This window comes from Rhizobium sp. P1_E6 (assembly GCF_056405875.1).
Map to the genome: position 1 here is coordinate 1 of NZ_JBFUBG010000043.1, position 49,031 is coordinate 49,031.

Consider the following 49,031-nt stretch of genomic DNA (forward strand, 5'->3'; position numbering starts at 1 on the left):
ATGATGGACCGTCGCGACGGCTTCCACGATGCGATCAAGGCGAGCGACGCCAAGATCGTCGAAGGCCCCTATGCCGAATATATCCGCGCAAACGCCGTTACCGCCATGCAAGATCTGTTGCAGGCAAACTCGGACGTCAAGGTGGTTTACGCCCACAACGACGACATGGCGCTCGGTGCACTACAGGTGCTCAAGGAGAATAATCGTAACGACGTCTTCGTTGCGGGCGTCGACGGGTTGTCGGAAGCGCTGAATGCCATCGGGCCGAACGGGCAGTTCATTGCGACGGCCTTGAACGATCCTCAGTATCTTGGCGACGTCACCATTCAGGTGGCTCGAGAGGCTGCCGCAAAGAAGCCGGTTCCGAAGTTTGTCGATGCAGGTTCGGTCTTGGTGACTGCAGATACCGTCTCAAAGGTCCCCCACGCTGGCCTTTTCGCGGAATACCGGCCGACGGTGCTCAACAAGTAACGACCTCCCAAGTGGCCCGGAGGGATGAATACCTCCGGGCCACCGAACCGCCGATCCCGATCGATCGGCTGATCGCCTATCCGCATTCGAAGGATCTATTTCATGCGTGCAGCCGTACTTTACACACCAGGCGACATCAGGCTGGAGGACGTCAGAAAACCCGTCCCGGATGCAAACGAGGTTTTACTGAAGGTCGCGGCCGTCGGTGTGTGCGGTTCCGATCTGCCGCGCATGCTGAGTAAGGGTGCCCACAAGATGCCGATCATCTGCGGGCATGAGTTTTCGGGGCGTATCGAAGCTATCGGCACGGACGTCAGCGGTTTCGTTGAAGGCGATCTTGTCACGGTGCCGCCGATGTTGCCCTGCGGCAAATGTGACCAGTGCGTCACCGGCAATTTCTCGCGCTGCCGGGACTATGACTATTTTGGTTCGCGCCGCGACGGCGCTTATGCCGAATATGTCTGCGCTCCAGTCGCCAATCTGCTGAAGGTTCCCGATGGTTGCGATCCACGCGCTGCCGCAATGGTCGACCCCGCCTCGATCGCGCTTCATGCGATTTGGAAAGCCGGTGGCGTCAAGATGGGCGATCGCGGCGCAGTCATCGGCTGCGGCCCGATCGGTCTTTTCGCCATCCAGTGGATGCTGCTGATGGGCGCCACCGAAGTCGTCGCCATCGACGTTTCGGAAGAAAAGCTCGCAATGGCGCGGGAAGCCGGCGCCACACACACACTTCTATCGACAGACGAAGTCCCCAAAGGGCTGCTTGCCAACCTCATCGTAGAGGCCGCCGGTCATCCGAGCTCCATTAACACAGCCGTCAAGCTCGCAGCCCCCGCTGGCCACGTCGTCTTTATCGGCATTCCCGTCGGTGAAGTGCCGCTCGCAAATGCGTCCTTCCAGCATTTCCTGCGCCAGGAAGTGTCGCTGCACGGCTCCTGGAACTCTTTTGGTGCCCCTTATCCTGGTCCACAGTGGACCGTGACACTGGAGAAGCTTGCGAGTGGCGCGCTGAAATGGGAATTCATGATCACGCACGAACAGGGGCTGGAGGAGCTGCCTGCGATTTTCGAGCGCATCAGGACGGATCGTAGCTTCTTCTTCTCGAAGATCATGTTCCGTCCCTGATCGGTCGTTCCGGCCAACGGCCGGGACTGCCTGGAGGAGCAGGTGGGAGGATAGTTCGCATGGCTCATATACTGAGCTTCGATTTTGGCACAGGCGGCGTTCGGGCCGGCGTCTACGATACCGAACAGCGCCGAATGCTCGGTCAGTCCGACGCGGCATATGCCACGCATTACCCGCGTGCGGGATGGGCAGAGCAATCGCCGGAGGACTGGCGGACTGCCCTGCGCGCCGCCGGCCGTGACGTGCTGCGAAAGACGGGACGCACGACCCTCGATGCTGTCTGTTGCGCCACGACAGCCTCCACCGTCGCGGTCTGCAAGCGCGATGGCACGCCACTGTCGCCCGCCCTGCTGTGGATGGATTGCCGCGCCCAGGCCGAAAGTGACCGGACTACGACCCTGGAACATCCTGTCATGCGCTTCTGTGGCGGCTCGGATGCTGTCGAGTGGCTCGTGCCAAAATCGATGTGGCTGAAGCGGAATCAGCCGGATGTCTGGGCGAAGGCCGAAATCGTTTGCGAAGCGCTTGATTACGTGAATTTCGACCTGACCGGCGAATGGGTCGGCTCGCGCATGAACGCGGCGTGCAAGTGGAATTACGACAGCGAGAGCCATCGCTTCGTGCCGGAGATATACGAGGCGCTCGGCATTCCGGATCTCATCGACCGGTTGCCGCAGCGCATCGTCCCGGTCGGCGGTATCATCGGCCGTATGCGCCCCGACATGGCGGCCGATCTGGAACTTGAGAATTGCCCCGTCGTCGCCCAGGGTGGCATCGACGCCCATATCGGCATTCTCGGTGCCGACACGGTGGAGCCCGGCAGTATGTTGTTCATCGGCGGCACCTCGATCGTCCAATTGGTGCAACTGGCCGAGAAAGGTGACGTCTCCGGTTTCTGGGGTCCCTATCCCAATGCATTGACCGACGACCGCTGGCTCGTCGAATGCGGCCAGGTTGCCGCGGGTTCCATGCTGAATTGGCTCGCTGGCGAGATGTTCGGCCTTGACGGTGACGGCCATGCGGCACTGATCTCCAAAGTCGCCGCCAAACCTGATCACTCCCATGGCCTGTTGGCACTGGACTACATGATGGGCAACCGGACACCCTACCGCGATGGTGCCCTTCGGGGCGCTTTGATGGGACTGACGCTCGGCCATACCCGGGCAGATATCTATGCGGCGGCCGTTGATTCCATCGCGCTCGGGTCGGCCAATATCATTTCCGTCCTGAAATCGCATGGTGTCGTTATCGACCGCGTGATGATGGCGGGCGGCATCGTTAAGAATGCCGCCTGGCTGCAGGCAACCGTCGATGCCATGGGCCTGCCGGTGCAGGTGGTGCGGGAGGACAATCTTTCGCTCGTCGGCACCGCTGTCGCGGCCGCCTCGGCGATCGGCGTCTTTCCTGATCTGAAGACGGCGGCGAAGGCCTGCGTCGTGCCGGGCATCGAGTTGCTTCCCGACCCGCGCCGCGCCGACTGGTTCGCCGACACCCTCGCGCTCTACCGGGAAGCGACCGCGCAACTGCGACCAGTCTTGCATCAACTCGCCCAGCGGCAGATGGGATCGCTTTCATGAGCGAGAGAAATCCCTATTCTGCGCGCCTGCCGATCAACGAGCAGCGTGACCACCTGATGGTTCAGGTCGCCAAGCTCTATTACGACCTCGACCGCACGCAGTCGGAGATCGCAAATGAACTTGGCCTGACCCGTTGGCAGGTCGGTAAGCTGCTGACGGAATCGAAGGAGGCGGGCATTGTCCGCATCGAGATTACCCCACGGGCGGGGCGCAGAACGTCGCTGGAAGTCGAGTTGCATCGGCAGTTTGGCGTGCGCGAGGCGATCGTCGTGCCAACGGGCGAGATCGACGACCAGACGCTGATCATCGATAGCGTCGCCCAGGCGGCCGCCACGCACCTCGCAAGTCTCAGCCCAAAACCTACACTGATGGGCGTGAGCTGGGGGCGCACCATGGCGGCCGTTGCCCGCGCCCTGCCGAAGGACTGGTGCCCCGGCCTGCATGTCGTGCTCGTTAATGGTTCGACTGCGCTCACCACCACCACCAGCCGCAATTCTGCCGTTGCTGAAGAAATCGCGCAGTCGGCAGGCGGCCGCGCCACGCTGCTGCCCGTACCGGCGATCCTCGGCTCGCGCACCACCCGCGATGCGCTCGAAAGAGATCCGATTATCGAGCGCGTGCTACAGCTTGCGGAAGAAGCTCCAATCGTCTGTTTCGGTCTTGGCGGCCTCAGCCATCAGTCCGTGCTGCTTGCTTCGGGTTATCTTGATGACGGAGACATTGCCGGCCTGCGTGCACTCAACTCCGTCGGCGACATCATGGGACGCTTCGTCGATCGGAAGGGGAAGATCGCCGATCGCAATCTCGACGACCGCACCATCGGCCTCAGGCTCGAAGCGCTTGCCAACAAGGCTCGCGTCATCGGCGTCGCCGCCGGCGAGGACAAGCATCTGATTGCGGCAGCTTGTCTTAGGGCCGGCTACGTGACGGACCTGGTCACCGACGAGGGAACCGCGTTGCGCATATTGGAGGAGACAGCCTAATGGAGGACGTGCTTCATATCGAAGGCTTGTCCAAGCGATTTCCGCCACAGATCGTGGCGCTTGCAGAGGCCAATCTGACGGTCCGCAAGGGAGAGGTGCACTGCCTGCTCGGCGCCAACGGCGCCGGCAAATCGACATTCCTCAAGTTGATCGCCGGCGCCCTGTCGCCCTCGGGCGGCGAGATAAAGGTTAATGGCAAAAAGGTCACCTTCCGGACGCCCTCGGAAGCGGCGGCATCGGGCATTTCGATGATCTACCAGGAACTCGATCTCGTACCGCAGCTGACCGTTGCCGAGAACCTCTTCCTCGGCCATCCGCCGGCACGCTACTGCTTCCTCAGGAAAGGCAACCGCCGCCAGCGCGCCGGGGAGGCGCTTGCCCGCGTCGGCGCGAGCTTCTCGCCGGATGACCGCGTCGGCAGCCTGTCGATCGCCAACCAGCAGCTGACGGCGATTGCCCGATCGCTCACGCGCGATGCCAAGGTCATTATCATGGACGAGCCCTCAGCCGCGCTGAACGAGAACGAACTGAAGGCCGTCTTCCGCGTTATCCGCGAACTTACCGCCCAGGGCGTCGCCATTCTGTATGTCAGCCATCGACTCGGCGAGCTGCGTGAGATCGGCGACCGCGTCACCGTGTTGCGCGGCGGACAGACAATCGAGACTTTCGATGTAGCGGGCACGCCCGACAGCGCGCTAGTCGAAGCCATTCTCGGCCGCAACCGCGCTCTGGTGGAACGGCAGGACCGGCCGCCCGTCACAGGCGAGGTGGTGCTGAAGGTCGATCGGCTGACAGGCGCACAGGGTCTCAATATCAGCAATTTCGAGCTGCGCCGCGGCGAGATCGCAGGTTTGACAGGTCTCAACGGGTCCGGCCGGACCTCGTTTCTGAAGGCATTGTTCGGTGCCGACAGCAGCAACGCCCAGATGTCCCTCCACGGCAAGCCCTTCCGGCCACGGTCCCCGCGCGATGCCATTCGCGCCGGGCTCGGGCTCGTGCCGGAAAACCGCAAGACCGAGGGGCTGATCCTCGACGCACCGATCTACCGCAACGCCATGCTGCCGAGCATGCAGGGCAAGTTCCTTGCCCGCCACGGCCAGATGAAGTCACAGGCGATCCCCGTCCTCAAGCAGCTCTCGACCAAGTACGGTGCGCCGGAGCAGAAGATCATCCAGCTCTCGGGCGGAAACCAGCAGAAGGTCGTCCTCGCCAAATGGATCATCAAGGGCGCACAACTTCTCCTGCTCGACGAGCCGTCCCGCGGCCTCGACATCGGCGCCAAGGCCGATCTCTACCGACTGGTAGAACAGCTGGCCGCCAAGGGCGCGGCTGTCATCGTCGCTTCCTCCGAGCTGGAGGAGCTCTATGCGGCCTGCGACACCATCTGGGTCTTCCATGAAGGCCGCAACATCGCCCGGTTCGATCCGGCGAAGACCGATCAGGACACCATCCTGAAACACCAGATTCTGGGAGAAGACTACCATGACTGACACCGTGACGGGTACGTCGCCGATGCTGCGCTCCCCGCGCCGCATCGTCGATCTGGCGATCGAATACAATTTCATCGTGATCTTCCTGGTAGTCGTCGCGATCGCGGCGATCCTGTCGCCAAACTTCCTGACGCCGGTGAATATCTCCAACCTGTTCCAGCAGGCGACCGTCACCGGCGTTGTCGCCATCGGCATGACCTTCGTCATCCTGACGGGCAACATCGACCTCTCGGTCGGCTCGGTCACGGCGCTCTCCGGCATGCTGGTTGCCGTGCTCCTGGCGGCCGGAATGCCTGTTGTGCCGGCACTGTTCCTGACGATCCTTGTCGGCGCCTTGGCGGGCGCCGTCATCGGCCTGATCACGGCGATTGCCGAAGTACCGAGCTTCATCGTCTCGCTGGCCGGCCTCGTTTCCTTCCGCGGCGTCACCTACCTGCTGACGGACGGCGTGCCGGTCTCCGGCCTTCCCCCGGCCTTCGGATCGATTTCCTCGACGATGGTTTCCATCTTTCCCGGCACGTCCATCAGCACCATGGGTTTGATCTTCGTCGTCCTCTGCGTCGTCGCCGGCGGCATCCTGCGCCTAACCGTCTTCGGCGAATCTGTCTATGCTACGGGCGGGAACGCCGAGGCAGCGCGCCTTTCCGGCCTGCCTACGACCCGCATCCTGATACTCGTCTTCACCGTTTCGGGTATCATGAGCGCGCTTGCCGGCATCCTTCTCACCTCGCGTCTGCGGATTGGCCAGCCGACTGCTGCCCAGGGCCTCGAACTGGACGCCATTGCCGCCGTCGTTCTCGGCGGAACCTCACTCTTCGGCGGCCGCGGCGGCGTGCTCGGTACCTTCTTCGCCGTGATGCTGCTGCAGGTGCTGCGCAACATCTTCAACCTGCTCGGCCTTGGCTCCTTCTACCAGATGACCGTGACCGGCCTCATCATCGTGGCCGCCATTCTGCTGAACCGCTTCATCGACATTCGCCGCGGCCGGGGCTGATCCCGCGCGCCTGAGGAACTGGATAACACCAATGACAGAACATATTCCCCGTCCGCAGGGCACGCCGCTGACAACCGACTGGTTCGAAGGCAACGTGGTCAACCTCAGCGCCGCTGAGCGCCGCGCCGCCACGTTGCCCACCCGGCGCACAGTCAAGAAGGAATGGCAGGCAGCCTGGCTGCTGCGCGCCATAACCTGCATCGACCTGACCACGCTCGCCGGCGACGACACGGAAGGCCGCGTCATCAGGCTCTGCGCCAAGGCGAAAGCCCCCATCCGCGCCGACCTGTTGGAAAGCCTCGGGCTCGACAGCCTCACCGTCGGCGCCGTCTGCGTCTATCCGACGATGGTGCCGCATGCCGTCAAGGCGCTTGGCAACTCTGGCATCCCCGTCGCTTCGGTCGCCACCGGCTTTCCCGCCGGCCTCACCCCGCTGCCCATCCGCCTTGCCGAGATACGCTATGCCGTCGAGCAGGGCGCCCGCGAAATCGACATCGTCATCACCCGCGAGCATGTGCTGACGGCGAACTGGACGGCGCTCTACGACGAGATCAGGGCGATGCGCGAGGCTTGCGGTCCAGCACACATGAAGGCGATTCTGGCTACAGGCGATCTGCGCTCGCTCTCCAATGTTTACAAGGCCTCGATGGTCGCCATGCAGGCAGGTTCGGATTTCATCAAGACCTCGACCGGCAAGGAGGAGGTCAACGCCACCCTGCCGGTCTCGCTCACCATGGTCCGCGCGCTCCGCGACTACCGCGACCTCACGGGTCAGATCGTCGGCTTCAAACCGGCCGGTGGCCTGAAGACCGCCAAGGACGCCATGAACTGGCTGATCCTGATGAAGGAGGAACTCGGCACTCGTTTCACCATGCCTGATCTCTTCCGCATCGGCGCCTCCTCCATGCTCGGCGACATCGAACGCCAGCTCGAACATCATCTGACAGGCCGCTATTCGGCCGCCAATCGCCACGCGCAAGCATGAGGACGACCACCATGCCTTCCATCAAGGATATCATGCAAACCATGGATTACGGTCCCGCCCCCGAAAGCAATTCCGAGGTCAACGCTTGGCTGCGGACCCGCTCGGCCGGTCTCGGTCACTACATCAACGGCAAGTTCATGGCCGCAGAGGGCACGCTGATCGATGTCGTCAACCCTGCGACGGAAGAGGTCATAGGCCGCATCGCCAAGGGTACGGCGGACGATGTTGCAGCCGCGGTCAAGGCCGCTCGCGCCGCCTTCCCGAAGTGGTCGGCCCTTGCGGGCCATGAACGTGCGAAATATCTCTATGCTATTGCCCGGCACATCCAGAAGCGCGAGCGCTTCTTCTCAGTGCTCGAGACGATGGACAACGGCAAGACGATCCGCGAGAGCCGCGACATCGACATTCCGCTCGTCGCCCGGCATTTCTACCACCATGCCGGCTGGGCCGAACTCTTGGCCGACGAATTTCCCAACCACACCGCCGTCGGGGTCTGCGGTCAGATCATCCCCTGGAACTTCCCGCTGCTGATGCTGGCGTGGAAGATCGCCCCGGCGCTGGCTGCCGGAAACACCGTCGTCATTAAACCGGCCGATCTTACGCCCCTGACAGCCTGCGCCTTTGCCGAGGTACTAGAAGAAATCGGTCTGCCGCCTGGCGTCGTCAACATCGTTCACGGGGACGGCGAGACGGGTGCCGCGATCGCCGGCCATCCCGATGTCGACAAGGTTGCCTTCACCGGCTCGACCGATGTCGGCCGCATCATCCGACGACAGATTGCCGGCTCGGGCAAGAAGCTCAGCCTCGAACTGGGCGGCAAGTCGCCCTTCATCGTGCTTGAAGATGCCGATCTGGATGCAGCCGTCGAAGGTGTCGTCGACGCCATATGGTTCAACCAGGGCGAAGTTTGCTGCGCCGGATCCCGCATCCTCGTGCAGGAGGGCATTGCGCCGAAATTCTTCAACAAGCTGAAGAACCGCATGACCACGCTGCGCGTCGGCGATCCCCTCGACAAAACGATGGATATCGGCGCCGTCGTCTCGGCCAAGCAGCTCGCCCGCATCAACGGCCTTCTGGCAACGGGCGAGAAAGAAGGGGCGACGCTCAATCTCGCTCCCATCCCCCTGCCCTCCAAGGGGTTTTTCTGCGTCCCTGGCTTCTTCACCGGCACCGCGCCAGCTCACTTGGTCTCGCAGGTCGAGATCTTCGGCCCGGTCGCCACCAGCGGCACCTTCCGCACCCTCGATGAAGCCGTGACGCTGGCCAACGACACGCGCTACGGCCTGGCCGCCTCCGTCTGGTCCGAGAACATCAATCGCGCCATCGAGCTGGCCGCCAGGGTCAAGGCCGGCGTGGTCTGGATCAACGCCACCAACATGTTCGATGCCGCAGCCCCCTTCGGCGGCTACCGCGAGAGCGGCTTTGGCCGCGAAGGCGGCCGCGCCGGCATGGGCGAATATCTGACGCTTGCGGCGGACGAACAGGCGAAGGCGCGTCCCGAGCCGTCGCTCAAGCCACTGGTTACGCCGGCAGCAGGCAAGGCGGATCCCAATATCGACGTCACCTCCAAGCTCTATGTCGGCGGCAAACAGGTTCGCGCGGATGGCGGCCAGAGCTATACCGTCACGGGCAAGGGCGGCCAGGTCCTTGGCCAAGCGGCGCTCGCCAACCGCAAGGACATCAGGAATGCCGTCGAAGCTGCCAACAAGGCGACATCCTGGAGCGGCGTGACGGCGCACAACAGGGCGCAGGTGCTGTATTTCCTGGCCGAGAACCTCAACCAGCGCAGCGCCGAGTTCGTGGCGGCGCTGGCCTCGACTGGCGCCAGCCCGAAGGCCACGGACGAGGTCGAGCAGACCATCCGCCGCGCCTTCTGGTATGCCGCGCAGGCCGACAAGTTCGACGGCGCGGTAACTGCCACCAAGTCCCGGCACGTGACGATGACGGTGAACGAGCCGTATGGCACGGTCGGTATCGTCGCCCCCGATGAGGCACCCCTTCTGTCGCTGCTGTCGCTGATCCTACCGGCCATCGCGCTCGGAAACCGCGTGGTCGCCATCGCTTCGCAGAGCCATCCCCTGATCGCCGCCCGTTTTTATCAGGTCATCGAGACCTCGGACGTGCCGGACGGCGTCATCAACATTCTGACTGGTGAACGCGACGTGCTAGCCAAAACGCTGGCCGAGCACGACGACGTGTCAGCCGTCTGGTACTGCGGCAGCGCCGAGGGGTCGGCGATGGTCGAGGCCGCGTCTGTCGGCAATCTCAAATCGACGTGGGTCGACAACGGCAGGCTTCGCGACTGGCGCGATCCGAGGCAGGGACAAGGTGCAGAGTTCCTGCGCCGCAGCTCTCAGCTCAAGACGATCTGGCTGCCTTATGGCGAGTAGCCTAACCGAAGGGCGCGCTTTCGTGCGCCTTTCCTTCTTCACAAGTTATTGCTCCGGCAAGAACCAGGCAGATGTCTGACAACCAACCGTAATTAAAGGGCCGGTACAACATCCGACGACTTCTACCGGCCCACCTCATCGCATTGCTTCTCCATCGCAAAGGACGTGGGACCGCGCGATCAATCAGCGGCTTTTGCGTTCCATGACCCGTCCTTGGGGACTGCGCCTGGCTCTAAGCTTTTGTATGTTTGGCGGCGGCAAGAATGGTCTCCCCGATATCCGCAAAGCCGAGACCCGCAGGCCGGGTCGAAATCCATCGAGGGGCATGGGGTAACTCCGGCAATATCGACAGAACATTGTTCACGCCGAAGGAATTGCCGATGTAGCCGAACATCGGTGCATCGTTGCGGGAATCGCCGACAAAAGCTGTCACCAGCAGAACCTCTTCCGGGCTCACGCCAAACTCCTGGACCAGGACACGCTCACTCATCGAGCGCTTGTCGTAATTGCCTATCCACGTGTTGATGTGGATCGAGCTAACGGCAACGGTTGCCGAACGGGCGCGCAGACACGTCGCCAAGCGGTCAACCTCGGCCGGCGGATGGCCAACAATATCGATGGCAACGTCTGCCAGCCGAAAGGCTTGGTCATGCGCAATCTGAAAGGGCAAGCCCTCGTGTGCGATAATGTCGGCAACCGTTTCGAGATGACGCCGTTGTCGCTCGCTCTGAACTGCCTGCCCCTCCCAATAGTCGAAGATCACATTGCGCCCCCGGCGGAAGACGGCAAAGGCGCCGCTTTCGCCGATTGCCGCCTTGACGGGCCAGGCGCGGACAATGTGCTCGCACCAGCCCGCGGAGCCGCCAGTGACCGGAATGACCGCAATGCCGGCATCGTTCAGATCCCAAAGCATCTGATAGGTCTCAGGCAGCAACTGCCCTTCGGTTGTCAGCGTGTCGTCAATGTCGGTGAAGAGATAGCGGACGCCGCGAAGCTCGTCTGCAGATGGAGCTCGATCAACAAAAGTCATCAATTTTCCTCGCCGCTTGTGACGATTTCGACGCCGCTTGCGGCAAGTGCCTGCCTGCTCTGCGAATCGTCCGGAAGGCGATCCGTGTAGAAGCGGTTGAGTTGCTTGAACGGAGCGACGCGAACAGCCGCCGTTCGCTCCCATTTACTGACGTCGGCTACGAGAAAGCGCGTCTGCGAATTCTCGATCAACGCATTGGTGATCTGCGCCTCACCATAGCTGAAATCCATAATCCCGTTGGTCGCGCTCAACGCACCGGCACCAAAGACGGCATAATTGGCGTAGAACTTCTCGATGAACTTGATGACGTCGGCGCCGACCACGTCGCGGTCGTCATGGCGCAGCAATCCTCCCGTCAAATGCACTTCCACGCTCGGCGCATCGCAAAGGGTCAGCGCCACATGGATATTGTTGGTCACGACAGTCAGGCCCTTGTGGTCGCGCAACGCCTCCGCCACGAATTGAACCGTGCTGCCGATCCCGAGAAAGACGGTCGAGTCCGGACCGATATCGCTGGCCAGACACCTGGCGATCGACCGTTTGGCACGCTTGTTCAACTGCGCGCGCGCATTGAGGGATATATTGCTGCCTTCGACGGGGAGGTCCACGCCGCCGTGAAATCGCCGGGCGAAACCCAGATCGCACAGCGTGTTGATATCGCGGCGTATCGTCTGCGTCGTCAGATCATAACGGCGAGCGAGCTCCTCGATGAACTGGGTCCCCTCGTTTTCGATCAATGCCAGGATTTCACGCTGTCGCGCCGAGATCATACGCTGCGCCATCGGCTGTCCCTACTTCAGAAAAAGGCTCGGATCGTCGGTTATCACGCCCGTCAGTCCGGCCAGCCAGAAGGACGTCAGCAGACGGGGATCATTGCAGGTCCACGCACGCACTTTGATACCACGACTTGCTGCATCTTCCAGGAAGCCGATGCTCAGCGATTTGTACAAGAGGTGGATCGTCTGTGCCGGCACGGTTGCAAGCCGGTCGGCCCAGTCTTCGGGCAGCTTGCTCCAGAGCATTGCGAGATCATAGTTCGCGTCCAGCGCATGCATCGCCCGCAGTGCATCCGGATCGAAGCTGGAGATCATCACCTGCGTATGCGCTGCACGGCTTTGAAGATGCTCGTGAACCGTCTTCGTCAACTGCTCGAGCGAGGTCTGATGCGGATGCTGCTTGATCTCCACATTGATGTTGAGACCGAGGCGCCCCAGCTCCGGCACGACATCGGCAAGCAGCGGGATCCTTTCGCCCTTGAACCTCTCGCCGAACCACGCGCCTGCGTCGATCCCCGAGAGATCGGCAGCCGTCATGTCCTTGAGGTGCCCCTTCGAAGAGGAACAGCGGTCGACCGTCACGTCGTGAATGACGACGGCGGTCCCATCGCCGAGAAGCGCCACGTCCAGTTCGACCCACCGGGCGCCCTGTTCAGCTGCCGCCTTGAATCCGGCGATCGTGTTTTCGGGTGCGACGGCAGATGCGCCGCGATGGGCCTGGATCTCGTTTTTTGCCGGACCCGAAGCCAATAGGTGCTGTGTCATCATGTTCACTTTTCAAAATAAAAGATCGGTATTGTTGACGTCGTTTTTATGCTGCGCCGTATCAGGGATTATCTGTTCGCTTGCCTGTCTGGCGATTGAAAGGATGAAGGGCTGAGACGCGAATATAGACCGGGATCCTGGTGGCTTCGCCGAGGTCGGGTCGTCCAGGCACCGTCAGAATGGCCGTCTGATTACTCTCGCCCAGGCGGATGTGCAAATGGCTTTCGCCGCCGATCGGCTCCAGGAGCTCCACCGTCGCATCGAGGCGGATCGAAGGCTCGCCCGGCTTCCCGGTGAAAATGTCGTCGGGTCGAACGCCGATCGTATCCGTACCGACCGGCAGCGCGAGCAATCCATCACCATCCGCTCGTGTGAGGAGGTCAAGCGGCAAGATGTTCATCGGCGGCGAACCGATAAAGCTCGCGACAAACAGGCTGGCAGGACGGTCGTAAACATCAACAGGTGTTCCGACCTGCTCGACAAGACCACCGTTCATCACCACGAGGCGATCTGCCAATGTCATTGCCTCGAGCTGGTCATGGGTGACATAGATGCTGGTCGTCTTTAGCCGGCGCTGCAGTCGGCGAATTTCCACACGCATCTGCACCCTGAGCTTTGCGTCGAGATTGGACAGTGGTTCGTCGAAGAGGAATGCCGCAGGCTCGCGGACAATGGCGCGTCCCATTGCGACGCGCTGGCGCTGGCCGCCGGACAGTTGGCGCGGCTTTCGCTCGAGCATCGGAGCGATCTCAAGAATATCGGCGACTTCGGCGATCCGACGATCAATCTCGGCCCGGGGCGTGCCCCGGTTTTTCAGACCGTATTCCAGGTTCTTGCGGACGCTCATATGCGGATAAAGCGCATAGTTCTGGAAGACCATGGCGATGTCTCGTTCGGCAGGCTCTGCCCTGTTGACGTTGCGTCCGCCGATCTGGACCGCGCCTCCGCTGACTGTTTCCAAGCCTGCTATCATTCGCAACAAGGTCGATTTTCCGCAGCCCGAGGGACCAACCAGAACAATGAACTCGCCGTCTGCGACAGAAAGGTTGATGCCTTTGACCGCGGGGACCGAACCATAGTCCTTCTTGATGTCGATTATATTGATCGTTGCCATTTCTTATTTCTCCGTTTCGACCAAGCCCTTAACGAAAAGGCGCTGCATGGCGACGATGACGAGGACAGGGGGAAGAGCTGCGAGGATGACGGCCGACATGACGAGGTTCCAACGCGGCTCGGCGTCAGCGACGGCCGCCATGCGCTGAATACCCATCACCACGGTGTAGAGGCTCTGATCGGTGGTGATGATCAACGGCCACAGATATTGGTTCCAGCCGAGGACGAAGAGGATGATGAAGAGGGCGGCGATGTTGGTGACCGACAGCGGCAGGAGGATATCCCAGAAGAATTTCATCGGTCCCGCGCCATCGACGCGTGCTGCCTCCATCAATTCGTCTGGTATGGTAAGGAAGAACTGACGGAAGAGGAATGTCGCCGTCGCCGACGCGATCAGCGGAACGATAAGGCCACCGTAATTGTTGAGCATACCGAGATYGGCGACGACTTTATAGGTCGGGACGATACGCACCTCGACCGGCAGCATCAAGGTGATGAAGATCATCCAGAACGCCAGGTTCCTGAACGGGAACCGGAAATAGACGATCGCGAAGGCCGACAGGATCGAAATGACGATCTTGCCGACTGCGACACCGACTGCCATGATCAAGGAATTCAGCATCATCGGGCCGATGGGCGGCGCGCCGGCATTCGTCATGCCTGCAGTCAGCATCGTGGAATAGTTTTCGATCAGATGCGTGCTCGGCGTGAGCGGCACGACGCCGGAGAGAAAATCGTTGGGCCCGTGGGTCGAAGCGATGAAGGCGACGTAGACCGGAAAGACCACGACAACGACACCGACGATCAGAACCAGATGGGCAAGGAAGGTGAGAAAAGGGCGATTTTCGACCATTGTCGTGATCCTCAATACAGCACACGCCGCTCGATGAACCGGAACTGGATGGCCGTCAGCGCGACAACGATCACCATGAGAATGACCGATTGGGCCGCCGAAGAGCCGAGATTGAGGCCGATGAAACCATCAAAATAGACCTTGTAGACCAGGATCTCGGTTGCCCGCGCCGGACCTCCCTGCGTCGTGGCGTGGATGATGCCGAACGTGTCGAACATCGCGTAAACGATATTGATGACGACGAGGTAGAAGGTCGTCGGCGAGATCAGCGGGAAGACGATCGTCCAGAAGCGCTTGACCGGGCCCGCGCCATCGATAGACCCCGCCTCCAGCAGAGACCGCGGCACGGACTGGAGTGCTGCCAGGAAAAACAGGAAGTTATAGGATATCTGTTTCCAGGTGGCGGCGATAACGATGAGCGCCATCGCATCGTTGGGATTGATCAGGTGGTTCCAGTTCACGCCCATCGACCGCAACAGATAGGCGATGATGCCGATCGACGGGTTGAACATGAACCACCAGAGGATGCCCGCGATCGCCGGCGCGACGGCGTAGGGCCAGATCAGCAGGGTTGAATAGAGCCGTGAGATGCGCAGCACGCGCGTTGCGGCCGCCGCCAGTATCAAAGCGATCGACGTCGACAATACCGTTACAAGAACCGCGAAGATCAGCGTATTGCCGAAGGCATCGAGGTAGAGCGGATCGGCAAACAGGCGACGATAGTTGTCAAACCACACGAAGCTCGTTTTGAAGCCGAAGGCGTCCTGGCGCAGGAATGACTGCCAGAACGCGGTTGCGGCCGGCCAGAGAAAAAAGACGACGGTGACAAGGATCTGCGGGGCAATCAGCAGGTAAGGGAGAAGTTTGCCCGGAAAGACAGTCCGTTTGGTTTGCATGCGTCCTCACGTCCCGATGGGTTTTCTGGGCGAAGGGCCGGCATTGAGCCGGCCCTTCGGTGTGKACTACTGATTGGCGGACTGGAAGTCGCGCAGCTGTTCGTTGCCACGTGCGACCACGGAATCCAGCGCTTCCTTGGCCGTTTTCTTGCCCGACAGGAGAGCGGCGAATTCATCGTCGATGATGCCGCGGACCTGAACGTAATTGCCGAAGCGGATGCCCTTTGAATTGTCCGTCGGCGTCACGCGCGTCAGCTGCTTGATGCCGATATCAGTACCTGGGTTCTTGTCGTAATAGCCCTGATCCTGCCCGAGCTTGTAGGCCGCTTCGGTGATCGGCAGGTAACCGGAGAACTGATGCCAGCCGGCCTGAACCTCGGGCTTTTGCAGATAGGTGTAGAACTTTGCGACACCCTTGTATTCGTCCTCGGGCCGTCCCTTGAGCGTCCACAGCGTGGCGCCGCCAATGATGGAATTCAGAGGCTGCTCGATGACATCATTATAGTATGGAAGAGGAGCAAAACCGACTTCGAAGCCCTTGGCGTTGTTCACGACGCCCGCCCGGCCCGCCGACGAGTTCATGTACATCGCACATTCCTGCGAATAGAACATCGGCGGGGCGTTGTCGCCGCCGCCCGGTCCGCCGTACTTGAACAGTCCTTCATCCTGCCATTTTTTCAAGTTGTCCCAATGGCGAACAGTCAGGTCGTTGTTGAATGTGAATTCGGCATCAAGGCCACCAAAGCCGTTGGCCTTGGTCGAATAGGGCTTGTCGTGCAGTGCATTGAGATTTTCGGTCTGAATCCAGGAGATCCAGGCGCTGGTGAAACCGCACTTGGCAGCACCAGACTCCATGATTTTGCGCGAGAATGCCTCGACATCGGCCCATGTCTTCGGCGGCGTTTCGGGGTCGAGCCCCGCCTTTTTGAAGACATCCTTATTGTAGTACAGGATGGGGGTCGAAGAGTTGAATGGCAAAGACAGGACGTTACCGCTGGTATCGGAATAATAACCGACGACCGGCGCAATAAACTTGCTTTGGTCCCAAGCTTCCCCTTCGTCCTTCATGAGCTGGTAGACAGGATAGATGGCGCCTTGCGCTGCCATCATCGTTCCGGTTCCGACCTCGTAGACCTGAACGATCGCGGGCTGCTGGTTGGCGCGGAAAGCGGCAATGGCGCCGGTCAGGGTCTCGTCATAGGTACCCTTGAAGACGGGCACGATCTCATAGTCGGCCTGTGACGCATTGAAGCCCTTGGCGATCTCCTCCAGTTTCGCACCGTTCTCGCCGCCCATCGCGTGCCACCACTGAATCTTGGTCGCCGCCATGGCCGGAGCGCTCAAGGACAGGCTCAGCAGACCCGCAGACAGATAATAAGCAGCCTTATTCATCTCTCACTCCCGATGTTGATGTTTGGAGCCTCCGCTCCGAACGCGCCGCAACCCTACCAGCTGACATTCATATTGCAATCGCCAAATATTCAAATGAACATTTGCGCTAACCCGCATGCAGGGATGGCTGCAAATGTGAAGAATTTTCGAAAAGGCTATAGCGATGTTCATGTCTTTTCGCGACGAACGGCGTCCTGCGCGGGCTTAAATGCTCCCACGATAAAAGGTCAGATGTTCGAATGAATATAAGACAGATCTTGAACCGATCGGACGTGCCGCATTCAGTTCCGGGCAGTTTCGCTGATTTGGCGCATGCACGCCGCACCGATCCGTAAGGATCGGCCGGAAACAAAGAAGCGTATTGGAGCGGTGGCGCTCAAGGCGGCGGAAAACGGGAATTCGCATCACACGAGGGCGTGAGAAAGGGCAAAACGACAGGCTAGAGACTTGGCCAGGTCGGGGTAGCTACTAGTAAAATGATGTGGCCGACGCCGAGGTGACAATGGTCCCCTTGACCAAGGCGCAAGCCGGTGAACACGTAAGATCATATTGCAATCAAAAAAAAATTTCATGTAAAAAAATTCAAAAATTGGCTGTATTTCTTGTGATATGGCGTCGAGAGTATCAGAATTTTAATTCGCTATTACAGTAGCTTAATTAGTTCCATCACCGCGGGTCGTGAAAGTTTTTTGTTGAGCGGAAGCCATTTTTTACAGCGCTCTTTTTACGAATTTTACAGGTCTTGAAATTTTTATTGCAAAGAAGATTTAGCGGGTTCTTAATCGAAAAAAAGGAACCCCATGATGCTCACCAGGTCCGAACGCGCTCCCGCACCATTTTCTGCTGAAGCCCTTCTCGACGGATTTCAGCCCAGCTTCGAATTCGAGCCGATCAATCCATTGCCGGAAGAGGAATTTGCAGAACGTCTGCGCCATATCCGCCGCGAGGCCACCGTGGCCGGCCATGACGTCATCCTCGTCCATGCCGATTCCATCGGCTCCTATCGCGTGTCGAATTCGTATCTGCGCTACATCTGCGACTGGATGCGCGAAGGYGTGCTSRTCATTCCGACGGACGAGGACTTACCGATGGCGCTGTTCTCCTTCTTCAGCAGTTCCGTCCTGTTGCCTCCGGCCGGCGAACCCGTGCTTGTCGACGATATCTGGCAGATCGGCACTTGGGGACGTGAAACCTATAATCGCCCCGGCCGCGCCGTCGATCGTGTCGTCGAGGCCGTTGCCACGCATCTGGAGGGACGAGGATTTGCCTGCAGCCAGATCGGGCTCTTCGGCGACGCCACCTCCTCACCCTGTTGGGACGGCCTGAAGGCCCGCCTGCCGCGCAGCCACTTCGTTGCCGATGCCGGCATCATCGAACGGATGCAGCGGCGGCGAAGCAAGCGGGAGCAGGCGATCGTGCGTGCCGCGGCGCAACTTGCCGACATCGGCATCCAGGCCGCCTATCACGTCACCCGCCCGGGTGTCACCGACCACCAGATCTATGCCGCCTTCACCTATGCGCAGATGGCGCGCGGCGGCGAGTGGGGCGACGGCTATCAGATCGGGATCAATCGCTTCGGCACCCATTGCGGCAAGCCCTATGGTCATGTCGTCAGCCCCGGCGACCTCGTCAATCTCTATATTTCAAGCGTCAGCTATCACGGCTACTCCGCGCAGATCGCCCGCATGATCGCCGTCGGCGACATTACCGATGAACAGGAAGAAGTCCTGCAGATGTGCGTCGAAGGCGTCGAGGCGGCAGCGGCGCGTGTGCGCCCGGGTGTCTTGGTCTCCGAAGTCGCCAACGCATCGTTCGAGCCCTATATCCGGCGTGGATATCTGAAATCGGCCGACAGTCGAACGATGCCTTACAATTGGCAATCGAATGAGGACGGATCGCCCCGCCAGATTCCGCGCAGCTATGTGGCTGACGCCGATTGGGAGCGGCAGGGACGCCGGCTCATGCATGTCTATCCGGCGACCAAAGGGCCGCACAATCCCAATGTCGGTCATTCCGTTTCGATGGCCAAATTCAAGCCCTACAACATCGCCTCCAACAATCATGACCGGCTGGAGGAAGGGATGACCTTCGTCCTGCATTCGCAGTGGCTGGATCCGATGGTGGCGGGCTGCAATGTCGGTGACTGCTATCTCGTCACCGACGACGGCTGCGAGAATCTCAGCTGCAACACACCGCTGGCGCCTTACCGCGTCAAGGCCTGACCCAAGAACAACAATAACTCGACAAAACAAACAAAAGAGGTGAACGAAAATGAACAGAATTTCCCTGCTATCCGGTGCGTGCGCCGTCATCATCGCATTGGCTGCGGCAGTACCCGCCATGGCGCAAGACAAGGTGAAACTCGTCGTCTCGAATTCCCAATGGCTCGACGCCTTGCGCGGCGACGCCCTTTGGAAGGCGGTTAAGGCCTATGAAAAACATGCGCCGAATGTGCAACTCGAAGCCCTCGGCATCCCGTCGAAGGATTACGGCGACCGGCTGATGACTGAATTCGGCGCCGGCCAGGGGCCGGATGTGGCGATCATTCAAGAAGGCGTCTTCTTTGCATTGGCAGATGCCGGCCATCTCGTCGATGTCGGCTCGGCGACGGAAGGTGTTTCGCTCAACGCGACGGCAAAAAACGGCATCGTCGACGGGGTGACGCTCGGCGTTCCCTGGCAGCGCGCGGCCTATGCGCTGATCTATAACGGCAAGCTCACCGATGCTGCCGGCGCTGCCGTGCCGAAAACCATCGACGAACTCATCGAGAACGCCAAGACGGTGCAGGACAAGACCGGCGCCGTCGGCTTCACCTCGCGCCACCAGATCAACGACTTCTCCGGCTTTTACATGGATTTCCAGAGCTGGGCCTATGGCTATGGAGTCAACTGGGTCAACGACAAGGGCAAATTGACCATCGATACGCCCGAAGCCGTCCAGGCGGTAACCGCGTTCAAGAAGATGTACGATGCGAAGATCATCCCCGTCGGCGATGACATGCCGACCCAGCGCACGCGCTTCAAGGAAGGCCGGGTCGGCTTCAGCATCGACAACTCAGGCGGAACGCTGAACATCGCTTCCGGCGGGACCATCAAGAGCGCCGAGATGCATGCCGCACCCCTGCCCTTCCCCAATCCGGGCGCCCATCAGCAGATCTATGTCGTCGTCAACGCCAACGGCAAACATCCCGACGAGGCCAAGGACTTCCTGAAATGGCTGATGAGCCCGGAAGGTCAGACCGAACTGCGCAAAGCGTCAGGGCCGGACATGCTGGCGACCGACGTGCCGCTGACCGAAGACTTCGTCGCCGCCAACCCTTGGGCTCCCGTCTTTGCCGAGATTGCCCAGAAGTCGCGCTCGGTTCTCATCCCCGGCTACGAGGTCGAGACGACGCAGATCATGCGCCCCGTCATGGAGGCCGTCGAGGAAGTGCTCATCAACGGCACCGACCCCGCCGCAGCGCTCGCAAAGGCTCAGGAGAAAGTCGATGGCATGTTCTGAGGAACAGCCGCCGCTTGAGAAGGAATTGGGCCATGACTGAACAAACCCTGCTGGAGCGGCCCATGGCCGTCCCAGCATACTCCGCCCGAAAATCCGGGACCCGCAGGAGGCTGAACGGGCTTCTGCCTTATGCCTTCGTCATACCTCCGGCCCTTTATCTGCTGGTGTTCATGTTCTGGCCGCTCGGCAGGCAGATCTATCTGAGCCTGACCCGCACGCGGCTTGCCAATCCGAACCGCAGCACTTTCATCGGATTGCGGAATTACGAAAGGCTGCTCGACAATCCCGATTTCTACACGACGCTGCAGATCACCCTGATCTACTCCGTCATGGCTGTCGTGATCGGCGTTGCCGTCGGCTTCGTCGCAGCGCTTGCGCTGAACCGGCCGTTTCCCGGGCGCACCCTGGTACGCGGCGTCCTGCTGTTCGGCTGGGCAGTTCCCAATGTCGCCGCAGCCCTCGTATGGCTGTGGATCTTCAACGAGCGGTCAGGCATCCTCAACACGATCGTCACCGGTCTCGGTCTCGAACGAATTTCCTGGCTGACCAGCACCGAAATGGCGCTGCCTTCGATCCTCCTCGTGACGGCGTGGCAGGTCGCGCCCTTCGTCATGCTGGTGATGCTGGCGGCACTTCAATCCGTTCCAGAAGAAGTGAAAGAGGCGGCGGTGGTCGACGGAGCTGACAAGCTCAATGTCTTCAGAGCCGTGACGCTGCCGCACATCCTGCCGACATTGCAGCTCGTTTCCCTGTTGGTCATGGTCTGGTCGATCCGCCGCTTCGACATCATCTACCTCCTGACAGGCGGCGGTCCGGTCGGAAGCACCAGCACGCTGATCGTCAAGCTGCGTCAGGTCGCCTTCGAGAACCATGACCTCGGCCTTTCCAGCACCTATGGCGTGGTCGGCCTGATCCTGGCGCTATCGGTCGCCGCAATCCACGCGCTCTTCAATCACCGCCGCCAGAAAATGAGTTCGCGATGAGCAATCTCCATCAAATTCCGACCCGCCTGCTGCATATCCTGCTCGTACTGGCGCTTACGGTCTTCGGCGGCTTTCCGATCTACTGGATGGCGACGACTGCGCTTTCGCTGAATTCCGAACTGTACAACAGCGGCCAGATACCTTGGCCGCAGCTTGCCAACCTGCCGGGCATGATCGCTGAACTCGCCCAGCTGCCTTTGATGCGCTGGCTTGTGAATACCAGCATCGTGGCCGTGGGAACCACCGTTCTCAGCCTGGTTCTCGGCGCCCTTGCCGGCTATTCCCTCAGCCGCTTCAAGTTTCACGGCAAGAGCATTCTCGGCTTCCTGATGTTCATGACGCAGGTCGTTCCCGAGGCGCTGATCCTCGTGCCGCTCTACGCCATGTTCATCACGCTCGGCCTTCTCAACAGCCTGTTCGGGCTGGTGCTCGCCAATGTCGGCTTCTCGCTGCCGGTCGCCGCCTTTATCATCAAGGGCGCCATCGATGCCGTTCCCTACGAGATCGAAGAATCGGCCGTCATCGACAATTGCCCGCGCATCAGCGTGCTGACGATGATCATCCTGCCGATCATCGCGCCGTCAATGGCGGCGGCCGCGGTGATTTCCTTTTTCGCCGGCTGGAACGAATATCTCTTCGCCTCGACCTTCCTGATGGACAGAGATCTGTGGCCGGCCAGCGTCGGGCTCGCATCCTTCGTCGGCCAGTACGAGACGCCGCTTTCGGCGGTCATGGGGGCGGCTTTGATCTTCAGCCTCCCGGCTGTCGTCTTCTTCCTTCTCATCCAACGCAAGATCGTCGCCGGCATCACCGCCGGTGCAGTTAAGGGATAGAGCCATGCCTCAGATCACCATGAAAGGCGTCAGCAAGAACTTCGGCGACGTCACCGTCATTCCCCGGTTCGATGCCTCGATCGATGACGGCGAATTCCTCGTCCTCCTCGGGCCCTCGGGCTGCGGCAAATCCACCCTGCTGCGCATGATCGCCGGACTAACCGAAATCACCGTGGGCACCCTCAGTTTCGATGGCGAGGATGTCAACGAATGGACGCCCAGCCGACGTGGCGTCGCCTTCGTCTTCCAGTCCTATGCGCTTTATCCGCATATGACGGTGCGCGAAAATATCGCCTTCCCGTTGCTGATGGATGCGTTCCGCAAATGGCATCACATACCGCTCGTCAGCAGCGTTATGCGCTGGAAGCTGATGCGCCGTCCCGATATCGTCGAACGCACCAACCAGATCGCCGAACAGCTGGAACTGGCGCCCCTGATGGACCGGCGCCCGGCGAGCCTGTCCGGCGGCCAACGCCAGCGTGTCGCCCTCGCCCGCTCGCTGGTGCGAGATCCATCGCTCTACCTTCTGGACGAGCCGCTCTCCAATCTCGATGCCAAACTGCGCACACAGATGCGTTCTGAGATATCCACCCTGCATCAGCGCGTCCGCAAGACCTTCGTCTACGTCACCCACGATCAGGTCGAGGCCATGACGATGGCGACGAAGATCATCGTCATGAATCGCGGCGAGATTCAGCAGATCGGCACGCCTGATGAAATCTATGAGAATCCGGCAAACACCTTCGTCGCCCGCTTCGTCGGCGCGCCTCCGATGAACCTTCTCACCGTCAGGCGGCAGGGGCAACAGCTGACGCTCGAGGGCGGCGCAACCTTCACGCATCCAGGCGAGCTGCATGCCGAAAAGACGCTGATCCTCGGCTTGCGGCCCGAGCGGCTGAAATTGCAATCGGCAGAACAGCCGGGCGTTCCCGTCGAAGTGAGCCTGGTCGAAAAACTCGGTGCCGAAGTCATCCTCGGATGCCGCCTCGTGCATCCCGGTGACAGGCAATCCGGCGACCTCTTGCGACAGGATCTGGTCTTCGTGCGCATTTCCGGCAATCCGCATGTCGCGATCGGCACACGGGCATCGCTTGGATACGATCCGGCGGGCGTGAACTGGTATTCGACCGAGACCGGCAAGGCGCTGCATTCAGCTCCTGCTCCCCTGCTCTCCTGCAGCGCCTGAGGAGCTCACATGTTCGATTTTCACGTCGCGGCGACAGGCCACAGCCTGAACTACCTTCCGCACTATGTCGCCATGCGGCAAGGCTTCTTCGAAGCGGAGGGTCTGCGTGTCACGGTGAGCGTGCCGCGCCCCTGGGATCTGGTGCTCGAAGAACTCCGCCGCGGATCCGCCCAAGCGGCCCTCGGCGGCATCTGGGTGCCGTCGATGTATCTCGGCCGCGGCACGCGTTTTACCCCCTTCGCCCAGATTGCAGCCCGCGCGCCGCTGGCCGTCGTCGGGCGGGAAAGACCGGAAGAATTCAGCTGGGGGAAGCTGCCCGGCAGGGCGGTCTTGATGAAGGGCAGCAATGGCGCAAGCGTCGGGCTCTTCTTCAAATTATGCCTGCGGGAGCATGACATCGATCCCGGGCAGGTCAGCTATATCCAGGATCTCGACGGCGCCATGCTGGCCGAGCTTTTCCATGGCGGCATGGGCGACTACCTGATCGTCGATTACCCGAATGCGCTGCGGATGGAAGCCGAGGGCCGCGGTCACGTCGTGCAGCCGCTTGCCGTCACTGGCGGCAAGGTGCCGTGGAGCGTCTACTACGCGCTCGGCGAAAGCGATCCCGAACGGCAGGAGACCCAGACGCGGTTTGCCCGTGCCCTCAATCAGGGCATGGAATGGATATTGGCGAGAGACCCGGAGACCTATGCTGATTTCCTGATCGAGACCTTCCCCAACCAGCCTTTGAATATCCTATTATCGGTTGCCCGAACCTATATCGCCCACGGCATGTGGACGACGCCGCGGATCGATGCGGATGGCTATCGCCGCTGGCAGGAAGGCATCATGGCAGGTCATCTCACCGCGGGTGCGATCCCCTATGAGCAACTGATCGATCCCGTTCCGACCCGGCAATGGCAAAGGGCTGAAGAAACAGCATGAAAATAGCCGTCATCAATCCGAACACGACCCCCGAGATGACCCAAGCGATCGGGGCGGCCGCGGCACGATCGGCTGCCCCGACGACCGAACTCATGATCCGCCAGTCGAACCACGGTCCCTTGGCAATCGAAGGGCCGTTCGACGGGGCGGTCTGCCTGCCCGGCCTTCTCCAGGCCATTCAGCAGGCCGAGGCAGACGGCGCGAGCGCCCATGTCATCGCCTGTTTCGACGACACCGGACTGGATGCGGCACGAGCGCTTTCCCGCCGCCCTGTCATCGGGGTCGGCGAGGCGGCGCTCCATGTCGCGAGCCTCCTCGCTCAGGAATTCTGTGTCGTCACGACCCTTTCACGATCGGTGCCGACGCTGAAGATGAACATCCTGCGCTACGGATTCGAGCGCCGCTGCCCGCAGGTCCTGGCCAGCGACATTCCCGTGCTGGATCTGCATCGGCCGGAAAGCGGAGCGCGGCAGAAAATCTCCGGCCTCATCGTTCGCGCGATGGAAAACGGCGCCGAAGCTGCCGTTCTCGGCTGCGCCGGCATGGCGGATCTGGCCGAAACACTGCAGCAGGACCTCGGCATTCCCGTCATCGACGGCATCGATGCCGCCGTCCGCCTGGCGGAGCTGCTGGCGGCATCCGGGCTTGCTCCCTCCAAGCGCCGCGGCTGGGCGTTTCCGTCGCGCGCCGGCGATTTCCTCAGGATGAGCTAGCCTTTCGGCCGCACCGTTTCCCGTTTGGGCGTGGCGACGTCGTCGATCAGTTCGACCATCCGGTCGATCTTGCGGAACCGTTCGACGCTTTGTTCGCCCAGCCGCGCCGCGACGGTCCAGGAGATATAGTCGATCATCGTCGCGGCCGCGGTGAAGGAGTTGAATGCCGCCAGCGAATGGCAGCGGCATCGAATGACATGGTCGGCGGCCTTGGCGCTTTCGGCCGCGCTGATATCGGTAATCAGAACCGCTATGGCGCCGGTCGTGCGGATCTCGTTCAGAAGCAGCGGAAGCTTGCGCGGCCGGCGGCGAAAAGCGAAGCAGATCACCAGATCTCCCTCGCGAATGCCGGATAATTCATGTGCCATCGAGGTGCCGGTCGCCGGCAGGACCCGCACGTCGTTCTTGATCAGGCCGAGATAATGCGCGGCATAGTGGGCCAGACCAAAGCCATTGCGCATGCCGACCACGAAGATCCGCTCGGCCTCGACGCAGGCGCTGCAGATGGCATCCAGCGTCTGCGGCGGTGTTCCGTCCGCGGTGGCGCGAATATTGTCGATATTGGTCTGGACCACCGCCGCCAAGGTCGGGACTTCCGCGGCGTGCTGCGCGGTATCGATCGCGCCACCCTGCGGCGATCCCCAATGGATCGCCTCGCGGATCTGGCGCTTGGCGGCGGGATAGGACGAATAGCCGAGGGTGCGAATAAGTCGAGCCGCCGTCGCTGTCGAAACGCCCGCTTTTTGGGCCAGTTCGCCGGCAGTATAGAGGGCCAAATCCATCTGATGCTCGAGCATGACGTCAGCCAGGCTGCGCTCAGATGGGGAGAGTTCCGCGTAAGCCGAATATATTCGCGCCTCAAGAGATTTTGTCGATTGCGAGTCCTGCACGCCGATATTCCGCTGGGAACACAAGATCGTTAACCTTTGCCAAAAACCGGACCGAGGATAGATAGCTGCCACCCGGCAGCAACAGGATATTCCTGTGTTTGTGTCGTAATAAGCTTGGGCTCCACGCTCCTGAAGGGAATCGAGCCTGACGTGCTGCAGTTTTAGCTCTAAATAGCGGATAAAACTACAGTATTTTTGGATTTGACTTCCGTCCAAAACGAAAGCCTCCGGCCCAAGGTGCGGGACATCTTGAAGGTAAGAGGGTCTGATATCACCGCGGCTGATACCTGATTGCACCACTAGCTCAGGTCATTAAAGATCATCTGCGATGAAGCGCGGGATTCGTCCTTCCCCACCGCACGTCCAAAAAATGGCGTTGCGGCCCTTGCAAGTAGGCCACTTGCGCCGAGGCGATCTCTCGCTGGATCGATGCCAGCTTTCGCTGAGGGCGTGAAGAAGGGCCGCGGCAGGAGCTTTGAGTGTCAGCGATCCGAAGGACAAGCGGGACCGACTGCCCGCCGTCCTCGTGTTCCGGTTTGGGCCGAACTGGCCACCAGTCGCGCTTTTTTTGCGATCAACGGCCGGCCCTCTCCTGCCGTCACCTACTCGGCCGCACGAGCGACCGGACGATATCGATGATGTCGTCGTCACCCGAGGCGGTCGGGTCTTCCCTGTTCCAGTCGACACCAAGCCCAATCTATAAATCGACGCCCCTCGCCTTGTTCAACTCAAACCCGTGGTTTGGCAGATCCTGCGTCCATTCCGGCACGAAGCCAATGCCAAGACCGRCCGAGACCAGCGAGAAGGTGTCGTCGCAGGTAAAGGTGACATTGTCCGTTAGATCGTGCTCCTCGAACTTCTCGGCGATTTAGCGCTCGCTGTGGGAGAGGTGGCGGGAAAAAAAGATAATCTTCTCGTCCCTGAGATCCTCGATGTCGATCTCGCTCTTCAAGGCAGCGGCAGCTCGGTCGCAACACCTGTCCGTGCGCAAAGTTGCCGACGACCTAGCATCTTTCAACGTCAGTGCGATCGATGTAGGGTGCAGAACGGATGAGGTTCTACCACGATCATCGAAATGGCAGACAACAACGCGCTGACGCAGGAAACGAAGCAGCGTTGCGCCCGCGGGGCGACCTTTGACCGAAAGACCGCACCCGACATGGCCGACACAGTCGTTCTTCTCCACGGCATCAAGAGGACCAGCGCTTGCATGCGCAAGTTCGAAAAGCACCTGCAGACGCAGGGCTACATCACTCGTAACGTTGATTATCCTTCGACCCGCTACCCAATCGAACGACTGGCGAAAATCGTTGCGGCAGAAGTGGAAGATGCGGCTCAAAGCAACCGTGGAGGCCGTATTCACCTGGTCGGACATTCCATGGGCGGATTGGTCATAAGGGCGATGTTAAAGAGTTACCGACCGTCAAATCTCGGGCGAGTGGTGATGGTCGGCACTCCGAACAATGGCAGCCAGGTCGCAGATTTCTTGAAAAATGTGCCGCTGTATAAAGCGGCTTACGGCCCTGCCGGTCAGCAGCTCGTCAGCGATCAGAGCACGTTCGGCCATATTTTCGGTCCGGTGGATTTCGAACTGGGCATCATCGCCGGAACCCGGAGCATCGATCCGGTTTCGTCCTTGATCATTGGCTATCAAAAAGCCAATGACGGCAAGGTAACTGTAGAAAGCACGCGTCTTGCAGGAGCTGCCGACCATATCGTAATCGCGGCCAACCACACCTTCATCCCATCCAACAAGACCATGTGGGCGCAAGCCCTTTCGTTTCTTCGGGACGGCAGGTTCCACCGATGAGCACCTTGATGGGAAAAGAACCGTCGACCTCCGCTATTCTGTAATCGGGCAGTTGATAGGATTCGGATTGGCGCCACTCTAAGCGGCTGCCCGCTGGATGTCTGTGGACCAACAAGAGGATTGACGGCGGGCGCGCGAACCGCTGACGAATAGATTGCTTCGCGCGCCCTCTAATGTGCTTAATCGCTCAGAGCTTGTAACCTCCGCTTGCCTCGATGACTTGCGCGGTTACCCAGCTTGCTTCCGTTTCTTTCGCTGAGTTCACCATAAAGCTGATCAAAGAGAGCCGGGATCGATTCCACTGCAATCAGGTTGATGAGCAGCAGCTGAGAAACGGCGTAAACCGATATCGCAAGCCCCATTCCACCCTCTCTCATCAACCGCACCATGATGAGATTGCCCACGCAATAAAGCGAGAGTGACGGGACCAACACGAGAATGCTGTTGGTCGCAATATAGGCGCGTGAAGCGGTCGCTGCGGCCAGGAATGACGCCATTACGCCGGCGAGCCAAAGCCGGCATGTTCCGATAATTCCAAGCCGGCGCCTTAGCAGCGATTCAGCCGTTTCTATCGCGCCCTGCCACAACAATGCTTCAAATCGCGCTTCTCATCGACATTATCCGCCTTTGCAGGAATGAAACGACCGTGCGCATCCTACTTGTCGAAGACGACAGCATTCTCGGCCCGTCCCTGAAGAAGGCACTAGAAAAGCATGCCTATGGCGTCGACTGGATGCGTGACGGCCAGTCCGGTCTTGAAGCGACGGAGCATTCGGATTTTGCAGCTATTGTCCTCGACATCAACCTGCCGCTGCTCAGCGGCATCGAGCTCCTCAAAGGTGTAAGACGCAAAGGCAACGCCGTCCCCATCCTGCTTTTGACGGCGCTCGACAACGTCCGGCGCAAGGTCGAGGGTCTCGACGAGGGAGCCGACGACTATCTGGTCAAACCCTTTGATCTCGATGAATTGCTTGCCCGTCTGCGTGCGCTGATCCGGCGACGCGACGGCCGGACGGAAAGCCTGCTTCGGTGCGGCGATGTCGAGGTGGATCCGTCGGCAATGATAACGCGCAAAGCCAATATACAGGTGCACACGACGGCAAAGGAATTCCACCTGCTCAAGCTCCTGATGGAGCGCAGCGGTCGCTACGTGACGAAAAACGATATCGAATACGCGCTTTACGATGCCTATAGCAGCGTCGAAAGCAATGCCATCGAGGTGACGATCTACAATCTGCGCAAGAAGCTCGGCACCGAATTCATCAAATCGATCCGCGGCATCGGCTACATGATCGAACGATGAGCCCTTCAACCCTTACGCGCAAGCTCTTCCTGCGGATCGCCCCCGTCGTCGTGGTGACCATCCTGGTGATCGGCGCCTTCGCCTTCAACAGCGCCACGCGCGAGATCAACAATATCTACGACGCGCAGCTTATCAACGATGCGAACGTCTTATGGGGACTGCTGCATAACCGGCTACGGCACTCGCCGGAGCGCACACCGCGACAAGTCGATGACATCGACCTCAACATGAACAATCAGCTCGCCTTCAACGAGGACGCAGACGATTATGCCGATGCGCATATGTTCCGTGCCTGGGTGAACGGCAAGATCATGTTCTACTCCAGCACGGCCTTTCTTGCCGACGTGCCGTACCAGAAGGCAGGCTTCACCGACCTTTCTTACGGTGGCGAAAACTGGCGGGTCTATTCGCTGCCGATCCCCGCTTCAGACATTGTCATGGAAGTCGGAGAAAAGATGTCCCTGCGTCAGACGCTGGTTTCCAACATCCTTCTGAACCTGTTCTTTCCGCTGCTCGTGCTAGTGCCGGTGATAGGCTTTCTGATCTGGCTCGGGATCCACAATGGCCTGCGGACCATCCACGGGCTTGTGCACCAGATCCGCACCCGTTCGCCCGACGATCTTTCAGCCATTGCGGTCGAGGACCTGCCGAGGGATTTTCTGCCCCTCGGCAAGTCAATCAACCAGCTTCTCGAAAAGCTCGGCCGGTCCCTGACCCTCGAGCGGCGTTTTTCTGATCTGGYGGCCCACCAGCTGCGCACGCCGCAGGCAAGCGTTAAGCTGCTGCTGCAGATGCTGGCGAGCACCGATGACCAGCAGGAGCAGAAGGCGATCATCTCGGATCTGGTGACCAGCAACAACAGAGCCACCCATCTCATCGAGCAATTGCTGCGCCTTGCCAGGGTCAGCCACCATCCGCTCAATCCGATACCGGTTCCGCTCTACCATATGATCGCGTCGACCTTGGCGGACTTCGGCAACATCATCAACAGCCGCAATCTCGACGTCTCGCTGGAAGGCCCGGAGTCGGCCGAGATCATGACAGATGAATCGCTGCTGCAGATGATGATCAGCAACCTCCTGGACAATGCCATCAAATATACGCCGGTGGGCGGTATGATCGAGGTCATCCTCTCCTGCGAAATCGAGTTCTGGCTGATATCGATCAGCGATAGCGGACCGGGCATACCGCCCGAGGAGCGGGAGGCCGTGTTCAATCGCTTCTATCGCCTCGACACGCYAAATGCCGAAGGTGCGGGCCTCGGGCTTGCAATCGTTGCCGACACCGCGGACCGGCTTGCCGCTTCCGTAAAGCTTTCCACACCCCCGCGGGGCAGCGGGCTGCGGGTCGAGCTGCGACTGTCCAGGAACTGACGCAGCAACGACGGCGTCGATCAGGTCCGCGACAACGGCTCCCTCATTTTTCATTTTCGCATCATTTTCCTCTCAGGTCAGCCTCATCGGCCGTCGTTAAACACGACCGCAAGGCAGATCGAAGGACGATTCGATGCAGGTATTCTCTGATTTTGACGGCACGATTTCCATTCAGGATGTGACGGATGTCGTGCTGTCCTGTTTTGCCGAGCCTGAATGGGAAGACATCGAGCAGCAATGGAAAGACGGTCTGATCGGATCGGCAGAGTGTATGCGCCGCCAGATCGCCCTCATCCGGGCAAGCCGTCACGAACTCGATGCGATCCTGGACACCGTGGCCATCGACCCCGGCGTCCTCGCGTTTCGCGACTACTGCCGCGTGAACGGCCTGCCCCTGACGATCGTCAGCGACGGCGTCGACTATTTCATCCGCCATGTACTGAGGCACAACGGCATCACCGATCTGCCCGTCATCGCCAATCACCTTCGCTGTAGCGTCGTCGACGGCCTTGAGAGCTACATCCTGGCACCCGCCCCGAACTCGGCCGGCTGTTCCTCCGGCTCGGGCGTGTGCAAATGCCGGGTCGTCTCCGGCATGGAGCCGCAGGTCTATATTGGCGACGGACGGAGCGATTTCTGCGTCGCCGGCAGAGCCGACCTCGTCTTCGCCAAGGACACGCTCGCCGATTACTGCGGCGACAGCAACATCCCCTTCATCGCTTTCGATGATTTCGCCGACCTGCTTTCCAAGATGAAAGCCGTCATCCCGAGGATCGCGCGTCCGCGACGAGCGGCGCTGCAATCGAAAATCGCCTGAACCAGAAGACCAAGAGGCCTCTCATGAACATTGTGAATGCTGAAACCTTCAACAAAAAAACGCCACTCTCCGACCTGTCGGAAGCCGAACTGCGCTTGCTGGAGGAGACCTACTGCTCTCACGGCGATACGGTTCATTATTCGGCGGAGCCGAAATTCTTCGAAGAATGCGAAGGTTCCTACGTCTATGACGCCAAGGGAACACAGTTTCTCGATCTGCAAATGTGGTATTCCGCCGTCAATTTCGGCTACCGAAACGAAAGGCTGAATGCCGCCCTCCATCGCCAGCTGGACCGGCTGCCGCAGGTCGCTTCGCAATATCTGCATCGCGAGAAGGTCGAACTGGCCGCCATGATCGCGCAGGACGCCGAGCGCAAATTCGGCCGCAAGGGGCGCGTTCATTTCAATGTCGGCGGATCGCAGGCGATCGAGGATTCGCTGAAGCTGGTGCGCAACTATACCGGTGGCAAAAGCCTGATGTTCGCCTTCGAGGGCGGCTATCACGGCCGCACGCTGGGCGCCTCGGCGATCACCTCCAGCTATCGCTATCGCCGCCGCTTCGGCCATTTCGGCGAAAGGGCCCAATTCGTCGAGTTTCCTTACCATTTCCGCGGCGGGAAGGGCATGACCAAGGAGGAATATGGCGAACATTGCGTGCGCAAATTCGCTCGCCTCTTCGAAAGCGAATATAACGGCGTCTGGGATCCGAAGGTCGGCAGCGCAGAATATGCCGCCTTCTATATCGAACCGATCCAGGGCACCGGTGGCTATGTCATTCCGCCCATGAACTTCTTCACCGAACTCAAGAAGGTTCTGGATCAGCACGGCATCCTGCTCGTCGTCGACGAGATCCAAATGGGTGTCTACCGGACGGGCAAACTCTGGTCGATCGAACATTTCGGCGTCTCACCGGACGTTCTTGTCTTCGGCAAGGCGATCACCAACGGGCTCAATCCGCTTTCGGGCGTTTGGGCCAGGGAAGAAATGATCAATCCGACAATCTTTCCGCCCGGTTCCACCCATTCCACCTTTGCCAGCAACCCGATGGGTACGGCCGTCGCGCTCGAAACGATGAAGATGCTGGAAGAGGAGGATTTTGGTGCTGCGATCATGGCCAAAGGAGCATATTTCCTCGATGGCCTCAAACAGCTTCAGAAACGCCATGCGATCGTCGGCGATGTCGACGGGCTCGGATTGGCGCTGAGATGCGAGATCTGCAAGGAAGACGGCTTCACGCCGGACAAGGCGACGATGGACTGGCTCTGCGACGAGGGCATGAAGGGCGATCTCAGGGTCGGCAACAAGACCTATGGCCTCGTTCTCGATGTCGGCGGCTACCATAAAAACGTCATCACGCTGGCCCCGAACCTGTTGATTACTCGCGAGGAGATCGACCTGGCGCTGGCGCTGCTCGACCAGCTCTTCACACGTGCGGTCCGGAGGTAGGATGGTGCAGCTTCTCCTCCTTCATCTCGACGATGCTTTGGAGTTGCAGCCGGACTTCGTGCGCGCCTGCACGCTCGCGGGCGCGTGCCACCATGTCGACAAGCTGAGCGGGAAGACGATCAGACTGTGGGGCAGGCAGAAGATGCTTGCCGAACTCGGCCGGGACATAGCCAGATCGCTGCCGCCGCGCAGCAGAGGGCCGCAGCTTGCCTTCATGGGCTCGGGCGATTTCCATCATGTGACCGCCCTGCTGCTCGATGCCGCTCTCGAACGGCGCCCGGTTTCGACCACGCTCGTTCATTTCGACAATCACCCCGACTGGGTGAACTTCGAGGGCGGCATGCATTGCGGCTCATGGATCAACAGCGCACTTTCAAACCCTTATATCGAAAGGGTTGTTACCGTCGGGGTCTGCAGCCACGACCTGCGCAATCCCGAGCGCAAGGGCGCCAATCTGGGCCGGCTGCGGCAAGGCAAGCTCGAACTTTATCCTTACGAGCATCCACCCAGCCGCGTGAAGGCCGATTATGGCAATGGCCCGAGCTACCGCCAACACAGGGGTGCCTTGCACTGGAATTCCATCTCCGAGATTGGCGAGGAAAATTTCATCGACCGCATCCTCACCCGCATCGGCACCGAGGCAGTCTATGTCACTATCGACAAGGACGTGCTCGCCGCCGATGACGCCGTAACCAACTGGGATCAGGGGCGCATGCGGCTGCCCTATCTGATGGCGCTTGTCAGCGAGATCGGCAGCCGCCATCGCATCATTGGCGCCGATGTCGTCGGCGACTATTCGGTGCCAAGCTATGCTGGTGGCTTCGCGACCCGCCTGCTCAAGCAAGCCGAAACCTTCATCGATCAACCGCGTCTGCGGCACGCCGCCGATGCGGTGCGAAATATCAACAGCGCTGCAAATCACGCATTGCTGGAAGTCCTGGCGGAATCGATGGGATGATCGGCAGCCTCACATTGCCGATGGTCGGCCTGATCCTCTTCTGCGTGCTGGCGGAAACGGCGCGCGAGGTCTGCTTCAAGCAGGTTGCCAGCGACAGCCCGGTGCTGACGACGCTCACCAAGCCGCTGACCTGGCTCGGCATCGCCTTCTGGGCGATCGAACTGCTTGCCTGGACGGTCGTACTTGGCAGGGTGCCGCTCACCGTCGCCTTTCCGCTGATGGCGCTCAGCTATGTGGCGATCGTCATCGCCGGCGCCGTCATCTTCAGGGAAAATATCAACCTTCGTCACGCGGCGGGCGTGTTTCTCGTTACCGCCGGCGTGGCCTGTGTCGGAGCAACCGGACTATGAAAATCTTTGCTCATGCCAGGTGGGATGCCGCCCCCGTGCTTGCCGCCGTGGCACATCTCGTTTTCGACGTCTACCTGATCGTCGGCTTCCAGAGCCGGCCGCTCTGGGCCTCATTGATCCTGGGCTGCGTTTATGCCCTCTCGATATCCTGGAACATCAACAGCATCTCGCATAATTTCATCCACACCCCCTATTTCAAGCCGCGCTGGATGAATTACGCATTCAGCCTGATGGAGTCGGTGGCGATCGGCTTTTCCCAGACCTATTACCACTGGGTACATATGCGCCATCACTCCGGCAACAGTGACCGGCCGGACGAGAAAGGCGAGACGATCGATCTTCTGTCGATCTATCGTCATGGCAGGAACGGCGAACCGGAAAACGTCTGGTCCTACACGCTAAAGAGCTTCTTCCGCGACAGTCTCGGCGATATCCACAAGGCCATTGCCAAGCGGCGTCCCTTCGATGCCGCATGGGGCCGTTTCGAGCTAGTAGCCTTTCTCGGCCTGGCGGCGATTGCGCTGATCTACGACTGGAAGGCCCTACTGTTCTTCGTGCCCTTCTATTATGCCGGCAACTGCCTGTCGTCGCTCAACGGTTATTACGAGCATCTTCACGGCGATCCGGACGAACCAATCGCCTGGGGTGTGAGCAGCCACAAGCCGTTCTACAACTGGCTGTGGTTCGGCAATGGCTATCATGCCGAACATCATTATCGGCCGCGCACCCACTGGACGAAGCTTTCGGCCCTGCATGAACAGATCAAGGACGAGCAGGAAAGAGCCGGCACGCACGTGATCAGCACCTGCCATGCACTCGGCTTCATGGCTCCGGAAAACCGCGAGACGGAGCTTCGGCATGAGGTCTGAGCAATTGAGTTTCTTCCTGGAAGGCACGAATGGCAAAGGTGTGCTGCTGATCCACGGCCTGACCGGCGCACCGGCCGAGATGAAGCTTGTCGCTCGCCAGCTCAATCGTCGCGGCTACAGCGTGCATGCGCCGCTGCTGGCCGGTCATGGAGAGGATATCAGGACATTGCGCCGGACGCATTGGGAAGACTGGCTGACAAGCGTGCTGCAGGCCTCCGAATTCCTGGCCGAGCGAACGCAGGCGATATTTGCGGCCGGCATCTGCGTTGGCGGCAAGCTTTCGCTGCTTGCGGCCGAGCAGCGGCCGGATCTGATAAAGGCGGTCGCCATCTATTCGCCGTGCTTCCACTATGACGGCTGGGATGTTCCAAGACACTATGCACTGCTCTCACCGCATATCGGATGGTTGTCCCGCATCCCTTTCCTCGACCGTCTTAATTTCAGGGAGAATGACTCACTCGGCATTAAGGACGAGCGGATGCGGCGGATGGTCGAAGGCATGGTCGGCGAAGGCATGCTCGAGAAATTCCCCGGCCGCGGCATCGTCGAAATGCATCGGCTGGGCAAGGCGCTTCGCCAAACCTTGCCGCAGATCCAGACACCGACGCTGATCCTGCATGCGGAAGAAGACGATCTGAGCAATCCAAGACATGCCCTCTACATTTCCGAGCATATTGGCGGGCCGCACCAACTCAGGTGGATCAAGGACAGCTACCACATGATCCATCTCGATCGCCAGCATCGGCAGGTCGCAGCGTTCACGGCGGATTTTTTCGAGGCAAGCCATGCTGCAATTCGCGCATAAAAGTCCTTTTCCCGGAAGTGCCGAGCCCCTCACGCAGGTCCACGACACGATCCGCGCCATCGGCCGCGAGGCGTGGAACGCCTGCTTCCGCGGCCATGTCGAGGATTATGATTGCCTTCTGGCGATCGAAAGCGCCGGCATYGGCGACTTCGAGTGGCGCTACCTGACCGTCGTGGAAGACGGTAAGGTCAGCGCGGCCATGTCGGCGTTCCTGTGCCCCTATCCATTGGATACCACGCTGGAAGAGGGCATGGCGCGGCGGCTGATACGTCGCGTGCGGCAGCATGCATCGGGTTTCCTCGTTCTGCGGCTTGCCTGCCTTGGCTCGCCCTGCACGGAAACCGGYGCGATAGGTTTTCATGCCGACGTGCCGGAGGAACGTCGCGAGGGGCTGTTTGGCGAATTGCTCGCCGCCTTCGAGGCGCTTGCGGCCGAAGAGTGCTGTGCGCTGATGGGGATCAAGGATATTCCGGCACCGGTTGCCGGCGAATTCGGCACGCTGTTTTCAAAATGCGGTTATGCTGCCATCGGCGGCCTGCCGTCCGCCTGGCTCGACATCGATTTCAAGACCATCGACGACTACATGGCCCGACTGTCGGCGGGCACCCGAAAGGACATGCGGCGCAAGCTGAAATCCTTTGATGCCGTCAGGGTCGAAATCAGAACCGATATCGGCGATCTGCTTAACCGGGTGATGACGCTCTATCATGACACGCGCAATCGCAGCGAATGGCAGTTCGAGGAACTGACCCCGGCCTATTTCGAAGGCATCCTCACCCATATGGCTGGCCGCGCGTTCTGTGCACTTTATTTCGTCGGCGACGAGCTGCTCGCCGCCAACCTGATCGTTCATGACGAACGGCTCGCGATCGACAAGTTCTTTTGCATGGATGGCGAGAGAGGACGTCCCTACAATCTCTATTTCCTCAGCTGGTTCACCAATCTGCGCTATTGCCTCAGTCATGGCCTTTCCCGCTACCAGAGCGGTCAGGCTTATTATGAAAACAAGGTGCGGCTCGGCAGTCAGCTCACGTCAAACACCATGTTCTTCCGCCATCGCAATCCGCTGCTGCAGGCGCTGTTGCGGCTGGTCTCCCCGCTCTTTTCGCAGGAGCAGGCCAAGTGATGACGTCGATGCGCCTGACATGGCTCTCCGTGCCTGTCCTCAACACGCTGTTCCAGATCTTCACCAAGCTTGGCGCGACGCAGCTCGGCAATGTCGAGGGGACGACCTGGCTGGAGGATGCGTTGACCTCGCACTGGATCCTGGCGGCCGTCGTCGTCGAGATCGTCTGCTTCTTCATCTGGATGACGGTGCTCGCCGAACTCGACCTCAGCAGGGCCTTTCCGCTTTCCGGCATCAGCTACGTGTTGATCATTGCCACCGGCTGGTTCGCTTTCGGCGAACCGATCGTCGGCCTTCAGATCGTCGGCAGCGGTCTGATCCTCGCCGGTGTCTGGCTGATCGCCGGCGCAGCGCAAACGGACTCCGTCGGTGACCTAGAAGCCGGGCGCGTCCTGCCGCACGCCCATGTCAGCAAGGATCGATGATGCGGCCAACACTGAATTTCATCCTCCGTCATGGCGAAGCGGCTGCGTCGGCACTCAGCAATCGGGTCCTGGAGCGTGCACTCTCGCATATCGTCACCCGCGGTTGCCTCAATGTCACGACATCCAGTGGGCAGCAGCTTTCCTTCGGCGACKGGTCCGGAGAGCGGATGCATGTCAGCTTTGCCGACCTTGCAGCGCAGTGGGCATTCCTCATCGACGCAGATCTGCGGCTCGGCGAACTCTATATGGATCGCCGCTTTCTCATCGAACAGGGCTCGCTCCACGACTTCCTGGCGATGATGTTGCGCGAGGCGCAGAATACCAACCATCCGCTTATCGCCCGGCTGATCGACAGTGCCCGCGTCTGGTTGCGCATCTTCCGCCATCGCAATCTGCCGGCGCGCTCCAAAGCCAATGTCGCCCACCACTACGATCTGGATGGCCGGCTCTACGAAATCTTCCTCGACGCGGACCGGCAATATTCCTGCGCCTATTTCGAGAATCCCGACCAGTCGCTCGATGCGGCACAACGCGCCAAGAAGCGGCATCTCGCCGCGAAATTGCAGCTTGGGCCCGGCAAGAGCGTGCTCGATATCGGTTGCGGTTGGGGTGGGCTGGCCCTGCACATGGCCAGGCATGTACCGTGCGGGCATGTGCTTGGCATCACCCTGTCGGAGGAGCAGCATGGCTACGCCCTGAAGCGGCTTGCCGAACATGAGAGGATGGAGGCAGGCATCCAATTTTCCCTTCAGGATTATCGCAGCCTGAGCGGACGGTTCGACCGGATCGTGTCGGTTGGCATGTTCGAACATGTCGGCCTCGCATCCTACCGCGCCTTCTTCGAGAAATGTGCGGACCTGCTGGAAGATGACGGCATCATGGTTTTGCACACGATCGGCTGTTCTGCGACACCTGGCTTCACCACACCTTGGCTCGACAAATATATCTTTCCGGGCGGCTACATTCCCGCGCTGTCGGAGATCCTTCCCCAAATTGAAAAAGCCGGTCTTGCGGTTACCGATATCGAGATCCTGCGCCTGCATTATGCCTGGACGCTGGCACATTGGCGAAAGCGCTTCCTGGCGCGCTGGCACGAGGCAGCCGCACTTTACGACGAGCGCTTCTGCCGCATGTGGGAATTCTACCTTGCAAGCGCCGAAGCCGCGTTCCGCTACGAAGATCTGGTGGTTTTCCAGATTCAGTTAAGCAAGCGCAATGACGTCATTCCCGTCACGCGGGATTATATCGGCCAGCATGAGAAAGCGGCAACGCAAAGCTCAAAAGCCGATCTGGAACGAGCGGTTGAGCGTAATACCGATGACGTTCTGATCGGCTGAGCCAAGTCTTGAGGTGATCGGGCTGTCGGCGGCATCCCCCACCAGGCGGCTATATGTGTCGTAGATCTGCACGCTCCAAGTCGGTGAGAGCGTATAGGTGGCGGCCACCGTTAAACCGATGGATTTGAGACCGCCATTCGCTTTGAACGCCTCGACGCGGCCACTATTGGCAGCTTCCTCGGCGGAAACCCCGAAATTGTTGCGCATATAGGTGCCGTTTGCCAGAGACAGGCGTGGACCGGCAGACAGAAGCCAGCGATCGCCGACCGGCTGGAACCAATCGAGATAGAGATCGGCAAGCAGACCGTCGCCGCCCCACAGCGCCTGCCGTGTTTCCGCCCGCACTCGCAGGCGATCCTCTATCGGCCAGTATTGCGCAAAGACGCCGGCGTCCAGATTCCACTGGACCGAATGCAAACCCTTCAGTTCGGAATCGTCGAATGCCGACCGTCCCCCTCTCAGGCCGACGACGGGACCGATTTCGACGCCGCCGATATCGAACAGCCCGTAGTCGATATTATCGTCCGGCGCGCTGTGTTCAGGCGCTTCTCCGAGTCGCCGAAAATCGAAAGACGGCATGCCGCTGAAGGAAAGGTGCTTCGATCCTTCATACGAGGGACCGTATTCGACGGACCCGCCAAGCGTTATGATCCACTGGTTATCGGAGGATTTTGCATCCTGGCTCAAGGCCGGATGAGACCCCAGGAATATCAGCGGCAACGTTAGCGCCGCCGCCCGGAATAATGCCGTGTCCGATGAGACCATTTACGCCCTGCTCCACGTCTCGAACGTCAGCGAACGACCCCGCTCGGAGGTTGCGCCGCTGCAGTCTTTTAAAGCAATTTTCTCTTCTGTGCCAACTGCCTTAGGGACATGCAGGTAAATCTGTAACGCCGCACTTCTTCTTTTCTGCAGCCGGCGGTCTCTTCGTCAGCTGCTCGACGGTCGCCGGCTTGGGCTGAAGCTGAGGCTGAGGCTCGGATTCAGCCTGAGATTTTGGCTTAGCATGGGGTTTGAGTTCGACCTGTCGTTTGGGTTCGGCCTGCGGTTTTGGCGCAGGTGCCTGCGGCTCGCTGCTATCGGGAACGCTGGGTTTTGCCGGGGAGTTGTCGATGATTGCCGGCGCAGGCCTTGTCGACAAGCCGTTAGCGTCGGATTTCGGGGCTGTGACACCWCCCTTCAGCTTCGCATTCGGAGCTTCGGGCGAGGTCTTGGCAATCTGGCTTTGACCTTTGTCGGCAGGCGTATTGGTGTCGGGCAACTGCGGCTGGCCCTTTGAACCGGGAGCCGCCCGCGCGTCGGGATTTGCGCTCTGAAGCGGTGGTTGGGCGACCGTCGTCGGATGATGCGCCGCATTGGGCTCTGCTCCGGACGGCGGCGTTTTTTCTGCAGGAGCCGCTTGCGGCTTGTTCGCCAGTGTGCCGGCGAGCGGAAGCGGCTGGCCATTGGCGCCGGGAAGCGCGTGGGAGGCAGTGGTCTGTGTTTGCGGCTGTGGTGCCTGTGTCTTTGTCTTTGTCTGTGGCTGGGGCTGGACCGAAGGAACGGGCGCCGGCGCCAAACCGGCTCCAGGTATCGGTTTTTCTGCTGCGGCCGGGACTTGCCTTTGCAAAACCGCAGCCTTTTTCTGCACCGAGGGCGGCAGGGCAACGTGAAGCGCAGCTGTACCCGCCGCGGCGATGGCGGCCGCACCGGCAAGCTTGTTTCCCGTCGGCCATCCGGGCGTAGCCGATGCCGCCTCGTTCCCGTTGACAACCGTGTTGTTGACGACCGTGTTGTGAATGTTGTTGAAAATGATGTTGTTTTCGGGCGGCACGATATCACGCGGGAGTTCCACCCATTCGGGGACCGGAACGAAGACGGGCGCCGGTAGCACGTAGAGATCGACCGGTGGCCTGGGCGGCGCAAGCATTACGAAATCTGGCGGCGGCGGTGCCAGGAAGACGACGGGCGGCGACGGCGCATAACCGAAGTCGGCATCATCGAAATACAAGACAGGCCGGTCGACATAGACGATTTCCGGTGGTGGTGGAGGCGGCACGTCATACTCGATCACCGAAAATGACGGGGGCGGCTCGAGTGCTGCCTCGAAATGTTCCAGACGACGGCGGGCATCCCAGACATGGGGACCACGCGGATAACGTCCCAGATAGGACCAATAGGCCTCCGGCGTATCCGCATTCCAGGTTTCACGCCAGGTGATCGCTTCGCGACGCGCTGCAATGATCGCACGCACCCGCCTTGCCATGGAGTCGTTCGGATAGGCTGCCAGGAAATCCTCGTAACCACGCATCGTGTCGCGATCGAGCGCGGCGAAATAGGCATCGCGCTCATCGAAATCACCGATCGGCTTCATCCGGATCGTGGCATTGTCGTAGCTGGACAGCTGCGCGGCCGGAGGATTGGGACCGCGGTCGAAAAACGCAAAGGCGTTCTTGAATTTGGAAGCATTCCAGGAAATCTGCGCGCCCTTGGTCAGATCGCTGACCCGCAACCGTGTCCGGTCAAACACGTCATCGAGCGCAATGCCGCCGATGCGGATCATTTCCGCCAGGGCATGGGCATAGGAACCATAGGGGCCGCCTTCCTCCGGGGCGACGGTGCCCGGCGCGGCATTGAAGGCAATCAGCTGATTGGCGTCCGGATCGACGAGTGCCAGACCACCGGCCAGCGGCTGATTGGACTGCACGAAGGGATTGGCTCTTGCAGCATCGAGCACGACGATGCTGCCGCGATTGTTGATGCCGGCCAGCGATCTCGTGAAATCGGTTATCCGCAGAGCTTCGACCGGCACATCCGTGGCATTGGCGATCTGGGCGTCGACCGGCACGAAATAGTTATCGCCCTGATATTGCACTCCGTAGCCTGCCAGATAAACGAAAATGACGGTATCGGGTCCCGATGCATTCGCTTTCGTCAGAAAGTCCCGCATCGCGTCGCGCAATCCATTCTGGTCGAGGTCGCGCGCGCCGATCACGTCGAAGCCGGCCGCCTGCAGCGTTTGCGCAATCAGCCCGGCATCGTTGGCCGGGGTCGGCAAGGCGCCTGCCTTATAGGCGGCATTACCCACGACGAATGCCATTCTCTTTTCAGGGGAACCTTGCGCTTCGACTGGATCTACCGAAGCGATGCCAGCCAGAACCAGGGCGACGGCAAAGAATGTCCAGATCGCCTTTCTAGCCATTCCTATTGTCCGAAGAAAAGAAGGCATACAGGTTTTTCCAATCAACATGTGATGCAGTTCACTGTGAGTCCCCGCAAAGTCGGGGCCAGCCATATGAGCTTTCGCCAGAGATCGGCTGGCGAGCTTCGTATCTCTCTCTAGCAATCGTTTATGAGCGCGGGATTAGGCGTAACTGAAGTGAAACTGAAGACAGCCCGGCCCCCTGGCAAGCCGGCGACATCCACTCGAGGGCGTGCACAGGGTTGGAGCGGCCACAGGATGGGCCGAGCTTCCTAAACGTGCAGCCCGACGAGACTGTCCCCCAGCCATTCGCAGGCACAGTGCGTCGAGTGGCCGCCGACTTCTGGCGAGTCGGAGCTCTCCGCATAGCAGTCGCGCGGCGACACGCGCGAAAGCAGAAATTTGCGTCACACGAGGGCGTGAGGAAGGGCAGCCGCAGGAGCGTCAGCGTGCGCGATCCGAAGGAGACGCGGGACCAACTGCCCCACGACCGCGTGTTCCGCCTGCATGCCGCGCCAGGCGTCACCCTGATCGCGACGGCACAGGAGGACGTCAACGACACTCCGGATGTGAAGCGGTTCTGGAATTGGTCAGGCCTGACCATCGTGGACCTGCGACACGTTCACAGGAGGCGTGTCCTCAAATGGGATATTCAGCTCTGGAGCCAACCGGYCCGCCATCGTCATTTCTCGCGGCACAAAGACACTTTCTAATGCGCCCACCAGTGGTGAATGATAATTGAGCGATATCGCTCAATTGTCTCGACCTACCGTGAAATTTTTTGATTTGCGGGGCACGGATAGGATGCCAGCACGCCGAATGTCATGAATTCTTCATTTGACTCAAGATGTATTGCGATCATAATTTGAGCGAAATACATCATTTTGAGGACAACGCTACGTGCTAACCGCAGCTCAGGACCGCCAGGCAAAAATCGTTGAACTTCTGAAAGAAGAGCAGTTTCTGGGCATCGGGATGCTCACCGAGCGGTTTGAAGTTTCCGTCGCGACCGTTCGTCGCGACCTCGGGGAGTTGGAGGAAGCGGGCCTCCTGCGCCGGACACACGGTGGTGCGCTCAACATCAATCAGGTTGCCCTCGATAAGAGCAATRCGGCCCGCTCCATTTGGAAACAGGCTGAGAAGGCGGCGATCGCCGCTGTAGTCGCGGAAATGATCGCTGATGGCGACACGGTGCTTCTCGATGCGGGTACCACGGCGCTCGAAGTCGCCAAGCGACTCACGGGCCGAAGCAGCCTCACATTCATTTCGAACGGCCTCGACATCATCGCCGAACTGACCCGTTTCGACGGCCAGAACATTTACGCGGTCGGCGGGGAATATACCGAAACGAACCGATCCTTCCGCGGGCCATTGGCAGAGCAGCTCATTCGCCAGTTCAATGTCGACAAGCTCATTCTCAACGCCGCCTCGATTGATATGGATCGCGGATTGGTCTGCACCGTGGAACCGGTGAACGCAAGTGTGGCGCGCGCCATGATCGAGGTATCGCGCCGCGTGATCGTTGTGGCGGACCACTCGAAATTCACGAAATCCAGCCTGTCGGTCGTCGCCAGGATCGAAGACCTCGGCGTCATTGTGACCGACGCCGGCGCGAAATCCATCATCGACGCAGCTCCCGAACAGCTGCGCAAGAAGTTCGTCATCGCGAACTGAGCAAATCCAAGTTTTCATCAACAGCATCTCGCCAGGAGAAACAGATGCTCAAGACAAGCCGCAGAAAGTTCATGATCGGCGCAAGCGTTGCAGCGCTTGCCTCGGCCACAAGTGCCCAGTTTGCCTTTTCGGCGGAACGCCGTGCGCTGAAGATCGGCGTCAATGGCATTCCCGTTACGCTGGAACCGATTAATGCGATCAGCAACGTCGGTCCTCGCATCGTCAACCAGATTTTCGACACGCTGCTTGCGCGCGACTTTTTCGGAAAAGTTGCATCGGGCAACGGCATCGATCTGATGCCGTCGCTGGCCGAAAGCTGGGAACGGATCGACGACAAGTCGGTCCGCTTCAGACTGCGCCAGAAGGTCATGTTCCACAATGGCGTCGAGATGACCGCAGACGACGTCGCCTACACGTTCTCCTCCGAACGGCTGTGGGGACCCGATGCGATCAAGACGATTCCACTCGGTGGCGCCTACTCGCTCGACTTCGACGACGCACTCGTCGAGGATAGGTACACGGTCGTCCTGCGCACGAAGACGCCGACCCCTCTGACCGAGTCCTACGTTGCGTCCTGGATGGGGCGCATCGTTCCCAAGGACTATTACAAGTCGCTCGGAACGGTCGCGTTCGGTAACAAGCCGGTCGGCACGGGCCCCTATAAGTTCGTCGAGTTCGTCGCCAACGATCGCGTCGTCGTCGAAGCCAATGACGACTACTGGGGAGTGAAGCCGACCGCATCAAAAATCACCTACCAGCTCGTGGCCGAACCGGCGACGCGTGTCGCCGGCCTCATCAGCGGCGAATATGATATCGTCACCACGCTGACGCCGGACGACATGCCGATGATCAATGGCTACTCGGATCTGGAAACGCGTGGAAACGTCGTCGAAAATTTCCACATGTTCACGTTCAACATGAACCAGCCGATCTTCCAGTCGAAGATGCTGCGCCGCGCGCTGGCACTTGCGGTCAACCGCCCGCTGCTGGTCGAGTCCCTGTGGCACAACAAGGCGATTATTCCGCACGGCTTCAACTTTCCGAACTATGGCAAGACCTTCGATCCCGATCGCCGCGCTCTGGCCTATGACATCGAGGAGGCAAAGCGCCTCGTGAAGGAAAGCGGCTACGACGGCTCGCCGATCACCTACCACACGATGGGCAACTATTACGCCAACGCCACCCCCGCATTGTTGATGATGATCGAGATGTGGAAGCAGATGGGCGTCAACGTGGTGCCGAAGGTCTATGCTCCCGGCGCAGCTCCGAAGGACCAGGACAGCTACATGCGCAACTGGTCGAACGGCCAGTGGCTGACCGACGCCTGGGCGACGATGGTTTGCGAATTCGGCCCGAAGGGCCAGGTTCAGAAGCGTTGGGGCTGGAAGGCTCCGGCGGAATTCAACGAGCTGTGCACCAAGGTCTCCCAGATGCCCGACGGCAAGGAGCGGTTCGACGCCTTCAATCGCCTGCGCGACATCTTCGAGGAAGAGGCGCCGGCGGTCATCCTCTACCAGCCGTTCGACGTCTACGCTGCCCGCAAGGACGTGCACTGGAATCCGATCAGCTTCGAGATGATGGAATTCCGCAACAATCTCAGCTTCGGCTGACGCCAGCAAACGAACTTGCGGCGCGCATTCGTGCGCACCGCATCCTGGAGGCGGCCATGTCCGATTTTCTGACCGTTCGCGACCTCGTCGTCGAGGTTCCCGCGCGGAACATCAAAATCCTCGACGGCATCAGTTTTTCGCTCGAAAGCGGGCAAACGCTCGGCCTCGTCGGTGAATCCGGCTGCGGCAAGTCGATAACCTGCTATGCGGTTGCCAGCATGCTGCCACGCGGCATTACCCGCGCGAGTGGCAGCGTGACCATCCAAAACAGCGCTCCAACCGGGGTGAAGGCAAAGGCCCCGAAGATCGCGATGATCTTTCAGGATCCGACCAGCAGTCTCAATCCAGTTCACACGATCGGCTATTATCTGGAATCGGCGCTTCATCGCCATCAAGGTTTGAAAGGCAGCGACGCAAGGCTGGAAGCGATGCGACTTCTGGAGCGCGTCGGCATCGATCGCGCCAGGAGCAGGATGCGTGCCTATCCTCATCAATTTTCCGGCGGCATGAACCAGCGTGTCATGATCGCTCATGCGCTTGCCGCGAAACCTCAATTGCTGATCGCCGACGAGCCGACGACAGCGCTCGATGTCACGATGCAGGCCCAGATCCTGCATCTACTCGAAGAGCTGAAAGCGGAGACCGGCATGGCGCTGATGATCGTGTCCCACGATCTCGGCGTCATCGCACGCCTCGCCGACAAAGCGGCCGTCATGTATTGCGGCAAGATCATCGAGACGTCGCCCGTGGCCGAACTGCTCCAGCGACCGGCGCATCCCTATGCGCGCGCCCTGGTCGACTGCATGCCAAGCATCGATCCGAACGATCTCGAACCGCCGGCTCCTATCCCTGGTTCCGTGCCGCTGCTCGATAGCCTTCCGCCGGGATGCCATTTTCATCCACGCTGTCCGCGCGCAAGCGCCGAATGCTCCGTCGGTTTCCCCGCCCCCGCCACCATCGGCCCCGTCCATGAGGCTTCCTGTTACCATCCGGTGGCCGCATGAGCGCGCCTTTCCTTCAGGCCACGGGGCTGACCAAGGTGTTCCGACACAAGACCGGCTTTTTCGCGAGGCCGACCAGCCAGCTTGCAGTGAATGCGATCAGTCTGAACCTTGCGGCTCGCGAACGCATCGGTGTGGTCGGAGAATCCGGAAGCGGCAAGTCAACCCTTGGCCGACTTCTGCTCGGACTGACGGAACCGACAGGCGGCGACGTCTGCTTCGAAGGTGTCAATCACAAGCGGCGCCAGGCCGACGACTGGAGAGCATTCCGCATCCGCACCGCATTGGTACAGCAGAACCCGCTTTCAGCCCTTAATCCGCAAATGTCCATCGGGCAGCAGATCGCCGAGGGGCTGCTTGTACATCGCATCACCGATCGGGCGGGTGCCGACGAACGCGTCGCCGCCATGCTCGAGCGTGTTGGACTGTCGAGCGCGATGATGAACCGCTATCCTCACCAGATGTCGGGAGGTCAGCGACAGCGCGTGGTAATCGCCAGAGCGTTGATCCTCGACCCAAAGCTGGTCGTCTTTGACGAAGCCGTGTCCGCGCTCGACGTATCCGTTCAGGCTCAGGTTGTCGCACTCCTGCGGTCTCTCTGGCAGGAGCTCGACCTGGCCTATGTCTTCATCACCCATGATCTGCGTATCGTGCGCTATCTCGTCGATCGCATCGCCGTCATGTATCTCGGCCGCATCGTGGAGACGGGCGACATCCGATCTGTCTACGAATGGCCGCGCCATCCCTATACGCGTGCTCTGCTCGCCTCCGTCCCCAGCATGGACCCGACAGTTCGCAACATCGAGCCGCCCATCAAGGGAGAACTCGATACGTCGGCAATATCGAAAGGCTGCGCCTTCCGATCGCGCTGTCCCTTCGCGCTCGACAGGTGTGCAACCGAAACACCCGAGCTTCGGGCTGTGGCCGGCCAACAGACAGCATGTCATCGTGCCGAGGAATTTCCGCAGGCGATCGCACCGCAAAGTGCGGTAACGCAGAAGGAGATGGCGCTATGATGGCCTTCATCCTTGCCCGCCTCATCCGGGCCATCGTGGTCCTCTTATTCACCGTTACGCTCGTCTTTGTCGTTCTGCGGTTGAGTGGCGATCCCGCCCAGCAGATGCTCTCCGACAATGCTGGTCCCGAGGCGCTTGCAGCCTTCAATGCCAAATGGGGCCTGGACCGATCGATCCCGGAGCAATATCTGTATTACGTCGCAAATGCCCTGCGTGGCGATTTCGGCGTTTCGTTCGCGGACGGGCGTGAGGTCTTCACCGTCATCAGCGAACGAATTCCCAAAACACTTGCCGTAACGATCTCTGCCTTCATCCTCAGCATCCTGGTCGGCGTGCCGGCCGGGATCATTGCAGCCGTGCGGCGCGATGACGCCCTCGACAAGGGCGTGATGGCGGCAGCGGTACTAGGCTACAGCGTTCCGAACTTCCTGCTCGGCCTGGTCTTCATCTTTATCTTCGCCGTCTGGCTTCGCGTATTGCCGAGTTCGGGCAGTTCGACCTGGAACCATGCGATCCTGCCGGTCGCGACCTTTGCTCTGTTCAACGCGGCGGCCGTGGCGCGCTTCATGCGCTCCACCCTGATCGACGTGCTAGGCGAGCCCTATATCGCAGCCGCTCGCGCCGACGGCATCCCGCACTGGGAGATCATTCTCCGCCACGCGCTTCCCAATGCCGCGATCCCGATGGTGACGACACTCGGCTTCGTCGCCGGCGGCCTGCTCGGCGGCTCCGCGCTCATCGAGCCGGTCTTTTCCTGGCCCGGTCTCGGCAGCGGGTTCGTGAACGCGACAAACACCGGAGACCTCCCCGTGATACAGGCGATGATCGTGCTGTTTACGGCCTTCATGGTCGCGATCAACCTGACCGTCGATGTCCTCTATGCGGTTCTCAATCCGAAAATCAGGAAGCACTGACATGACGGCAGCGCCCTCATCCCGCTCGATGCGCAGCACGATATCGGCTCCGTTTGTCCGCATGCCGGGCAGCATCGCCCTATGCTGCGCATGGATCGCCGTCGTGGTTATCGCCGGCATCACGGGCCGATGGTCGGCCCCTTTCGATTATACGCATCAGGATCCGCTTGCGCGGTTCGCGCGGCCGCTCGCATCCGTCGCCCATCTTCTTGGAACCGATTACCTGGGACGGGACATCGTCAGCAATCTGCTGATCGCGACCCAGACGACATTGATGATTGCGCTCGTCGGATCGCTCATCTGCGCCTTGATCGGAACGAGCCTCGGCCTGCTTGCCGCTCATTTCGGCGGCTGGATCGACAATGCCATCATGGGCTTTGCCGATGCGATGGCGGCGGTGCCGTTTATCATCGTTGCGCTCAGCGTTCTCGCGCTCCTCGGTTCCAGCCCGCTGCTGTTCGTCTTTCTCGTCGGTTTTGCAAGCTGGGAACGCTATGCGCGACTGACGCGCGGCCTCGTCATCAGTGCCAAGGAAGAGGGCTATGCGGAAGCGGCCCGTATTGTCGGCGTTCCACCAATGCGCATTTATCTGCGTCATATGCTGCCGAACATCGCCGGTCCGCTCATCGTGCAGTTCACCATCAACTTCCCGGAAATCATCCTCCTGGAAAGCGGCTTGAGTTTTCTCGGGCTCGGCATCCAGCCGCCCGAGACCAGTCTCGGGCTGATGGTGGCCGACGGCCGGAACTACCTGGCGATCGCCTGGTGGCTCGCAGCATTCCCCGGTGCCGTCATCGTTCTCACGACCCTGTCGATCAGCCTGCTCGGCGACTACCTGCGCGACCGGCTCGACGCGCGCCTCCGTTAATTGAAAGGAAATAGGCATGAACCCGCTCAGAATGACGATTGAAAACATGCGCCTCGGCGGCCACCGCGGCCATAGCGCCGGCGCGCCGGAAAACACGCTCGCCGCATTTAAAAAGACTTTCGAGTTTGTCGGTCCGCTGGCCACCTGCGAGACCGATCTCAGCATCACCAGTGATGGCGAACTCATCCTGATGCACGATAAGACCGTCGACCGCACCACCAACGGTCACGGCATCGTGCAAAAGATGACCTATTCGGAAATCTCCAAGCTCGATGC

The 49,031-nt window shown here is 60.2% G+C and carries 46 protein-coding genes and 1 pseudogene; 35 read left to right on the top strand and 12 right to left on the bottom strand.

The genetic code is table 11. The annotated features are described in order from the left end of the window. The 8 genes from AC1D35_RS20035 to AC1D35_RS20070 form a co-directional block, all read left to right on the top strand. Positions 1 to 471, top strand: a 471-nt coding sequence (locus tag AC1D35_RS20035; RefSeq protein ID WP_477939714.1) for a substrate-binding domain-containing protein, incomplete at its 5' end; no start/stop codon positions are given. Between the two features lie 102 nt (positions 472 to 573). Further along, a complete protein-coding gene (locus AC1D35_RS20040) occupies positions 574 to 1,596 on the top strand; it encodes a galactitol-1-phosphate 5-dehydrogenase (RefSeq protein WP_477855703.1) in 1,023 nt (340 codons plus the stop codon). Positions 1,597 to 1,655: 59 nt separating this feature from the next. Further along, the gene (locus tag AC1D35_RS20045) at positions 1,656 to 3,173 is read left to right on the top strand and encodes an FGGY-family carbohydrate kinase (protein WP_477855704.1); all 1,518 of its coding nucleotides are present in this window, start codon (positions 1,656 to 1,658) and stop codon (positions 3,171 to 3,173) included. After that, a complete protein-coding gene (locus tag AC1D35_RS20050; RefSeq protein WP_477939717.1) occupies positions 3,170 to 4,156 on the top strand; it encodes a sugar-binding transcriptional regulator in 987 nt (328 codons plus the stop codon). The genes AC1D35_RS20045 and AC1D35_RS20050 overlap by 4 nt, the downstream gene beginning before the upstream one ends. After that, a complete protein-coding gene (locus AC1D35_RS20055; RefSeq protein ID WP_477855706.1) occupies positions 4,156 to 5,646 on the top strand; it encodes a sugar ABC transporter ATP-binding protein in 1,491 nt (496 codons plus the stop codon). Before AC1D35_RS20050 ends, AC1D35_RS20055 begins: the two co-directional genes overlap by 1 nt. Continuing rightward, positions 5,639 to 6,640 (top strand): ABC transporter permease, encoded by a 1,002-nt coding sequence (locus tag AC1D35_RS20060; RefSeq protein ID WP_477855707.1) that lies wholly within the window; start codon positions 5,639 to 5,641, stop codon positions 6,638 to 6,640. Before AC1D35_RS20055 ends, AC1D35_RS20060 begins: the two co-directional genes overlap by 8 nt. A gap of 31 nt (positions 6,641 to 6,671) precedes the next feature. Then, positions 6,672 to 7,625, top strand: coding sequence for a deoxyribose-phosphate aldolase (gene deoC, locus AC1D35_RS20065; RefSeq protein ID WP_477939720.1), 954 nt, complete (start codon positions 6,672 to 6,674; stop codon positions 7,623 to 7,625). Positions 7,626 to 7,636: 11 nt separating this feature from the next. Continuing rightward, positions 7,637 to 10,015, top strand: coding sequence for an aldehyde dehydrogenase family protein (locus AC1D35_RS20070; protein WP_477855709.1), 2,379 nt, complete (start codon positions 7,637 to 7,639; stop codon positions 10,013 to 10,015). A 232-nt stretch (positions 10,016 to 10,247) separates the two neighbouring features. Here AC1D35_RS20070 and AC1D35_RS20075 read toward each other — a convergent pair whose 3' ends face one another. From AC1D35_RS20075 to ugpB, 7 genes are all read right to left on the bottom strand, one after another. Then, positions 10,248 to 11,045, bottom strand: coding sequence for an HAD-IIB family hydrolase (locus tag AC1D35_RS20075; protein ID WP_113509863.1), 798 nt, complete (start codon positions 11,043 to 11,045; stop codon positions 10,248 to 10,250). After that, entirely contained in the window at positions 11,045 to 11,827 is a 783-nt protein-coding gene (locus AC1D35_RS20080; protein ID WP_113509864.1) for a DeoR/GlpR family DNA-binding transcription regulator, read from the bottom strand. Before AC1D35_RS20080 ends, AC1D35_RS20075 begins: the two co-directional genes overlap by 1 nt. Positions 11,828 to 11,836: 9 nt before the next feature. Further along, positions 11,837 to 12,586 (bottom strand): glycerophosphodiester phosphodiesterase family protein, encoded by a 750-nt coding sequence (locus AC1D35_RS20085; protein ID WP_477855714.1) that lies wholly within the window; start codon positions 12,584 to 12,586, stop codon positions 11,837 to 11,839. A gap of 61 nt (positions 12,587 to 12,647) precedes the next feature. Further along, positions 12,648 to 13,700, bottom strand: coding sequence for a sn-glycerol-3-phosphate import ATP-binding protein UgpC (locus AC1D35_RS20090; RefSeq protein ID WP_477855711.1), 1,053 nt, complete (start codon positions 13,698 to 13,700; stop codon positions 12,648 to 12,650). Positions 13,701 to 13,703: 3 nt separating this feature from the next. Next, a complete protein-coding gene (gene ugpE, locus AC1D35_RS20095; RefSeq protein WP_477939723.1) occupies positions 13,704 to 14,552 on the bottom strand; it encodes a sn-glycerol-3-phosphate ABC transporter permease UgpE in 849 nt (282 codons plus the stop codon). A gap of 11 nt (positions 14,553 to 14,563) precedes the next feature. Further along, the gene (gene ugpA, locus AC1D35_RS20100; RefSeq protein ID WP_477939724.1) at positions 14,564 to 15,448 is read right to left on the bottom strand and encodes a sn-glycerol-3-phosphate ABC transporter permease UgpA; all 885 of its coding nucleotides are present in this window, start codon (positions 15,446 to 15,448) and stop codon (positions 14,564 to 14,566) included. 66 nt (positions 15,449 to 15,514) lie between these two features. Beyond that, complete coding sequence (gene ugpB, locus AC1D35_RS20105) at positions 15,515 to 16,840, bottom strand: sn-glycerol-3-phosphate ABC transporter substrate-binding protein UgpB (RefSeq protein WP_477854588.1); 1,326 nt, start codon at positions 16,838 to 16,840, stop codon at positions 15,515 to 15,517. Positions 16,841 to 17,643: 803 nt separating this feature from the next. Here ugpB and AC1D35_RS20110 point away from each other — a divergent pair. From AC1D35_RS20110 to AC1D35_RS20140, 7 genes are read left to right on the top strand one after another with little or no spacing between them, the layout of a single operon-like run. Then, positions 17,644 to 19,062: a M24 family metallopeptidase gene (locus AC1D35_RS20110; protein WP_477939727.1), complete on the top strand. Its 1,419-nt coding sequence runs from the start codon at positions 17,644 to 17,646 to the stop codon at positions 19,060 to 19,062. A 49-nt stretch (positions 19,063 to 19,111) separates the two neighbouring features. Then, positions 19,112 to 20,341, top strand: coding sequence for an ABC transporter substrate-binding protein (locus AC1D35_RS20115; protein ID WP_477854586.1), 1,230 nt, complete (start codon positions 19,112 to 19,114; stop codon positions 20,339 to 20,341). A gap of 32 nt (positions 20,342 to 20,373) precedes the next feature. Beyond that, the gene (locus tag AC1D35_RS20120; RefSeq protein ID WP_477854585.1) at positions 20,374 to 21,324 is read left to right on the top strand and encodes a carbohydrate ABC transporter permease; all 951 of its coding nucleotides are present in this window, start codon (positions 20,374 to 20,376) and stop codon (positions 21,322 to 21,324) included. Continuing rightward, positions 21,321 to 22,157, top strand: coding sequence for a carbohydrate ABC transporter permease (locus AC1D35_RS20125; protein ID WP_477854584.1), 837 nt, complete (start codon positions 21,321 to 21,323; stop codon positions 22,155 to 22,157). Before AC1D35_RS20120 ends, AC1D35_RS20125 begins: the two co-directional genes overlap by 4 nt. A 4-nt stretch (positions 22,158 to 22,161) precedes the next feature. Then, the gene (locus AC1D35_RS20130; protein ID WP_477939731.1) at positions 22,162 to 23,343 is read left to right on the top strand and encodes an ABC transporter ATP-binding protein; all 1,182 of its coding nucleotides are present in this window, start codon (positions 22,162 to 22,164) and stop codon (positions 23,341 to 23,343) included. 9 nt (positions 23,344 to 23,352) lie between these two features. Continuing rightward, positions 23,353 to 24,270 (top strand): ABC transporter substrate-binding protein, encoded by a 918-nt coding sequence (locus AC1D35_RS20135; RefSeq protein ID WP_477854582.1) that lies wholly within the window; start codon positions 23,353 to 23,355, stop codon positions 24,268 to 24,270. Continuing rightward, positions 24,267 to 24,983: an aspartate/glutamate racemase family protein gene (locus AC1D35_RS20140; RefSeq protein ID WP_477854581.1), complete on the top strand. Its 717-nt coding sequence runs from the start codon at positions 24,267 to 24,269 to the stop codon at positions 24,981 to 24,983. The genes AC1D35_RS20135 and AC1D35_RS20140 overlap by 4 nt, the downstream gene beginning before the upstream one ends. On the opposite strand, the gene AC1D35_RS20145 is transcribed toward AC1D35_RS20140, so the two are convergent. Together AC1D35_RS20145 and AC1D35_RS20150 are read right to left on the bottom strand one after the other, a co-directional pair. Continuing rightward, positions 24,980 to 26,089, bottom strand: a complete 1,110-nt coding sequence (locus AC1D35_RS20145) for a MurR/RpiR family transcriptional regulator (RefSeq protein ID WP_477939734.1) — start codon at positions 26,087 to 26,089, stop codon at positions 24,980 to 24,982. The two genes, AC1D35_RS20140 and AC1D35_RS20145, sit on opposite strands and share 4 nt — an antisense overlap. Before the next feature lie 382 nt (positions 26,090 to 26,471). Continuing rightward, positions 26,472 to 26,828 (bottom strand): annotated as a pseudogene (locus tag AC1D35_RS20150) (LysR substrate-binding domain-containing protein); the annotation flags it as partial. A 204-nt stretch (positions 26,829 to 27,032) separates the two neighbouring features. On the opposite strand from AC1D35_RS20150, the gene AC1D35_RS20155 reads away from it, so the two are divergent. Next, positions 27,033 to 27,683: an esterase/lipase family protein gene (locus AC1D35_RS20155; protein WP_477939756.1), complete on the top strand. Its 651-nt coding sequence runs from the start codon at positions 27,033 to 27,035 to the stop codon at positions 27,681 to 27,683. Between the two features lie 179 nt (positions 27,684 to 27,862). On the opposite strand, the gene AC1D35_RS20160 is transcribed toward AC1D35_RS20155, so the two are convergent. Next, the gene (locus AC1D35_RS20160) at positions 27,863 to 28,180 is read right to left on the bottom strand and encodes a hypothetical protein (RefSeq protein ID WP_477854579.1); all 318 of its coding nucleotides are present in this window, start codon (positions 28,178 to 28,180) and stop codon (positions 27,863 to 27,865) included. 149 nt (positions 28,181 to 28,329) lie between these two features. On the opposite strand from AC1D35_RS20160, the gene AC1D35_RS20165 reads away from it, so the two are divergent. The 11 genes from AC1D35_RS20165 to AC1D35_RS20215 all read left to right on the top strand — a co-directional run bounded on the left by AC1D35_RS20165 (position 28,330) and on the right by AC1D35_RS20215 (position 38,491). Continuing rightward, a complete protein-coding gene (locus AC1D35_RS20165; RefSeq protein WP_113295925.1) occupies positions 28,330 to 28,986 on the top strand; it encodes a response regulator transcription factor in 657 nt (218 codons plus the stop codon). Then, complete coding sequence (locus AC1D35_RS20170) at positions 28,983 to 30,359, top strand: sensor histidine kinase (protein WP_477939736.1); 1,377 nt, start codon at positions 28,983 to 28,985, stop codon at positions 30,357 to 30,359. Before AC1D35_RS20165 ends, AC1D35_RS20170 begins: the two co-directional genes overlap by 4 nt. Positions 30,360 to 30,492: 133 nt before the next feature. Beyond that, positions 30,493 to 31,176: an MtnX-like HAD-IB family phosphatase gene (locus AC1D35_RS20175; protein WP_113509874.1), complete on the top strand. Its 684-nt coding sequence runs from the start codon at positions 30,493 to 30,495 to the stop codon at positions 31,174 to 31,176. 23 nt (positions 31,177 to 31,199) lie between these two features. Next, positions 31,200 to 32,621 carry an aspartate aminotransferase family protein gene (locus AC1D35_RS20180; RefSeq protein WP_477854576.1) on the top strand — a complete coding sequence of 474 codons (1,422 nt, stop codon included), beginning with the start codon at positions 31,200 to 31,202 and terminating at the stop codon, positions 32,619 to 32,621. A gap of 4 nt (positions 32,622 to 32,625) precedes the next feature. After that, positions 32,626 to 33,579: an arginase family protein gene (locus tag AC1D35_RS20185; RefSeq protein ID WP_477854596.1), complete on the top strand. Its 954-nt coding sequence runs from the start codon at positions 32,626 to 32,628 to the stop codon at positions 33,577 to 33,579. Beyond that, a complete protein-coding gene (locus AC1D35_RS20190) occupies positions 33,576 to 33,929 on the top strand; it encodes a DMT family transporter (RefSeq protein WP_113509876.1) in 354 nt (117 codons plus the stop codon). Before AC1D35_RS20185 ends, AC1D35_RS20190 begins: the two co-directional genes overlap by 4 nt. After that, the gene (locus tag AC1D35_RS20195; RefSeq protein ID WP_113295842.1) at positions 33,926 to 34,798 is read left to right on the top strand and encodes a fatty acid desaturase; all 873 of its coding nucleotides are present in this window, start codon (positions 33,926 to 33,928) and stop codon (positions 34,796 to 34,798) included. Before AC1D35_RS20190 ends, AC1D35_RS20195 begins: the two co-directional genes overlap by 4 nt. Further along, positions 34,788 to 35,603 carry an alpha/beta fold hydrolase gene (locus AC1D35_RS20200; RefSeq protein WP_113310011.1) on the top strand — a complete coding sequence of 272 codons (816 nt, stop codon included), beginning with the start codon at positions 34,788 to 34,790 and terminating at the stop codon, positions 35,601 to 35,603. Before AC1D35_RS20195 ends, AC1D35_RS20200 begins: the two co-directional genes overlap by 11 nt. After that, entirely contained in the window at positions 35,584 to 36,729 is a 1,146-nt protein-coding gene (locus AC1D35_RS20205; protein ID WP_477939739.1) for a GNAT family N-acetyltransferase, read from the top strand. Before AC1D35_RS20200 ends, AC1D35_RS20205 begins: the two co-directional genes overlap by 20 nt. Beyond that, on the top strand, positions 36,729 to 37,154 hold the full coding sequence (locus AC1D35_RS20210) for an EamA family transporter (protein ID WP_113295845.1): 426 nt from the start codon (positions 36,729 to 36,731) through the stop codon (positions 37,152 to 37,154). Before AC1D35_RS20205 ends, AC1D35_RS20210 begins: the two co-directional genes overlap by 1 nt. Continuing rightward, the gene (locus AC1D35_RS20215) at positions 37,154 to 38,491 is read left to right on the top strand and encodes a class I SAM-dependent methyltransferase (protein WP_477939742.1); all 1,338 of its coding nucleotides are present in this window, start codon (positions 37,154 to 37,156) and stop codon (positions 38,489 to 38,491) included. Before AC1D35_RS20210 ends, AC1D35_RS20215 begins: the two co-directional genes overlap by 1 nt. Here AC1D35_RS20215 and AC1D35_RS20220 read toward each other — a convergent pair. After that, positions 38,432 to 39,256 (bottom strand): MipA/OmpV family protein, encoded by an 825-nt coding sequence (locus AC1D35_RS20220; protein WP_477939744.1) that lies wholly within the window; start codon positions 39,254 to 39,256, stop codon positions 38,432 to 38,434. The genes AC1D35_RS20215 and AC1D35_RS20220 overlap by 60 nt on opposite strands. Positions 39,257 to 39,356: 100 nt before the next feature. Beyond that, a complete protein-coding gene (locus AC1D35_RS20225) occupies positions 39,357 to 41,672 on the bottom strand; it encodes a caspase family protein (RefSeq protein ID WP_477854572.1) in 2,316 nt (771 codons plus the stop codon). A 449-nt stretch (positions 41,673 to 42,121) separates the two neighbouring features. Between AC1D35_RS20225 and AC1D35_RS20230 the strand changes: the two genes are divergently transcribed. From AC1D35_RS20230 to AC1D35_RS20265, 8 genes are all read left to right on the top strand, one after another. Further along, a complete protein-coding gene (locus AC1D35_RS20230) occupies positions 42,122 to 42,385 on the top strand; it encodes a hypothetical protein (protein ID WP_477939746.1) in 264 nt (87 codons plus the stop codon). Between the two features lie 187 nt (positions 42,386 to 42,572). After that, positions 42,573 to 43,346, top strand: a complete 774-nt coding sequence (locus AC1D35_RS20235; RefSeq protein WP_477939748.1) for a DeoR/GlpR family DNA-binding transcription regulator — start codon at positions 42,573 to 42,575, stop codon at positions 43,344 to 43,346. A gap of 44 nt (positions 43,347 to 43,390) precedes the next feature. After that, positions 43,391 to 44,956 (top strand): ABC transporter substrate-binding protein, encoded by a 1,566-nt coding sequence (locus tag AC1D35_RS20240; RefSeq protein ID WP_477939750.1) that lies wholly within the window; start codon positions 43,391 to 43,393, stop codon positions 44,954 to 44,956. Positions 44,957 to 45,012: 56 nt separating this feature from the next. Next, positions 45,013 to 45,960: an ABC transporter ATP-binding protein gene (locus tag AC1D35_RS20245; RefSeq protein ID WP_477854569.1), complete on the top strand. Its 948-nt coding sequence runs from the start codon at positions 45,013 to 45,015 to the stop codon at positions 45,958 to 45,960. Next, the gene (locus tag AC1D35_RS20250) at positions 45,957 to 46,973 is read left to right on the top strand and encodes an ABC transporter ATP-binding protein (protein WP_477939752.1); all 1,017 of its coding nucleotides are present in this window, start codon (positions 45,957 to 45,959) and stop codon (positions 46,971 to 46,973) included. The genes AC1D35_RS20245 and AC1D35_RS20250 overlap by 4 nt, the downstream gene beginning before the upstream one ends. Next, entirely contained in the window at positions 46,970 to 47,887 is a 918-nt protein-coding gene (locus tag AC1D35_RS20255; protein ID WP_477854567.1) for an ABC transporter permease, read from the top strand. Before AC1D35_RS20250 ends, AC1D35_RS20255 begins: the two co-directional genes overlap by 4 nt. Position 47,888: 1 nt before the next feature. Further along, positions 47,889 to 48,755, top strand: a complete 867-nt coding sequence (locus tag AC1D35_RS20260; protein ID WP_162748542.1) for an ABC transporter permease — start codon at positions 47,889 to 47,891, stop codon at positions 48,753 to 48,755. Positions 48,756 to 48,771: 16 nt separating this feature from the next. Next, positions 48,772 to 49,031, top strand: a 260-nt coding sequence (locus AC1D35_RS20265) for a glycerophosphodiester phosphodiesterase (RefSeq protein WP_477939754.1), incomplete at its 3' end; no start/stop codon positions are given.

Coding starts and splice junctions, on each gene's coding strand:
- AC1D35_RS20040 (WP_477855703.1), top strand. CDS start 574: ATGCGTGCAGCCGTACTTTACACACCAGGCGACATCAGGCTGGAGGAC.
- AC1D35_RS20045 (WP_477855704.1), top strand. CDS start 1,656: ATGGCTCATATACTGAGCTTCGATTTTGGCACAGGCGGCGTTCGGGCC.
- AC1D35_RS20050 (WP_477939717.1), top strand. CDS start 3,170: ATGAGCGAGAGAAATCCCTATTCTGCGCGCCTGCCGATCAACGAGCAG.
- AC1D35_RS20055 (WP_477855706.1), top strand. CDS start 4,156: ATGGAGGACGTGCTTCATATCGAAGGCTTGTCCAAGCGATTTCCGCCA.
- AC1D35_RS20060 (WP_477855707.1), top strand. CDS start 5,639: ATGACTGACACCGTGACGGGTACGTCGCCGATGCTGCGCTCCCCGCGC.
- deoC (WP_477939720.1), top strand. CDS start 6,672: ATGACAGAACATATTCCCCGTCCGCAGGGCACGCCGCTGACAACCGAC.
- AC1D35_RS20070 (WP_477855709.1), top strand. CDS start 7,637: ATGCCTTCCATCAAGGATATCATGCAAACCATGGATTACGGTCCCGCC.
- AC1D35_RS20075 (WP_113509863.1), bottom strand. CDS start 11,045: ATGACTTTTGTTGATCGAGCTCCATCTGCAGACGAGCTTCGCGGCGTC.
- AC1D35_RS20080 (WP_113509864.1), bottom strand. CDS start 11,827: ATGGCGCAGCGTATGATCTCGGCGCGACAGCGTGAAATCCTGGCATTG.
- AC1D35_RS20085 (WP_477855714.1), bottom strand. CDS start 12,586: ATGACACAGCACCTATTGGCTTCGGGTCCGGCAAAAAACGAGATCCAG.
- AC1D35_RS20090 (WP_477855711.1), bottom strand. CDS start 13,700: ATGGCAACGATCAATATAATCGACATCAAGAAGGACTATGGTTCGGTC.
- ugpA (WP_477939724.1), bottom strand. CDS start 15,448: ATGCAAACCAAACGGACTGTCTTTCCGGGCAAACTTCTCCCTTACCTG.
- ugpB (WP_477854588.1), bottom strand. CDS start 16,840: ATGAATAAGGCTGCTTATTATCTGTCTGCGGGTCTGCTGAGCCTGTCC.
- AC1D35_RS20115 (WP_477854586.1), top strand. CDS start 19,112: ATGAACAGAATTTCCCTGCTATCCGGTGCGTGCGCCGTCATCATCGCA.
- AC1D35_RS20120 (WP_477854585.1), top strand. CDS start 20,374: ATGACTGAACAAACCCTGCTGGAGCGGCCCATGGCCGTCCCAGCATAC.
- AC1D35_RS20125 (WP_477854584.1), top strand. CDS start 21,321: ATGAGCAATCTCCATCAAATTCCGACCCGCCTGCTGCATATCCTGCTC.
- AC1D35_RS20130 (WP_477939731.1), top strand. CDS start 22,162: ATGCCTCAGATCACCATGAAAGGCGTCAGCAAGAACTTCGGCGACGTC.
- AC1D35_RS20135 (WP_477854582.1), top strand. CDS start 23,353: ATGTTCGATTTTCACGTCGCGGCGACAGGCCACAGCCTGAACTACCTT.
- AC1D35_RS20140 (WP_477854581.1), top strand. CDS start 24,267: ATGAAAATAGCCGTCATCAATCCGAACACGACCCCCGAGATGACCCAA.
- AC1D35_RS20155 (WP_477939756.1), top strand. CDS start 27,033: ATGGCCGACACAGTCGTTCTTCTCCACGGCATCAAGAGGACCAGCGCT.
- AC1D35_RS20160 (WP_477854579.1), bottom strand. CDS start 28,180: ATGGCGTCATTCCTGGCCGCAGCGACCGCTTCACGCGCCTATATTGCG.
- AC1D35_RS20175 (WP_113509874.1), top strand. CDS start 30,493: ATGCAGGTATTCTCTGATTTTGACGGCACGATTTCCATTCAGGATGTG.
- AC1D35_RS20180 (WP_477854576.1), top strand. CDS start 31,200: ATGAACATTGTGAATGCTGAAACCTTCAACAAAAAAACGCCACTCTCC.
- AC1D35_RS20190 (WP_113509876.1), top strand. CDS start 33,576: ATGATCGGCAGCCTCACATTGCCGATGGTCGGCCTGATCCTCTTCTGC.
- AC1D35_RS20195 (WP_113295842.1), top strand. CDS start 33,926: ATGAAAATCTTTGCTCATGCCAGGTGGGATGCCGCCCCCGTGCTTGCC.
- AC1D35_RS20200 (WP_113310011.1), top strand. CDS start 34,788: ATGAGGTCTGAGCAATTGAGTTTCTTCCTGGAAGGCACGAATGGCAAA.
- AC1D35_RS20210 (WP_113295845.1), top strand. CDS start 36,729: ATGACGTCGATGCGCCTGACATGGCTCTCCGTGCCTGTCCTCAACACG.
- AC1D35_RS20220 (WP_477939744.1), bottom strand. CDS start 39,256: ATGGTCTCATCGGACACGGCATTATTCCGGGCGGCGGCGCTAACGTTG.
- AC1D35_RS20240 (WP_477939750.1), top strand. CDS start 43,391: ATGCTCAAGACAAGCCGCAGAAAGTTCATGATCGGCGCAAGCGTTGCA.
- AC1D35_RS20245 (WP_477854569.1), top strand. CDS start 45,013: ATGTCCGATTTTCTGACCGTTCGCGACCTCGTCGTCGAGGTTCCCGCG.
- AC1D35_RS20250 (WP_477939752.1), top strand. CDS start 45,957: ATGAGCGCGCCTTTCCTTCAGGCCACGGGGCTGACCAAGGTGTTCCGA.
- AC1D35_RS20255 (WP_477854567.1), top strand. CDS start 46,970: ATGATGGCCTTCATCCTTGCCCGCCTCATCCGGGCCATCGTGGTCCTC.
- AC1D35_RS20260 (WP_162748542.1), top strand. CDS start 47,889: ATGACGGCAGCGCCCTCATCCCGCTCGATGCGCAGCACGATATCGGCT.